Genomic DNA, 53,866 nt, shown 5'->3' on the forward strand with positions numbered 1-53,866 from the left:
AGGCGGCGGTCGATCCGGTACGGATCAAGGCGGCGGGATCGCGGGGGCGCATCCTTTACGTGCCCGCCGTGGTGCTGGTGTTCACATCGCTGAATGCAGGGCCTGCGGTGCTGGTCACCGCACTTGCCGGTGCCGGGGTGCTGACGCTGGCGGCGTGGCTTTTGCAGGAAGGGCTGCGCGCCGAAGCGGCCTATGATGCCCGCAAGGTCGCGCGCCGCCCCGCCTTGCCGCGCAAGATGCTGGCTTCGGCGCTGACGGGTTTGGGCGTGGCGATTGCGGCCTATACCGGCGACAGCGGCATCGTGGGATCGGCGCTTTATGGCGTGGCGGCGCTTGCGCTGCATGTCGCGGCTTTCGGGATCGACCCGCTTGCCGACAAAAAGGTCGCGGGGCTGGACCGGTTCCAACAGGACCGCGTGGCGCGCGTGGTGGACGAGGCCGAGGCGCATCTGACCGATATGGCCGCCGCTATCGCCAGCCTGAACGACCGCCGCCTGATCGAACGGGTGGCAGGATTCCAGCGTGTCGCGCGCCGCATGATCGCCAAGATCGAAGAAGACCCGCGCGACCTGACAGGCGCACGCCGCTATCTGGGTGTCTACCTGATGGGGGCGCGTGACGCGACATCCAAGTTCGTCGACCTTTACCGCCGTGGCCCCGATGCCGGGGCGCGCGCGAAATACGAGGCGCTTTTGACCGATCTGGAGCAGAACTTTGCCGCCCGCACCGAAAAGATGCTGGTGGATGACCACGCCGACATGGATATTGAGATCAATGTGCTGCGCGACAGGTTGCAGCGAGAGGGCGTGAGCCTGAAAACGAAAGGGAACGAGTGATGTCCGAATCTACCCGCGAAAAGGCGGCCCAGGCTTTGGCCGAGGTCGAAAAAGTCACCGCTGTCGTGTTGCCCGAACCGTCGCGCGATCTGGTGGTGCTCGACAGCGCCGATACGGCCACCAAGGCGGAAATCAACCGCCGTATTGCCGAGATCAACATCGGCGATACCAATTCCATTGTGTCCTTCGGTGCCTCGGCCCAGACCGACCTGCAAGCGATCAGCCAGAGCATGCTGGCCGGTGTCCGCAACAAGGATGTGGGCCCAGCGGGCGACAGCCTGCGCAGCATGGTCACGACGATCCGGGGCTTTTCGGTGTCGGAACTCGACGTGCGGCGCGAACGCAGCTGGTGGGAGAAACTGATCGGGCGTGCCGCGCCCATCGCCAAATTCACCGCCCGGTTCGAGGAGGTTCAGGGCCAGATCGACAAGATCACCGATGACCTTTTGCGCCATGAACATGTGCTGCTGAAGGATATCGAAAGCCTCGACATGCTGTATGACAAGACCTTGCAGTTCTATAACGAGCTGGGGCTCTATATCGCTGCTGGCGAGGCGAAGCTCGCGGAACTGGATGCCACGACCATCCCCGCGAAAGAGGCCGAAGTCCAAGCCGCCCCCGTGGATGCGGCGATGATGAAGGCACAGGAATTGCGCGACCTGCGTTCTGCCCGCGACGATCTGGAACGCCGCGTGCATGATCTGAAACTGACGCGTCAGGTGACGATGCAGTCGCTGCCCTCGATCCGGCTGGTGCAGGAGAACGACAAGTCTCTGGTGACCAAGATCAATTCGACCTTGGTGAACACGGTCCCGTTGTGGGAAACGCAACTGGCGCAGGCCGTGACGATCCAGCGGTCGAGCGAGGCTGCGCGCGCGGTGCGCGATGCCAATGACCTGACCAATGAATTGCTGACCGCCAATGCGCAGAACCTACGTGACGCCAACAAGATCATACGCACCGAAATGGAACGCGGCGTGTTCGACATCAATGCGGTGAAAGCGGCGAATGCCAACCTGATCGCCACGATCAACGAAAGCCTCGAGATCGCGGACGAAGGCAAACGCAAGCGCGCCGAGGCCGAGGTCGAGATGCAGAAGATGGAAGAAGAGCTCAAGCAGACCCTGTCGGCCGCGCGCGCGCGCAAGACTGGGACTGGCGACGTCATCGGCACCTCGACCGGCATGGCGTAAGCAGGGATGACGGCAGCACGGTTTATCGTGGCGTTTGCCATGACGGCGGCTTTTCTGACGGGGTGCGAGGTAGCGCCCCCGTCGGACCCCGTGCCACCGCCACAAGCCGTGCCTGCCGTCATCATGCCCGCCTTGCCTGCCGTGCGCGAACCCAGCGCGGCGAGCCGCAATCTGATGGCCCATTATACCGCCTTGCAGACCCAGATGCTGACGCAGAACCTGCTGCGCAGCGATGGCGGCGGGGCGGATACGCCGTTCACCGATACGATGCTGGCACGCAATTTTGCCCAGATCGCGCTGGCTACCGAATATGGCGACAACAGCGATTTCACCGTCCGGCAGGGCGGGCAGACCACGCTGCGCCGCTGGGAACAGCCGATCCGTATGAATGTCGCCTTCAGCGACAGCGTGCCGCTGGCGCAGCGCGATCAGGACCGCACCAGCGTATCCGCCTTTGCCGCACGGCTGGCGCGGCTGACAGGCGTGCCGATCAGCCAGACCGACGAGAGCCCGAATTTCCACGTGCTGTTTCTGGACGATGACGACCGCCGTGAGGCGGCTGATCGGCTGCGCAAGCTGGTGCCTGGACTGTCCGATGCGACGATCCGGGGCATCGTGTCCCTGCCGCGCGACCAGCTTTGCCTTGTCGCGGCTGTGTTCCAGCCCGGCCAGTCCACCTATGCGCAGGCCGTCGTGCTGATCCGCGCCGAACACCCCAACCTGATCCGCGCCGCCTGCCTGCATGAGGAACTGGCGCAGGGCATGGGGCTGGCCAATGACAGCGACACCGCGCGCCCGTCGATCTTTAACGACAGCGAGGAATTCGCGCTGCTGACCCGGCATGACGAATTGCTGCTGCGCATTCTTTACGACCGCCGCCTTGCCGCCGGCATGACCCCCGCCACCGCCGCCCCGATCGCCGCCGAGATTGCGCGCGATCTGACGGTCGCGGGTGCCAGCTGACCTTAACCCACCTAGGGAGACCGCCCATGTCCATCTTCGACTTTCTGTCCGGCCAGTTCATCGACGTCATCCACTGGACCGACAACACCCGCGACACGATGGTGTGGCGGTTCGAACGGCAGGGCCACGAGATCAAATACGGCGCGAAACTGACCGTGCGCGAAGGGCAGGCTGCCGTTTTCGTCCACGAAGGGCAGTTGGCCGATGTGTTCACCCCCGGCCTTTACATGCTCGAAACCAACAACATGCCGATCATGACCAGTCTGCAGCACTGGGACCACGGGTTCAAAAGCCCGTTCAAATCGGAAATCTATTTCGTCAACACGACGCGGTTCTCCAACCTCAAATGGGGCACCAAGAACCCGATCATGCTGCGCGATCCCGAATTCGGGCCAACGCGCCTGCGCGCCTTTGGCACTTATACCGTGCGCGTCGCCGATCCGGCCGTGTTCCTGCGCGAAATCGTCGGCACCGACGGCGAATTCACCATGGATGAAATCAGCTACCAGATCCGCAACATCATCGTGCAGGAATTCAGCCGCGCGCTGGCGGCGTCGGGTATCCCCGCGCTCGACATGGCGGCCAATACCGCCGATCTGGGCAAGCTGGTCGCCACTGCGATCGACCCCACGTTGAAGAAATATGGCCTGTCCCTGCCCGAGCTTTACATCGAGAACATCAGCCTGCCGCCCGCCGTGGAAAAGGCGCTGGATGCGCGCACCTCGCGCGGGATTGCGGGCAATCTCGACGAGCATCTGAAATGGAAAGCCGCCGAGGCCATGGCCACCGAAAACTCTGCCGCAGGGCAGGCGATGGGGATGGGCATGGGGGCGGCTTTGGGCATGCAGATGGCCAACCCGCAGACAGGTCCTTGGGGGCCGGTCGCGGCACCCCCTGCCCCGCCACCGCCGCCACCCGTCGAACATGTCTGGCACATCGCCGAAGGTGGTCAGGTCACCGGTCCCTTTTCCAAGGCCGCGATGGGCCGCAAGGTCACGGACGGCACGCTGACCCGCGCCAGCATGGTCTGGACCCAAGGGCAGGACGGCTGGAAACCAGCCGAGGATGTGACGGAACTTGCCAATCTTTTCACCGTCATGCCGCCACCCCCGCCCGGCGCATGACACAACGGCGGCTGACAATCCTGCTGCATTGGTCGATGTTCATGATGCTTCTTGCCATGATCAAAGGCGGCACGGCCAATGAAATCCTGCGCTGGGCCTTTGTCGGCGCGGGGGCGGTATGGCTGGCCATGACAGCGGCCAAGGGCATGTTGGGCAAACCCGGCCCCAAGCTGCAAGGCGCGCTGCGGGCGGCCTATCCGTGGATGCATCGCGGGCTTTATGCCGTGATGGCGGCCAGTGTCGCGATCAATGCGGCGGCATTGCTGGGCTTTGCCAGTCTTGATCTGGCGTGGAACAGCCTACTGGTGCTGCTGATGGTCGGTACGTTTCACGGCCTGTTTCATTTCTGGCGGCACAACGTGCTCTATGACAATGCCCTACGGATGATGCTGCCGCGCTTCATGCACAAGATCCTATGACCAAGACCATCCCCGCCGCCCCTGTCGATCACCGCTTTCCCTGCGATGCCTGCGGGGCCAACCTGCGGTTCGATCCGCGGGCGAACCAGCTTGTCTGCCAGCATTGCGGCAATACCCAAGAGATGCCGCAGACCACGACGACGGGCAGCATCAAGGAAATGGATTTCCGCCGCGCGCTGGACCAGCACCTGCCCGAGGCGGATATCGAGATCACCCGCACCGTCGCCTGCACCACCTGCGGCGCGGAATTCGAATTCGACCCAGATGTGCATGCCGCCGAATGCCCCTTCTGCGCCAGCCCCGTGGTCAGCGACACCGGCACGCACCGGCATATCAAGCCTGCGGGGTTGCTCCCCTTCGCGCTCGATGAAGCGACCGCGCACAAGGCGATGAACGACTGGCTGGGCAGCCTGTGGTTCGCGCCGGGCGGCCTGACCGAATATGCCCGCAAGGGACGGCGGATGAACGGCATCTATGTTCCCTACTGGACATTCGATGCCGATACCGCCAGCCGCTATACCGGCCAGCGCGGAACGCATTACTATGAAACCCGCACCGTCGTGCGCAACGGCAAGACCCAACAGGTGCAGGTGCGCAAGACCCGCTGGCGCGCCGTGTCCGGGCAGGTCGCGCGGTTTTTCGACGATGTGCTGGTGCTGGCGTCCAAATCCCTGCCCAAACGGCACACCGACGGGCTGGAACCCTGGGACCTCAGCGCGTTGGAACCTTACAAGCCCGACTACCTCGCCGGTTTCCGCGCCGAAGGCTACCAGATCGCGCTCGAGGACGGGTTCTCCGAGGCGCGCGCCTATATGGACCGGATGATCGCGCGCGATGTGAAATACGACATCGGTGGCGACGACCAGCGGATCGGGCAGATCGATACGCAAATCAGCGCTGTGACCTTCAAGCATGTCCTACTGCCGGTCTGGCTGGCGGCCTATAAATACCGCGGCCAAAGCTATCAGTTCGTGGTCAATGGGCGCACCGGACGGGTGCAGGGCGAACGGCCCTATTCGGCATGGAAGATCGCAGGTGCCGTGATCGCCGGTCTGATCTTGGCACTGGTCGCAGGTTTCGTTATCGCTAACACCCAATGACGGGAGAGATACGATGATCCTATGCTGTGGCGAAGCCCTGATCGACATGCTGCCGCGCGAAACGGCAGCGGGCGAGGCGGCCTTCGCCCCGCATGCCGGTGGCGCGGTGTTCAACACGGCCATCGCACTCGGGCGGCTCGGCGCGCCGGTCCAGTTCTTTTCGGGCCTGTCGTCGGATCTGTTCGGCACGATCCTGCGCGACCAGCTTACCACCTCTGGCGTGGATGCCAGCCCCGCCGCGATCAGCGACCGGCCCACGACGCTGGCTTTCGTGACGCTGACGAACGGCCATGCCTCCTATGCTTTCTATGATGAAAACACCGCAGGCCGCATGCTGACCCCCGCCGATCTGCCCGACACGCAGGCCGAGGCGCTTTTTTTCGGCGGCATCTCTCTGGTCGTCGAACCCTGTGCGGCCGCCTATGAGGCGCTGATGCTGCGCGAAGCCCCGCGTGCGGTGACGATGATCGACCCCAATATCCGCCCCGGTTTCATCAAGGATGAAGCCGCCTATCGCGCGCGGCTGGACCGGATGCTGGCGGCGGCGGATATCATCAAGATCTCTGACGAGGATCTGGCATGGATCAGCGGCGATACCGATGCCGCTGCCTTGCGCGCGAAAACAGGCGCTACCGTCGTCCTGCTGACGCGCGGTGCCGATGGCGTGACGGTCGTCACCGCGACAGGCCATTTCGATGTGCCGGCGGTCAAAGCGACGGTTGTCGATACAGTGGGTGCGGGCGACACGTTCAGCGCGGGGTTTCTGGCAAATCTGGACGCGCAGGGATTGCTGCGCAAATCCGTGCTCCGCGCAGCTGACCGCGATGCTTTGGCGCGCGCGACCGCCTTCGGCGCAAGGGTCGCCGCCGTCACCGTCAGCCGCGCGGGTGCAAACCCGCCCTGGGCCTCCGAGCTGTGAGAGCGCTGGTCCAGCGCGTCAGCGAGGCCAGCGTCAGCGTGGACGGGGCCGTGATCGGCCAGATCGGACCGGGTCTGCTGATCCTTGTCTGCGCGATGGCGGGCGACACGCCGGACAAATCCGCCACCCTTGCCGCCAAGATCGCCAAACTGCGGATTTTCAAAGATGACGCGGGCAAGATGAACAAAAGCCTGCTCGACACAGCCGGTGCCGCCCTGATCGTCAGCCAGTTCACGCTGGCCGCCGACACATCGCGCGGCAACCGCCCCGGTTTTTCCACCGCCGCCAGCCCTGACCTTGGCCGCACCCTTTATGAACAGTTCATCGCCGACATCGGTGCCTTGGGCATCACCACCGCCACCGGAACATTCGGCGCGGATATGGCGGTGTCACTCGTCAACGACGGGCCGGTGACAATCTGGATCGAAATCTGACGCCATCTTCCGAGACCAAATATCCCCGCCGGAGACCAAAAAGTCCTTCAGCAGCCTTTCCCCACGACCAGCACCCAATAGGGACCGCGCGTGCCTGTCGTAATCCCGATGCCGAATTCCTCGACCCTTGGGTGCAGCATGATTGTGCGGTGACCGGGCGAATTCATCCAGCCGGTGATGATCTGTTCGGATCGCGGATAGCCCCAGGCGATGTTCTCTCCGACAATACAATCACTGTAGCCCACAGCACGGACCCGCTGTTGCAGGTTCGACCCGTCTGTCCCGATATGGGCGAAGAATTCGTTGCGGTGCATGTCGCAGGCATGGGTCATCGCGGCGCGGCCCAGATCACGGTTGAACCGCAGCGGACGCTCGCCATTGGCCTGGCGGCTTGCGTTCAGGCCGGCGGCGATTTCGGTCGCAAGCTCATTGACGTTTTCAGGCGCCACGCAATTGGCGGCCAGCGCGGCATTTGCCGAAAGCCCCGTGATCAGTGCCACCAGCAGCGCCTGCAAAACGATCATCGCGCGTCCCCTTTTCATTTCGCCCATTTCCTGAGCAAGACGCGCAAATCGGGGCAAGGCTATGGCAAGACGGGGGAAGTTACGGGGCAATCAGACCTGCAACTTGGGCAGGTGTCGGCCAATCATGCTGAGCGCAAAGATGAATACCGCCACGCAGATGATCGACGGTCCAACCTGCGTGTCGAAATGCAAGGCAAGCCGCAGCCCACCCAAGGCGGACAGCGCCCCGATCGCCATCGCGAAAAAGGCCATCCGTTCGGGCGTGCTGGCAAAACCGCGCGCGCTGGCGGCAGGGATGATCAGCAGCGCCGTGATCAGCAGCGCGCCCACGACCTTGATCGCGACGGCGACTACAGCGGCGACCAGCACCGTCAGGATCAGTTGCTGGCGGCGCGGGTTGATGCCCGCCGCATGGGCCAGATCAGGGTTCAGCGTCGCGGTCAGCATCGCGGACCAGTGCCACCAGAGCACACCCATAAGCAGCGCTCCGCCGCCCCAGATCACCGCCAGATCGCTGCGCGTCACGCTCAGCACATCGCCGAACAGATAGGCGTCGAGGTCGATCCGCTGCCCCGGCACCAGCGTCACAGCCACCAGCCCCAAGGCCAGCGCCCCATGCGCCAGCACGCCAAGGATCGTGTCGACAGCGACCCCCTGCCCGGTCAGCGCATGGATCAGCACCGCCATGCAAAGGGCGACAACCGCGACACCCAGCGTGATCGACGTGCCGAACAGCAGCGCCATCGCCACGCCCAGCACAGCCGCATGGGCCGTCGCATCGCCGAAATAGGCCATCCGCCGCCAGACCACGAAACAGCCCAAAAGCCCCGCCGCCACGGCCGTGCCCACGGCGGCAAGGGCGGCACGCACCAGAAAATCATCCAGCATTATTCCGCCGCCTCGTGATGGTGATGGCCATGATCGTGGTCATGTTCATGCCGGTACAGCGCCAGCGCGCCACCCGTGCCCGTCCCGAACAATTCGCGGTAGGCGGGGGCGGCGGACACGACTTCGGGCGTGCCTTCGCAGCAGATATGGCCGTTGAGGCAGATCACCCTGTCGGACGCGCTCATCACCACGTGCAATTCGTGGCTGACCATCAGCACCGCACAGCCCAAGTCCTGCCGCACGGCAGCGATCTGGCGATAGAAGGCCGCCGATCCGGGCTGGTCGAGCCCTTGGGTCGCTTCATCCAGCATCAGCACGTCGGGGTTCGCCAAAATCGCGCGTGCGAGCAGCACACGCTGGAACTGCCCGCCCGACAATTGCGACATCTGCTGTCTTTGCAATCCGGCCACGCCCGCCGTGCGCAACGCCTCGGAAGCAGCGGCGGCAGGCACCGGCTTGGGCAGGTTCAGGAACCGCGCCACGGTGATCGGCAAGGTCGGATCGATATGCAGTTTCTGCGGCACATAGCCGATGCGCAGGCCGGGCGCGCGGGTCACTGTCCCCTTTTGCGGTTTCAGCGCGCCGATCAGCAACCGCAGCAACGTGGATTTGCCCGATCCGTTGGGGCCCACGATCGTCACGATCTCGCCTTTGTCGAGCGACATGCTGACGTTCTGCAGAACCCTTTGGCCACCATGGCCAAAGTCGATGTGGCGCGCGTCGATAAGGCTCATGCGGCGGCATCCGGCTGGCAGGCAGGACAAATCCCTTCGGCCTCGATCATCGTCTGCTCAAGCTGGAACCCGTTGGCGGCGGCGGCCTGTGTCAGGCTGCGCGAACTGGCCTGTGCCTCGGCCACGGTGCCGCATTTGCGGCAGATCATGAAGGCCGGATCATGCACAGCACCGGGATGCGCGCAGGCGATAAAGGCGTTCAGCCGCTCGATCCGGTGGGCAAAGCCCTGTTCGACCAGAAAGGCCAGCGCGCGATAGGCGACGGGCGGTTTGGACCCCAGCCCTTCGGCATCAAGCCGCGCCAGCACGTCATAGGCCCCAAGGGCAGAGTGGCTTTCAAGTAGAATTTCCAGCACCCGCCGCCGCACGGGGGTCATGCGGACCTTGCGATCCACGCAAGCGCTGTCTGCCGCCGCAAGTGCGGCGCTGATGCAGCTGTCGTGATCGTGCCGGGCAAAGGCCATGGGGTCTTGGGACATTGTGCGCCTTGTTATGATATAACATATCAAATATAACATCACATCGAAATCACCACAAGGACCACGCCATGATTCGTTTTCTGTCCCTCTGCGCACTTGCGCCCACCGCTGCCCTTGCCGACGTGCCACAGGTGATGACCGATTTCGCGCCTATTCACAGCCTGACAGCACAGGTCATGGGCGATCTGGGCACGCCCGATGTGTTGCTGCCCCCGGGTGCGGACCCGCATGATTTCGCCCTGCGCCCCAGCGACGCCGAAGAACTGGGCGCCGCAAACCTGATGATCTGGACCGGCCCGAGCCTGACGCCCTGGCTGACCGACCTGATCGACACGCTCGCCCCGAATGCCACGCAGGTGACCCTGCTCGACGTCGCCGGATGGGAGACGCTGCCGATCCGCGACATCCAGAAATTCGTCGTACCAGCCGCCGAGGATGATCATGACCATGCGCATGACGATCATGACCATTCTCACGATCACGATCACGCCCATGATGACCATGGGCATGACCACGGGGAGTCCCATGACCACGGGCATGACGATCATGCCCATGGCGATCACGACCACGACCATGGTGACTTTGACCCCCACGCCTGGCTTGACCCGAACGTGGCACAAGTCTGGGTCGCCGCGATTGCCGATCAGCTTGGCAACGCTGATCCTGAGAATGCCGTGACCTATGCCGCCAATGCCGAGGCAGCGATTGCCCGGCTGACAGTGCTTGATGCGGAACTGGCGGCACAACTGACCCCGTTCGCAGGTCTTGCCTATATCCTGCCACATGACGGCTATCAGTATTTCGAGTCCCGCTACGGGCTGACCGCCGCCGGTGCGATTTCCGGCATCGACGCGCGCACCCCCGGCCCTGCACAGGTCGCGAGCCTGCGTGACCAGATGGCCGACAGCCAGATCGTTTGCGTCTTCAGCGACGCCGAAATCGGCGACCGTTGGGCGACCGTCGTCACCGAAGGCACCGAGGCCCGCACCGCCCAGATCGACGGTGTCGGCGCAGGTCTGGACAGTGGCGCCGCGCTTTACGAAGCGCTGCTGCGCCGTCTTGCCGATGACTTTGCCGCCTGCCTTGGCGGTGCGTAACCGGCCCTAGAAATCAGTGGGCGCGCCGCCTTCCGCCTTGCGCCGCGCCACGAAATCGGCCAGCTCTTCCTTGATGGCCACATCCAGCGGCGGGGCCTCGAAGGTCGCAAGAATATCCTTGTAAAGGTGATGCGCGCGTTCCGCCGTGCCGATGGACCCCGCTGCCTCCCACGCCTCGTGATTGCGCCAGTCGGACACAAACGGCTGATAGAACGCCTGTTCGAACCTGTCCTGCGTGTGCTGTGTGCCAAAGAAATGCCCGCCCGGTCCCACCTCCTTGATCGCGTCAAGTGCGATGTCGTCAGGCCCTGTCGCGGTCAGCATCGGGTCCATGTAACGCTGGATCATCTGGACGATCTCGCAGTCCATGATAAACTTTTCCGGACTTGCGATCAGCCCGCCCTCGAGCCAGCCCGCCGCATGATAGACAAGGTTTGTGCCGGACTGCACAGCAGACCAGAGCGAATTCGAAGTCTCCCACATCGCCTGGCCATCGGCGAGGTTTGCGGCGCAGACGCCCGAGGCCCGCATGGGCAACCCGTAGAACCGCGCCATCTGGCCCGTCATCTGGGTCGCGCGCATGTATTCGGGCGTGCCAAAGGCGGGCGCGCCAGATTTCATGTCGACGTTGCTGGTGAAGGTCCCGATCACGCAAGGCGCGCCGGGGCGGACATATTGGAACAGCGCGATGGCCGACAAAGCCTCGGCAATCGACAGGGTCACGGCCCCCGCCATCGTCACGGGCGCCATCGCCCCAGCGAGCGTGAAGGGTGTGACAATCACAGCCTGCCCGCGCCGGATGCAGCGAAGGCAACCGTCGATCATCGGCACGTCGTGTTTCAGGGGCGATGTGGAGTTGATGTTGGTGTACATATGCGGTTTGGACGCAAACTGATCCTCGGTCAGACCGCCCGCGATGCGGACCATCTCCATCGCATCCTCGACCCGTTCGCGCCCCAAGGAATAGGCATGCGCGACCTTGTCGGTCAGGACCATCTTGTCGTGGATCACGTCGAGATGGCGCACAGAGGCGTGCACATCCACAGGTTCCACCGGATAGCCGCCGGAAAAATGGATGCAGTTGAAGTACTGCGTCAACCGCAACAGGTTCGCGCATTGCTCGCGCGTGCCGGAGACTTTGCGCCCGATTTCCAGATCGTGGTAATTGGGCGGCGAGGCGACGGCCCCGAACAGGATATGCTTGCCGCCGATCGTGACCTTGCGATCGGGATTACGCGGGGTGATGTCGAATTGCGCAGGCGCATGGGCCAGCATTTCCATCACCCAGTCGCGGCCCATGCGCACATTGGTGCCGTTCACGGTGCAACCGGCCTGCCGGAACAGCGCCAGCGCCTCTTCGTTCAGAAACTCGATCCCGATCTCTTCAAGGATGCGCATCGCGCCGTCATGGATTGCCTGCACGCCGTCGGGCGTCAGCGGTTCGGTCGGGCGGTCGGTGTTGACCGGCAGGTGCCAAGACATCTGGTCGATCGCCGCCGTGCCGCGCCGTGTCGCATTGCCTGCCCGTCCGCCACCGCGCCGCCGTGTCTTGCCATCTGCCTGCATCGTGATCCCTGCCATTTCTCAGGGCAGGATGGCAAAACCAGCGCGGGGATGATGACGAAAAACCGACAAAAGCCGTCGCATTCAGCTTGCGATCAGCTTTTCCCGCCGCAGCCATGCGGGAATATCGGCGATACTGTCAAGCACGGTATCGGCCAGCCCCGCCAGTTCCTCGCGCGGGGCGGGTCCGGTCAGCACACCCACCGTCAGCATCCCCGCTGCGCGCCCTGCATGCAGGTCATGCGTGCTGTCGCCGACCATGATACACGCGTCAGGGCCCAGCCCCGTCGCGCGGCAAAAGCCGATCAATTGCCCCGGTCCGGGCTTGGCACCGTATCCGCTGTCATAGCCCGCGACAAAGGCGAAATCGGACCGGATACCGGCCTTGTCGAGATGGCGCAGCGCGGGGCCTTCGGCGTCGTTGGTGACCACGCCAAGGGTCAGGCCCAATTGACGCAGCCCCGCAGTATAGGCGCGCAACGGCACCGCCTCGACCTGATCGACCTGTGCTGATCCCGCATTCATTCGCCCGATCAGCGCGGCCTTGTCCACGTCGCCGGGCAGCACGTCAAGGATCGCATCAGCCACATCACCCACGGTCGAGGCGATCACGATGCTGCCGGGAAAGAACCGCCCATTTTCCATGTCGTAACCCAGCGCCGCCGCCAGTCTTGCGCACAGGATCGGGTCGTCGCCTGCCTCTGCCACCAGCATGGCGCGGGTCCAAGCACCCCAAGTGGCGTTGAAATCGAACAAGGTGCCGTCCTTGTCAAAGATGATGCCTGCAATCACGGTCGGTTCCTTCGTGCTTTGGTCCGCACCGGACCCGACCCGCAGGCCGGTGTCAAGCATCAGGTCCAATGCACCTGTTCGGACCCCGGCAAGGCATAGCGCGCACGCAGCGGCATGTCATAGGCAAGCCCCTGCGCATCGCAAAAGGCCATGACCCAAGTGTCGTCCGTCGTCAGGAAATCCAGCACCGCCGCCTGAAAGGCGGGTTCCGCCGCGCGGTCGCGCAGATCATCGACCGACGCCCCGCTGGCCCCCAGAAAGGTCGTGCAGATCTCGTCCTGCCCGGCCATCCAGCCCAAGGCCTGAAGCGCGATTACCTGCGCCTGATCCGGTCCCATGATTCATCCTTTATTCACTGGAAAGAATTTCTTAACCAATACGACCGAAACTGTCTGCAGGAAACGCCCTTGTTTCCGTGATGAGGACGCAGACATGTCGGGAAGGATATTGATCGTCGATGCGGTGCCGACCAACAGAATCGTGCTACGCGTCAAAATGCTGGCCGCGCAATTCATCGTCGAAGCCTGCGCATCGAACGCCGAGGCGATGGCGATCATCGCCCAGCATCGCCCTGACCTGATCCTCGTGAACCTGTCCGACCCGGCCGAGGACCGGCACGGATTTTGCAGCGCCTTGAAGGCGGACCCCGACACCAGCACCATCGCGATCATCGCCGTGGGCATCGCGGATACGTCGCGCGCGCGGTTTGCAGCCCTTGATGCGGGAGCCGACGACGTGCTGGCGCGCCCGATGAATGACGCGCTGCTGCTGGCGCGCATCCGCAGCCTGCTGCGCGCACGCTCTGCCACCGAGGAATTGTTCCTGCGCGACAGCACCAGCCGCGCGCTGGGGTTCAGCGAAAGCCAGACCGCCTTTGTCACACCGGGGCTGGTCACGCTGATCGCGCCGCAGACCGCGCCGGTGACACAGCTGATCGCCACCTTGCACGCAGGGCTGGGCCATCCTGTTGTGATCCAGACCGCAGCGGCGGTGCTGCGCGACAATGACGACGCGCCTTGCCCCGATCTTTTCATCATCCCCGCCGCCGACCCCAAAGGCGATGCAGGACCGCTTTTCAGCCTTGTGTCGGACCTGCGCAGCCGTGTGGAAACGCGCCTCGCGTCGGTACTGGTCATGGTCCCGGACGATCGCCCCGAAATAGCCGCGCTTTTTCTGGACCTTGGTGCCGATGATGTCGTCACCCAAGGCGCTCTCCCGCAAGAGGTGCTTCTGCGCGCCAGGGCGCTGGTGCGGCGCAAGCAATTGCACGACGCCCTGCGCCGCAATCTGCGCGACGGGTTGCAGGCCGCGGTGACCGATCCGCTGACGGGGCTTTATAACCGCCGGTACGTCGACCATCACCTGTCGCGGATGTCCGAACAATCCGCCGCCGCAGGGCGCGCGCTGGCCGTGATGATGATCGACATCGACCATTTCAAGGCGATCAACGACAGCTATGGCCATGCCGCAGGCGACAGGGTGCTGGTCGCGCTGGCCGCGCGCCTGCGCGACAATCTGCGCGCGGTCGATCTGGTCGCCCGCATCGGCGGAGAGGAGTTTCTGGTCGCCATGCCGCGCACCAGTGCCGCACAGGCGCAAGGGGCCGCTGACAGGTTGCGCAGGCTGGTCAACCAGACCCCTTTCGATCTGGGCGAGGCGCATGCGCCGATACAGGTCACGATTTCTGTCGGCGTGGCGCTCAGCGGCGAGGCGGGGCAAGACCAGCCCGACACGCACCGCATCTGCGATCTGGCGGATGCGGCCCTGTATCGCGCGAAATCAGCCGGGCGCGACCGTGTGGCGATGGACCTGACGGCCGCCTAGCGGCGCAATTCCTGTTCCAGCCGGTCGGCAAAGGCCTGCCGGCGTTCAGGTGGCATCGCCGCAATCCTGTCCAGCACCGCCATCCGCGCGCGCGCCTGCACCTGGTTCAGCCGGTCCGCCTGTTCCTCGAGCAGGGCCAGCGTCACCGCCGGATCATAGGGATCGGCGCGCAGGGCGGCGGCAACCGCCGCCATCTGACCGCGAAAATCATGGCCGCGCAAACTACGGTCCGCGCGCAAGTCGCGTCCAATCGCGCGCCGTTCGTCGTCGGACAGCGCGCGCGCGACAGGGCCGACGCCAAAGTCGATCCGTGGCGACGCGCGGTCGCCAAAGCGGCCCGACACCATCGCGCCACCGATGATGCCTGCCACCGCAAGGTTCAGCGCCAGCGACACCACCAGCACGATGCGCCAGATACGGGACGGGCGCGTCTGCACATCAGCCATCGGACAAATCTCCTGCGATCATGAATTCCTCGGCTGACAATCCCAGACTGACCGTCTCGCCCAAAAGGCCTGTGGCGTAATCCGCGACCACGGGCGGCGGGGCGATGCCGATCCAGATACCTGCGACCGTCGCCGCCGCCAGACTACCCAAAGCGGGCCAGCCGCCGATCATCGCGCGCATCTGCGCCAGCACCGAAGGCTGCGGGCGCAGCACCGGCACCGGGCGCGCGGCATCCGCCAGCACCCGCGCGATCAAAGCGTCATCGGGCACGGGCGCCAGATTGCGCGCCTGCGCGAACAGATCGTCCAGCATATCGTCAGGCGGGTTCGTCATCGTCATACCCCAATTCTGCCTTGCGCCCCGCCATGATCGCGGAAAGCGCCCGTTTGCCGCGCGCCGTCAGACTTTCGACCGACGCCACGCTGATGTCCATGATCCCTGCGATCTGCGGGTTGGACAACCCTTCGAGATGCCGCAGCGCCACCGCCTGCGCCTGCCTGTCGGGCAATTGCGCCAAGGCATCCGACAACGCCCGCAGCCTTGCGCGGGTCTGCATTTGCGCCGCGACCGATGGCGTGGCATCCAGCGGTTCGGCCACCTCGTCGATCGCCACATGCCGCCTTTTGCGCAATCGGTCGGTGCACAGGTTCACGGTGACCCGGTACAGCCAAGTCGTGACCTGCGCCTCGCCCCGCCGCCAGTCGGGCGCGATCCGCCAGAGCCGCAACATGGCGTCCTGCGCCACATCCTCGGCCTCGGCACGATTGGCGAGCATCCGCAACGCCTGCGCCAGCACACGCGGCAACAGGCGCTGCGTCAGCGCCTCCGCCGCGCGGGGGTCGCCGCTGGCATGAGCCAGCAACAGATCCTCGTCCGAGGCATGGGCGAAAAGGTCGGGTACCGCCGTCATTTGTGATCGTGCTAGCGGCATCCGCCCCCCGTGACAATCGGCGACAGGCGGGTGGCCTGCCGCGCGGGTCTGGTTCAGTCAGTCTGGCGCTGGCCATGCCGGGCGCCACGCGCCTCGCGCGCGGCCTCGATCTCGGCCATCGTCACCCTGCCGTCGCCGTCAGCATCGACGCGGGTGAACATCCGCTCGGCGCGGGTGGCGGCACGGGTCTGCGCAAAGGCGGTGAATTCGGCCAGCGTCACAGCGCCGTCGCCATCGGTGTCCATCGCGGCAAAGTCCGGTCCTTGCCGGTGCCCTTGGGCGGCAGCCGCCCCTGCCGTGAGCGCAAGCGTCGCGACCAGCCCTGCAGTGATCCATCCATTTTTCATCTTCTGTCCTTTCGGTTTCCGGCGGCCTTGTGCCGCTGACCCAGATTGAACGGGATGACCCGGCGTTTCCGTCGCGGGCCGGTCAATTATTCCGGTCAAGCCGTGAAACGGTCCGGCCAACCCTTTCCTTTTGACCTGCGAAAGGCCATGTAAATCACAAGCACAGGAGGGTCTGATGACCGACACATCCCCGCACGCCGCCGAACGCCCCACCAAACCCGCCATCATGAACGGCTTGCGCAGCCGCTGCCCGCGTTGCGGCGAAGGCAAGCTGTTCGACCGCTATCTGCATGTCGCCGACACCTGCCCCAACTGCGGCGAGGAATTGTTCCACCACCGCGCCGATGACGGCCCTGCCTATCTCGTGATCCTGCTGGTCGCGCATATCATCGGCTTTGCGATCCATCTGATGTGGGTCGTCTGGCGACCCGAACCGCTGGTGATGGCGACGGTCCTGTCCGTCGGCGCCGTCGGGCTTTCGCTGGCCTTGCTGCCGCCGATGAAGGGGCTGATCGTCGGCATCCAGTGGTCGCGCCGGATGCACGGGTTCGGTCATAACGCATGACGCCGGTGCGGGACGCGGCCACGATCATCATGCTGCGCGACGCAGACACCCGCCCCGCCGTCCTGATGGGGCAGCGCGGCGCGTCTGTCGCCTTCATGCCGGGCAAATTCGTCTTTCCAGGCGGTGCGGTCGACCCCAATGACGGCTGCATCCCCGTGCCGGACCTGTCACCGCTTGATCACGCAAGGTTGCAGGCCGACAGCAGTCGTGCCCCCGATTGCCTTGCCGCTGCCGCGATCCGCGAATTATGGGAAGAAACCGGGCAGGTGCTGGGCACCGCCGCCCCTTGGCCCGACCCGCCGCAAGGCTGGCGCGGTTTCGCCGCCACAGGCCACAGGCCCAATGGTGCGGCGTTGCAGTTTTTCTTTCGCGCCGTCACGCCCGTCGGCCCGCCACGCCGTTTCGATGCGCGGTTCTTTCTGGCGGATGCCGCCGATCTGGTGACCGACCCCGATGACTTTACCGGGGCCGAGGATGAACTGGCCAACCTGCAATGGGTCGCCCTCGACCGCGCGCGCGGCTTTGATCTGCCTTTCATCACGCAGGTCGTGCTGGCGGAACTGGCAGGCTATATCGCGCGTGGCGGCGATCTGCCCGATGTGCCGTTCTTTCGCAATGACGACGAGGCGCATCTGGTCAGCCGTCTTGGCGGGCGTTCCCCGCTTTAGCGCGGCCAGAGAGGGTGCGGCACCGGATCCTTGGCACGCCACAGGTATTGCCGGAAAATCTGTCCGTAGGACCGGAACAGATAACCGCCGTTGCGCCGCAGGTAATGGTCCTTGCGTGCGCGGTAGACGGCGGGCAGCGCGTACCACGGCACCGTCGGGTGGATGTGATGCACGACATGCAGGTTGTTGTTCAGAAACAGAAACGCCAGCGGCCCCCGATCCTCGATGATGACGCTGCGGCCACTGGCGCGGACATGCGCCTGATGTTCCAGAAACGTGCGCAGTTTCAGCAAGGACAGCCCCAGATAGGCCGCCAACAGATACGCCCAGACCGGCATCGGCGATACCGCGACCAGCATCAGCACAGCCGCCATGCCCGGCAGGTGCAGGGCCCAAGCGCGCCCGATCTCCGCCGTGCCGTTCCGCCATTCGCAGATCAGGAAACTGGCCGTGCCTACCAAAGGCCCCAGCAAAAGCCGCCCCGCCAGCGTGTTGTTCAACCGCAGCACAGCTTGCACAGGGCGCGGCAAGCGGTCCCAGACGGCGGGGTCCATGTAGTTGCTTTCAGGGTCGTCATAAGGGTCGGTGATGACCTCGTCATGATGATGCGCAAGGTGGGTGGCGGCAAAACGGGTATAGGGAATGACCAGCGTCAGCGGCGGGCAGACCAGCAGGTCGTTCATCCATTGCCGCTGGAACGGATGGCCATGAATCGCCTCGTGCTGAAGCGAGGAATGCAGCGCGATGGCGAGCCCCGCGACGATCACCCCGACTGGCAAAGGCAGCACCCACAGCGCCCCAACCCAGACGGCATAACAGCCAAGGATCAGCACAAGCGTGGGCCATTCGATACGGAAAAATCTATTGGATTTCATGCAGGTAGATTATGCCGACACGGTCTGTCCGTGAATGTCGTGCCTGGTTCACAAAAGTCTGTATATGTGATAATGATCACCAATGATGTTAAAAACCGACAAACGCGACCGTGCCCGGCTGTTCCGTGACAGGCTGGTCGCCGCAATGGACCGGACCGGCACGACGCAGGCGGCACTGGCGCGGCGCGTCGGCGTGGATCGGTCGACCCTGTCGCAACTGCTCAAGGATCAGGGCGCGCGCCTGCCCAATGCGCAGCTTGTCGCGGAATGTTCGGCCGCCCTTGGCGTCAGCGCCGACTGGCTCTTGGGGCTGTCGGATTTCCCCGAACAGGCCGCCGATCTGGTCGCCACCGCGATTTCCATGCCCGAAGCGTCGCGCGCCATGGTCGATGACCAGATCTTCGCCTGGCATCAGGAGGCCGCAGGCTACAAGATCCGCCATGTGCCGTCGGGGCTGCCCGATATGCTCAAAACCACGGACATGCTGCGATGGGAATACGCGCCCTCGGTGGGCAAGACGATCGAACAGGCGATCGGGGCCAGTTCTGACAGGCTGAACTGGATGCAGCGGTCCAAATCGGACTACGAAATCGCCATGCCGCTGTCAGAGCTGGACAGTTTCGCGCGTGGTCAGGGCTATTACAGCGGCCTGCCTCTCTCGGTCCGGCAGGTGCAATTGCGCCGTTTCCGCGACTTGCACGATCAGCTCTATCCTGCCCTGCGGCTGCATCTGTTCGACAAGCGCGAGGTTTATTCAGCGCCGGTCACCGTCTTCGGCCCGCTGCTGGCCGTCATCTATGTCGGGCGCAACTACATCGCCTTTCGCGACACCGAACGGGTCACCGCAATCACGCGGCATTTCGACATGCTGGTGCGCGGCGGCAAGGTAGGCCAGCGCGACATGGCCGCACATTTCGACCGCTTGATCAGCCTCGCCGCTACGGCCGAACCAGCATCAGACGGTCAAGATCATAGCCATTGAACGCCAGCATCCCGCGCGCGGCGGCCAGCCTGTCGGCAGGGATCACCGGATCGCGGTTCAAGATCCAGCCTGACCGACCGTCAGGTGCCCCCAGCACGACCGTGCGATAGGTCTCGTCCGCCCAGAGCACCCAAAGATCGGCGTCACCAAAAGGCACCGACGGAAACGCGACCTGCAACCGTCCAGGGCCGACGATGCTGGCACTGCCTTCGATGACGGACCGCACGGACCCGTCGGGATTGCGACAGGTGTTGCGCACCGAAATCCGCCCGTCCGGCAAGGCACCATATTCGGCCGTAACGCCGACGCATCCCGCCTCGAAAGGCACCGGATAGCGCGCGACCTCGTACCATGTGCCCAGAAACCGGGCAGGCTCGAACACGGCCTTGGATGACATCGGCACGGCGGTATCGCGGTAAACCTCGAACAGCCCGCCGCGCGGCTCTCCGGGTTGCACGGAACAGCCCGCCAGCAGGAAAGCCATCATCACGAAGTTGCGCATCATGGCCCCCGACTTCTTTTTTCCAAAAATACTCCCGCGCGGCGCGCTCCGGTCCCGCTCGGGGGACCGGACCAAACTCCCGTCAATAGGGCATGGGGTTCGCTTTGTGCGCCGCCTCGATCGCGGCCAGCAGATCATCCGTCAGCACAATATCGCGCCCTGCAAGGATATGCGACAGCTGCTCTTTCGTCGTCGCACCGAAAATCGCCGAGACAGGGAAAGGCCGCGTCGCCTGCCAGGCCATCGCCATATGCACCGGATCGACGCCATGATCGCGGGCCAGATCCAGATAGACCTGTGTCACCGGCAAGGTGCGCGGCGTCATCCGTCCACCCAGATTGCCGTTGATCGACAACCGGCTGCCTGCGGGCACGTCATGCTGATACTTGCCCGTCAGCAGACCGCAGGCCAGCGGCGAATAGGACAAGAGCGTCACATCCTCGTTCACGGCCATTTCGGCCATGTCAGTGTCATAAAGCCGGCACAGCAGCGAATATTCGTTCTGCACAGACACCATGCGCGGCAGACCGGCGGCTGTCGCCTGATCGACCCACTTGGTCATGCCCCAGGCGCTTTCGTTGCTCATGCCGATGGCGCGGATCTTGCCGGCCTTCACGCAGTCATCAAGCGCCTCCAGCACGTCCAGCATATGATCCATCGTCCGCTGGCGGTCCTGTCCGGACGGATCATAGCTCCAGTTCTGGCGGAACGCGTAGGACCCGCGCTCTGGCCAGTGCATCTGGTAAAGGTCGATCACATCGGTCTGCAACCGGCGCAGCGACGCATCCACCGTCTGCCGGATGATCGCCCCGTCATAGCCGCGCCCGTCGCGCACCCAGCCCGGATTGTTGCCCGACACCTTGGTCGCGATCACGACCTCGGACCGGCGGCCCGATTTCGCGATCCATTCGCCGACGATGGTTTCGGACAGACCCACGGTTTCGGCGCGGATCGGGTTGACCGGATACATTTCGGCGGTGTCGAGGAAATTGATCCCCGCATCCAGCGCCATGTCGATCTGGGCGTAAGCGTCGTCACGGTCGGTCTGGTTGCCATAGGTCATGGTGCCAAGGCACCAGTCGGTGACCGTGATATCGCTCCGGCCAAGTGTTATTTTCTGCATGTCTTTTCCGTTCTCAGAACCGGTAGACCAGCCCCAGCCGGGTGGTCGTCGTATTCTCGGTCTCGCCCTCGGTGATGAAAGACCGGATCAATTCGCCGCGAAACGCCAAATTGCCTTGCAAGTCGAATTCACCCCCAAGACCAAGGCTCAGCCCTGTATCGGTCGTGTTTTCATAAACGAACTGGTCAAACCCCGCCGCCCCGAAGGCCGTCAGCGTGCCGAGCCGGTAGCGTGCCACGCCGCGCAGGCGGCGCGTATCGAAATCGCTGCTTGCCCCCAGTGCAAACCCGAATTCGGCCTCGACGCCCACGGCAAGCAATTGCCCGCTGGTGACGACGCCCCCCAGCACGGTGACAAGCCGGTCGGAATCGCCTGCATGCGGCAGCGCGTAATCGCCGCCCAGCGCGCCATAGGCTTCCAGCGCATGCAGTGGGGTGGACAGGGTCAGAGCAGTGATCACGGCAACAAGTGTTTTCATCGGTGGCGACCTTTTGTTGAAATCGGGCTGTTGGCGATGTGTAAGCCGCAATATGCTGCGGTGCAACAGATGTCAGGCATCTGGCATCTGGCCCCCGACATCGCTAGACAGAGGCGAAACTTTGCAAGGACGTCGCATGGCCCGCCATCTGATCACTTCCGCCATTCCCTATATCAACGGGATCAAGCATCTGGGCAACCTTGTGGGCAGCCAGTTGCCCGCCGATCTTTACGCCCGCTATCTGCGTCAGCGCGGCCACGAGGTGCTGTTTCTGTGCGCCACGGACGAACACGGCACGCCTGCGGAACTCGCCGCCGCCAAGGCGGGCAAGCCGGTCGCGGAATACTGCGCCGAAATGCACGACGTGCAGGCACGCATCGCGGACGGGTTCGGGTTGTCGTTCGACCATTTCGGTCGGTCCTCCAGCCCGCAGAACCACAGGCTGACGCAGGCCATGGCGGGCCGTCTGGCCGAGATGGGCCTGATCCGCGAAGTGACCGAGGATCAGGTCTATTCCGACACCGACGGCCGGTTCCTGCCCGACCGCTATATCGAAGGCACCTGCCCCAATTGCGGTTTTGAGTCCGCGCGCGGCGATCAATGCGACAATTGCACCAAGCAGCTGGACCCCACCGACCTGATCAATCCCCGCTCGACGGTTTCCGGCGCCACCGATCTGGAGGTGCGCACGACCAAGCACCTTTATCTGCGGCAATCAGAACTGAAAGACGCCTTGGCCGACTGGATCGACAGCAAGAAAGACTGGCCGATCCTGACGACATCGATTGCCAAGAAGTGGCTCAACGACGGCGACGGGTTGCAGGATCGCGGCATCACGCGCGATCTGGACTGGGGCATTCCCGTGCGCAAGGGCGATCAGGATTGGCCCGGCATGGACGGCAAGGTGTTCTACGTCTGGTTCGATGCCCCCATCGAATATATCGCCTGCGCGCAGGAATGGCAGGATGCGGGCAAAGGCAGCGGCTGGGAACGCTGGTGGCGCACCGACAAAGGCGCGGATGATGTCCGCTATACCCAGTTCATGGGCAAGGATAACGTACCGTTCCACACCCTGTCCTTCCCCGCGACCATCATGGGCACGCAGGAACCGTGGAAGCTGGTAGACTACATTAAATCCTTCAACTACCTGAATTACGACGGCGGCCAGTTCAGCACTTCACGCGGGCGCGGCGTGTTCATGGATCAGGCGCTGGAAATCCTGCCGTCCGATTACTGGCGCTGGTGGCTGTTGTCCCACGCCCCCGAAACATCGGACGCGGAATTCACATGGGACGCGTTCCAGCAGGATGTGAACAAGGACTTGGCCGATGTGCTGGGCAATTTCGTCAGCCGGATCACCAAATTCTGCCGATCCAAGTTCGGCGAGACCATCCCCGAAGGCGGCACACAAGGTGCGGCCGAAGAGGCGCTGATCGCCGCCCTCACCCAACGCCTGACCGCCTATCAGGCCCATATGGACGCCATCGAGGTGCGCAAGGCTGCGGCAGAACTGCGCGCGATCTGGGTCTTGGGCAATGAATATCTGCAGGCCAACGCGCCGTGGACCACGATCAAGACCGATCCCGAAACTGCCGCCATGCAGGTCCGCCTTGGGCTGAACCTGATCCGCCTCTATGCCGTGCTGTCCGCACCCTTTATCCCTGATGCCAGCAAGGTCCTGCTGGACGCGATGCAGACAGATGATACCGCTTGGCCCGAGGATATGGCGGCGGCCTTGTCCGCCCTACCCGCAGGTCATGCGTTCACCGTGCCGGACAACCTGTTCCGCAAGATCACGGACGACGAACGCGCCGACTGGGCCGAACGGTTCGCGGGTGTGCGGACATAAGGCATGACGCATGGCCAAGACACCGCTTCTTGATGCGCCGCAGGTCGAGATCACCTCGCTCGCGGATTTGCGCGGGTGGTTGCAGGCCAACCACACCGGCCCATCGGGTGTCTGGCTTGTCCTGTTCAAGAAATCCGTTCCGGCCAGTCACGTGCCTCTGACGGATGTGGTCGATGCCTGCCTTTGTTTCGGGTGGGTGGACAGCCTTCCGCGTGCCAAAGACGACGCGCGCAGCATGCTTTATATCAGCCCCCGCAAGACCGGATCGCACTGGAGCCGTGTAAACAAGGACAAGGTCGCCCGGCTGATTGCGGCGGGGTTGATGACCGAGGCCGGTCAGGCCGTCATCGACCGCGCCAAGGCGGACGGAACCTGGACGGCTTTGGATGACGTCGAAAACCTGATCATCCCGGATGATTTGCAAGCAGCCTTTGACGCGGCACCCGGCACCGAGCGGACCTGGCACGGGTTTCCGCGCCCGGTAAAGCGTGGTGCGCTGGAGATCCTGCTCAACGCCAAAAAGCCCGACACGCGGCGGGCCAAGATCGACCGGATCGTGGATGATTGTGCGGCAGGGGTAAGGCCGTTCCAGTGGACGGCGAAACCACGACGCTAAGGCGGCCTTGGCGCGACACCGCGCCAAGGCCCGTTTTCATTACACGTCAGCGAACAGATCGACGGCACCGCGCCGTGCGAAATATTCGGCCTGGCTGATCGGGCCTGCCCCGTTGACCAGCGTGCGGTAAGCCTCGTAACTTTCCACGATGCGGCGACCCATATCGTCGTCGTTGGCTACGCCTGCGGTGACCTCGAAAGACACGCGCGACAATTCGTTCCACACATCATCCGGCAGACGTGTCGGCCGGACCCCGGATTCCGCGAGCAACTGGACCAGCGCGATCCCGTTGTTGCCATAGAAATCGGCCGTATGCGATGTCAGTTCGGCATCGCAAATGGTTGTGAACAAGGCGCGGTCCTGGTCGTCGAGGCTGTTCCACAGATCGAGGTTCATGCCGAAGGACGCCATCGTCGCGGGTTCGTGGAAGCCCGGATAGATATAGGTCGACAGCAGTTTCTGGAACCCGAATTGCAGGTCGTTATAAGGACCGACCCATTCTGTCGCGTCGATCGAGCCTTCGAACAGCGCCGCGACGATCCCGTCGGCAGGCAGGCTTACCGCCGTGGCACCCAGCGCATCCAGCACCTGTGCACCCAGGCCGGGCAGACGCATGACCAGGCCTTCAAAATCGTCCGTGGTCAGGATTTCCTTGTTGAACCAACCGCCCATCTGCACACCGGTCCCGCCGCAGGGGAAGGCCTTGACGTTGTAACCTGCGTTCAGTTCGTCCCACAATTCCTGACCGCCGCCGAATTTGGTCCACGCAGTCTGTTCCGGCATGGTCAGCCCAAGAGGCACGGTGGTGAAGAAGTTGAAACCGCGATGCTTGTTCTGGAAGTAATATTCGGCCGAATGGTAAAGATCGACCTCGCCAGCGCCGACAGCGTCATGCACGCCGAACGCCGGGACAAGTTCGCCGGGCCAGTACAGTTCGATGTTGTAGCGCCCGTCAGAGACGATATTGACCTGCTCAGCCAAGCGCTTGGCACTGTCGGCGAGACCACCCAGCCCTTCGGGCCAGGACGAGGCAAGCCGTAATGTCCGCGGCGCGCCCTGCGCGATGGCTGGGGTCGCCAGCGCTGCGGCACCCGTCAGGGCGGCGCCCCCGCCGAGCAAGGCGCGCCTGCGCGAGATCGCCTTGGAGTTCGATTGCTGGTTCAGCATGATATTGTCTTTCGCTACAGGTGTCATTGGGCCAGCGCCCCTTTGCGCGCCGAGACAAAGGCGGCTTCGCCGATCTCGCTCCAGCCGGCGACATCGCCGATGAAGAACAGATACCCGTCGGCCACATCGGCGCCGAGGTTGCCGGACCCGAAGATGTCCGACATCACCTGATTGGCAGCAGCGATTTGGGCGTCCCAGATATCGGCGGGCATGTCGTGACGGGTGATGGCGTCACCGGCGGCCTGCAAGGCCACGGCGCTGTCATGCATGGTGATCGTCCGGTTCATGCCGTGTTCGGCGGTGATCGCGCGTTCGAGCAGGCTCTTGTTCACATCCGACAATGCGTTCCACGTCGCAAGGTTGACGCCCAGCGACAAGGCCGCAGAGGGACGCCCGGCATTCGGCGTCGTGATATGCGGGAAGGTCGCAAGCAGACCTTGCGCATCCATCTGCGCCACGCTCAGCCCTTCGAAGACATCAAGACTGGACAGATCAACCGCCTCGGCACGGATGTCCACGACATTGCCGACGCCCATCGCGCGCATCGCGTTGACGCCCAGCCCGACCGAGCCTGCGGCGGCGCCGGTCAGATCGTTCATCCCGATCAGCGGTGCCTTGGACCAGAGCGGCAAGGGGCCGTCGTCACCGATCATGAAGCTTTTGACGCCGTATTCTTCGCCCAGCAGGTCGAGCAGAAAGCGCCCGTCGCCCGCGGACAACCAGCCTTCAAGCTCGCTCGGGCTCATCCCGCCAGGCATGGCGGAATAGATGCCGAACGCCGGGTTCGTGCCGATAAAGGCCTCTTCGGCGGACAGATACATGTCGGCACCACCAGAGGAGACCGTGTCCAGAAAACCAGCGGCCTCGGTGGACGGGCTTTCGGTGACGGTGACCTCGATCGTGCCGCCGGACACGGCCGCCAGACGGGCCGCCAGCGCACGTCCCGCGTCCGGCCGGTCGGTGATCAGGGACAGCGTCATGGCGGTTTGCGCCTGTGCCGTCTGCCCCGCGACCACCATGGCACCCAAGCCGGTGCCGAGTAGGGTTCTGCGTTTCATCGTTGATTTTCCTTCGATCGCTTGCCGGGCTGGAATCGCGTCCAAAACCCGAGGATACTTCAAATACTCTGCGCGTATGGCCGGCTGCTTAACGCAGCCAGACCTCGACGCGGCGGTTGCTTTCGCGCCCGTCAGCGCTGTCGTTGCATCCCACTGGTGCCAGCGGACCGTATGACGCGACCGACGTCCGCCCGGCCAGAACATCACCGCCGATCGCCGTGACCAATGCATCGCGCACCGACCCCGCACGCAGCAGCGCCAGACGTTCGTTCAGGTCGAACCGGCCCACGTCATCGGTAAAGCCGAGGATCAGGATGTCACGGTTGCGCGCTTCGGGACTGTTGAGGAAATCGACCATACGCTGCACGTCTTCCAGCGCCTTGTTGTCGAGGTTGGCAGAGCCGGTGGCGAAACGGAAGGTGGTGGACAAACGGTCCGCCGTGGCCAGTTCGCGCGACAGGTTCTGCACGGCGGCCAGCGTCGCACCCGTGCTTGCCGATAGGATTGCAGATGTCATCCGCGTCCCTTGCAGGCTGATCGGCTGGGCGACCACGCTTTGATCCACATAGCCCACGCTTTCGATCAAGGGCTGTGCGGCGGGCGAGGTCATGAAGTTGACAAAGGATGCCTGTGTGCCAGTCAGGGCCTCATCGCCCGTGTAGGCATAGACCCGGCGGCTGAGCGGATATTCTTCCGCCTTGATCGCGAAATCCGTGGCATAGGCCAGCGGCCCGCAGGTCTGGCGGATCGGCAGGACTTCGGCGGATCCGGTATCGGACAGCGTGGCCAGCGCGATGGCGGTCGGATCGGCCACGACGGCGTCGGCAACCAAGCTGTCGTCGCTCACGCGTTCGGCGCCGGCGCGCAGGCGGGCACGGTTGGGAGCAAGAACAAGCTCGGAAAACGCGGTGTCGACCGACGAACCCGCGGCGGGCAACAGCATCCGGATCGGGGCGTTGTCACCGCCGAGATCGGACCAGTTGGTGATCCGGCCCGATGCGACCAGCGCAAGATCTTCCAAAGAGATGGATCGCACCATGTTGCTTGGGTGGACGATCGGCACCAGCGCATCAAGCGCCACAATGCGTTCGCGGCTGAGGTCGCGCAGGTCGGTGCCACCGGCGGCAATGACCGTCTGCGCGATCGAAACGGGAACCGGCACCTTGGTCAGGGCCACGTCGATCTGGTTCTGCACCAGTTGCAGGAATGCATCCTCGGCATCCTGCACCGCGACGTTGACGGCACCGGCGGCGGTAGCCGTCTCTGTGTTCTGAAGATCGATGCGTGCGACAATGCCGTCGTCGTTCGGCACCGACAGGCCCGACAGGCTGCGCGTTGTGGCAAAGCCATTCACAAGCACCTGCAACAGCGACGCGGTCTGTGGCTCTGTGACCGCGACGTCTAGATCAAGGCTGACCGTCAGCTGCGGACATCCGTCACCCGCGCAATTCGTCGCCAGCCGCGACAGCCGCAACTGTCCGATATCGGTGTCGAGCACGTAGATTTCTTCGTCGAACGCGATCAGTTCACCCGTGATCGTGACAGCGTTATCCTTGCTTGAAATCGTGACTTGTTGCGCATCCGCAATCAGAGGGGTCGCCACCAGACAGGTCGCCAACGCCAGCTTTTGTCGAAAATCTTTCATCTCTGTGCCTCGGTCTTGTTACTGGCCTGACGTGATGCCGGCCACTTGCATGACAAAAACGGCTAAAGCTGCAATTGGGCAAAAAGATGATACAAATGCGTCAGGCGGGCTGATTGTTTCCAAACCGACCCTATTCCGATACAGAACCGCGCCACGGCCAATTCTGCGGGATTCACGCCGCATCACACCAAACCCCGCAGTCGCGGATATCGACAGCTGGGTCATTCCGGCAGGATTGTGACCTGATTGCGAAGCTGGCAGGATAGCATTGGCGGCACGATGACGGTCTGGTCAGTGCCGCGACGGACACAAGGAAAAAAGAGCATGATCATCGGCCATATCGGCGCGCGCGCGGGCAGCAAGGGCGTTCCGGGCAAGAATTTTCGCCTTTTGAACGGCAAGCCCCTGATTGATTGGTCGCTCGACCAGCTATTTGCCTGCGACCGCATCGACCGCGTCGTGGTCTCGACCGATTCGCCCGAGATCCATGCCCATGCCGTCTCACGCGGCTGTCTGGACATCGGACTGCGTCCCGCGCATCTGGCGACCGATACGGCCGCAAAATGGCATGTGTGGCAGCATGCGCTGGCCGAGGTCGAAAAGCAGACCGGCGCAGCAGATGTGTTTGTCGACCTCGACTGCACCTCGCCCCTGCGCCTGCAACAGGACATCGACGCGGGGCTCGACCTTTTTGCGCGCGAACAGCCTGACATGGTCATGTCCTGCGTCGAAAGCCGCAAGAACCCTTATTTCAATATCTTGGAGACTGACGCGACCGGCGCGCTGCATGTGTCCAAACCGCTGCCGGGCGGTGTGGTCGCGCGCCAGCAGGCGCCGCAGGTCTATGATCATGTGGGCCTTGTCTATGTCCTGCGCCCCGACTACCTGCGCGCGGCGTCGGGCCTGTTCGACGGCCGCGTCATCCCGCTGGTGTTGCCGGTCGAACGCGGGTTGGACGTCGACAGCCCGTTTGATTGGGAGATCATCGAATTTCTGATGGGCCGCCAGATCGCGCAAGGGCTGCGGTAAGGGGTGCGGCTGCGCCGCATCAGGGGCGATGCCCCTCCCCCGGACGTGGTCCGGGGTTCACCCCTGAGTATTTCTGGAAATAAGAAGTCGAGGGCGCGGGTCTAGCGCCAGCCCTGCCACGGCCAGAGTGCGGCCTGTTTGGCGGCAAAGCTGCGGGTCAGCGCGTCACGGTCGTATTCGTCCCGGATCCAGTCGGCGATCCCGATCGGCGCCTGCGCAGCACGGGCCGCGTAGACATCAAGGAAATGATCGAGAATGCCGGTGCTTGTGCGCCGGATATGCACATAGCGGAACGACAGTTGCTGTCGTGCCTGCGCGATGCTTGCGCCTTCATGATGCAGCAGATAGATCGCGGCGGCGAGCCCGGTACGGTCGGCACCCGATTTGCAATGCATCAGAAACGGGCGCTCCATTGTCGCGAAAGCGTCGAGCAATGCCAGCAATTCCTGCTGATCAGGCGCGCGCCGCGCGGCCATCTGCACATTGACCAGCGTCAGCCCGAGACTGCGGCAGCTTTCGACCTCGAACAGGTGATGCGGTTGCAACGCCTCGCCGCGCAGGTTGAGCACGGTCTTGATCCCCATCTGCGCATAGGCGGCAAAGCGGGTGTGGTTGGGGTGGTTCGAGCGATAGACGCCCGGTGCCACCTGATCGAAGTTATGCCAGCGCCGCCGCAGGATACCGTGGTCGAGCCAGTCGAGATGCCATTCAGACCGCCGCCGCTCCACCGGGTCGGTGATGTCATGGCCGAAGGAATTGCGAAACTGTTGTTCCGTCCTTTCAAGCATCTGCTGCAATCTGCGAAACATGCGGGCCCTTGGTCGCTGTGGTGGCCGTGACTTGGACCATGTGCACGCGCAATGCAATCCCACGCACGAATTGCCCCTTGGTATGAAACAGCCTAGAAAGCCCATGAAACCTGAACCGGAGACAGAAATGGACATCGCAGGCCGCAAGATCGGACCCGAGCACCCGCCCCTTGTGATCGCCGAGATCGGCATCAACCATGGCGGCGATCTGGGCGTCGCCAAGGAAATGGTGCGCCTTGCCGCCGGTGCCGGCTGCGAGATGGTCAAGCACCAGACCCATATCATCGCCGACGAGATGACCGAGGAAGCCAAGCAGATTTTCCCGCCCAATGCCGATGTGTCGATCTGGGAGGTGATGGAGGCCTGTGCGCTGTCGCTGGATGAAGAGGCAGAGCTGAAGCGCTATACCGAGAGCCTTGGCATGATCTGGATTTCCACGCCGTTTTCACGCGCAGCGGCGGATTTTCTGCAGGACCTGGACGTGCCTGCGTTCAAGATCGGATCGGGCGAGGCGGACAACCTGCCGCTGATCCGCCATATCGCGCGGATGGGCAAACCCGTGATCATGTCGACGGGGATGCAGAGCATCGAAAGCATCCGCGCATCGGTTGCCATTCTGGACGGCGCGGGCATCGACTATGCGCTGCTGGAATGCACCAATCTTTACCCGTCCCCGCCCGAGATCGTGTCGCTGCAAGGTGTGACAGACCTGAAGAACGCGTTTCCCAATGCGGTCGTCGGGTTCTCGGACCATTCGATCGGGCCGGATATGGCGCTGGCTTCGGTGGCGCTTGGCGCGTGTATTCTCGAACGGCATTACACCGACACGCGGTATCGCAAGGGACCTGATATCATCAATTCGATGGACCCGGCCGAACTGCGCTATCTGATCGACCGTGCGCGCGAAATCCACATCGCGTTGCACAATCCCAAGCAGCGCACCGCAGCCGAAGAAGATGTCTATCGCTTCGCCCGCGCGTCCGTCGTGGCGGACCGGGACCTGCCCGCAGGCCATGTCATCACCGAGGCGGACATCTGGGCGCGCCGTCCCGGGTCGGGCGAGATCGCAGGCTATGATTTCGACAAGGTGCTGGGCCGGACGACAAACCGCGCCCTGCCGCGCAACACCCAATTGAAATGGTCCGATCTGGATGGGTAAACTGACGCGCGCCGATCTCGGCATCTGGCTGATCAACCTTGACCGCGACACGGACAGGCTGGCGGGGATGCAGCGACAGCTGGATGCAATGGGACTGGAATACACCAGGTTTCCGGCGATTTATGGCAAGGATCGGGCGGACGAGCTGATGACGCGCGTCGATGCCACAGCCTTTGCGCGCAATATGGGGCAAGCGGTCGCGCACGGGCAGATCGGCTGCTACGCAAGCCATGTCGCGGTATGGGAGTTGTTGGTGCAATCGCCTTACAAGGTCGGTCTGATCCTGGAGGATGACGTGGTGTTTCACGATGATTTCCTGGACAGCCTTGATCTGGCGCTGGCCGGGGCCGCGCAATGGGACACGCTCCGGTTTAATTGTATCCGCGCGAAATGGCCGGTCTCTCAGGGGCGGCTGGGGAAATATTCACTGAACGCCTATGTCGGGCCGTTCACCGGCAATGCCACATATCTGATCAAGCGCGATATCGCCGCAAAGCTGGCACCGACGTTCTGGCCGCAGACGCGCGCGCATGATCACGAGATGAACCGCTTTTTCCACCATGATTACCGCCAGTTCGGGCTGGAGCCCTTTTCCAGCCACGTCGATGACGGCGGCGTCAGCACGATCACCGGCACGGGGTTCGGGCTGGTACGCAAGTTTCCGTGGTATCGACGTTTACCGCATTACCGGCTCAAGGCCGCGAATTATTTCCGCAGAGCGTGGTGGTTGATGCGGAAAGGGCATCTGCGGGCAAAGCGCCCCTAACGCAGATCAGGTGGCGCAAGCACGCAGAGGATATCACCGCCATGGCGGTTATACGCACCGGCAAACTGCCGCGTTCTTGTCATATGTCGCAAGAAAGTTGCGGCCAGATCCAATCCTTCGAAACGCGGCTTCGGGCGCGCGATATCCATTGCCAGCTCAGGGTAATTGGCCTCCATGAACCGGCGCGCGATCTCTCGGTAGCGCACAGGTACTTTTGCTCCCTTGGCTGACCAAGGTTTCGCTGTGCCGATAAAATGCACGATCTGTGTATCGACATAGGCCTCGAACAACGGGCGAACGACGACCCATTGCCAGTTCCACGCCGGATGCAACATCGCCCAAGCGTCTTGCAACATGATATTCAACAGCGTTTGATCCAGTTCGAACACCGATCCGGCATGCTTTTGCGCGGTGGCAATACAACGCAGCCGGATGTCTTGTGCACAAAATGCCACGCAATCGATCAAAAGAACGCCTGCGTTGAAATAGCTTCCCGTGATACCAACCGCCGCCTGATCTCTGGTTTGACGTGTCGGGTGTTTCCATTTCGTCGTGTCCAGGCAGGCACCAAGCACCCGCCCGCCCAGATCAAGTGTGAACACATCGCTCAGCGCCGTGCCCACAATGAAGACGTCACTGTCAATATACAGTATCCGGTCATAGTCGGACGCAAAAGCTTCTGGCAATGCAAGCCGCATATAGGTGGCAACCGACAATCTGTCAGTGACCGGCATACCCTCAAACGCATCGCCCACGTCGATCCGGCACATGCGGATGTCGTGCCCTTCCAGCGCGGGCGGCATGTCCAGCGCATCCAGCGAGGTGATGCAAACGTCGAAATCGCGCACCGGAGTGTTGCGCAGCAAGGTGTGGATCGTGAGCGCCGCATAAGGCAGATATTTCTTGTCGCAGCACAACACCACCGCATGCCGGGATTTGGCCGGGCGGTTTTCTGCGATGACGCGGATCTCGCTCATGTATTGAACAGGAAATGCAGCACGTCGCCATCCTTGACGGTATAGGTCTTGCCTTCGGCGCGCATCTTGCCGGCTTCTTTGGCAGGCTGTTCGCCCCCCAATGTCACGAAATCATCATAGGCGATGGTTTCCGCGCGGATGAAGCCGCGTTCGAAATCACCATGGATCACGCCGGCAGCCTGCGGCGCGGATGTGCCGGCCTTGATCGTCCAGGCGCGGGCCTCTTTCGGGCCGACGGTGAAGTAGGTTTGCAGGTGCAGCAATGCGTAACCCGCGCGGATCAGACGGTCGAGGCCCGGTTCCTCGAGCCCCATTTCGTCAAGGAACATCTGCGCCTCGTCCGCATCCAACTGGCTGATCTCTTCTTCGATCCGCGCAGAGATCACCACGGATGAATTGCCCTCGGCCGCGGCCATGTCGGCCACACGGGCAGACTGGCTGTTGCCGGACCCGGCGCTGCTTTCTTCCACGTTGCAGACGTAAAGCACGGGTTTGGTGGTCAGCAGTTGTAGCAGACGCCACGCCTTGGCATCCTCGGCATCGACGGGCACGGTGCGCGCGGGCTTGCCGTCTTCCAGCGCCTTTTGCGCGGCTTCCAGCAGACGAACCTGTTGCACGGCATCCTTGTCGCCGCCTTTGACCTTGCGGGTCAGATTCGCGAGACGGCGTTCGATGCTTTCGAGATCCGCCAGCATCAGTTCGGTTTCGATCGTGGCGGCATCCTCGACCGGATCGACGCGGCCTTCGACATGGGTGATGTCGTCATCCTCGAAACAGCGCAGCACATGGGCGATGGCGTCGCATTCGCGGATATTGGCAAGGAACTGGTTGCCAAGACCCTCGCCCTTGGAGGCCCCTTTCACCAGGCCCGCGATATCCACAAAGGTCATGCGTGTGGGGATGATCTGCTTTGATCCGGCAATCGCGGCGAGCTTGTCCAGCCGCGCATCGGGCACGGCGACATCACCCACGTTAGGTTCGATGGTGCAGAACGGAAAATTCGCGGCCTGTGCGGCGGCGGTTTTCGTCAGCGCGTTGAACAAGGTCGATTTACCGACATTCGGCAGCCCGACAATTCCCATCTTGAAACCCATGCCCGTCTCTCCTTTGATCCTTGCGCGCTTCTAGGGGGCTAGGTGCGGGCCTGCAAGCATTTGTCGGGTCAGTTGCCTTGCCCGGCCCAGATCGCGGCGTTCAGCGCCGGGTTGGGAAAAATTTCTGCATCAAGCCGCGCATGCCCCTTCTTTTCGACCAGGCTCGGCGCAGCCCCGAACAAAGACCGGCCAAGGCCGGCCTGCGCATCGGGTCCGGCTAGCCCGGCAAAGGCCAGCAGGGTTGGAAAGACGTCCATCATGCTCGCCTCGCGGTGGACGGCCGTGCCGGGGGCCGCACGTGGGCTGACAAAGCCCAAAGGCACAAACAGGACGGTATTGGCGCGCGTGCCGACCGGTGCCATCGCCTGCATGACGGGGCTGTGGTTGAGGTGGTCGGACAGGAACACCATCACCGTCGGTCGCTGACGTCGCGCCTGCACCACGTGGCGCGAAAATCGCCCTGCATTGGCCAGCATGCAGCTTGCGCTGGCGGCAAGGTCGGACCCCAGCACAGCAATCGCGTCAGGCGTGCAATTGCGGGACATTAAGGCCTGCGCGCCATGCGGGCCGAATGTCTGGACCGCCATGAACAGCGGTGCCGGATCCTGAACCAGCCTGTCATACGTGCTGATCGCGGCGTCGAACACCATTTGGTCATCCACCACCCAACCGGTATAGGCGCGGGTGATCTCGTCGCTTGTGAACATATTGCGCAGGCGCGGCAGATCGGTGATGTCGTCAACGCCATGGCTGGCAAGAAAATCGCCCTGCCGCCCGAAGTCATTTGTCCCGCCGGTGACAAAGGCGCGGCGATACCCCTCTGTGGCAAGGATATCGGGCAGACATTTGTGCTGCGGTAGAAATGCCGTGCCAGCCAATGCATCGTTGAAGGCGAAATGCCGGTTCGGCAGCAGCGGCAAGCCGCATTGGCTGGCGACAATCCCAGCAATCGACCAGCCCGTGCCCGCCACCTGTCGCACTGCCGTGAAATCGACGCCCACCGGACGCAACGCCAGCAGGTCGGCATAAGCTGCTCCGAACGTGGCCGTGTCGGCAAAGGCACGTTCCAGCCCTTCCAGATAAATCATGATGATGTCGGGCTTTTCGGTCGCCGCAACCGGAGGCGGCGGCACGATCTGCACGGTGAGCAGGTCGGGTCGCACGGGCAGGACCGCCGCACGCATCAGCGCCACGCTGACCGGGTTACCCAGAACGAGGAACGTGACCGCCAGAACGACGCCTCCCCGCGGCAGCCCGAACAGCGCGCGCAGCCAGATCACGCCCAGCACGAAAAGCGCGACCGCAAGGCTGGCCACCAGCACCGGATGCCCAAACCCCAGCAAGCTGATATCGGTCGTCCCCGATGGCAGCACGGACAGCAAGGCAAGCACATCGACGCGGCCGAACGCGCGCGCCAATGCGACAAGCGGCATTGCGCAAACACCGACCAACAGCAAAAGCACCGCCCAGCGATCCGGCCAAAGCCACAGTCGTCGACCGCCAATGATCACGCAAAACAGGGTCAGCCAGCCGATTGCGCGCCCGATCTCGACGACACGCATATCCGCCCTTGCGATCACGATGCCGGACAGCACCATGTTGGCAACGATCAGCAGACACAGGACCGGCTCGCGAAAACGCCCCCACCACATCGACATCAACCCAAACCCCATCACATACCGACTGTCGGGCAGGTATAAGTTCGGCGGCGTTTGTCGGTCAAGCAAACCGCGTTGCGCGAAAGCGTGCATGCGGATTGCGTTTCCCGCCTCAATCGCGCACACCAAACCCGGACAGCAGGAGGATCGACATGAGCAGAATCGACGCCAAATTCGCGCAGTTGCGCACAGAGGGCCGCAAGGCCTTTGTCGCTTATGTGATGGCGGGCGATCCCGATTACGCCACGGGGCTGGAGATCGTGAAAGGTCTGCCCGCCGCCGGTGTCGACATCATCGAACTGGGCATGCCGTTCACAGACCCGATGGCCGATGGCAATACGATCCAGTTGGCAGGCCAGCGTGCGCTCGCGTCCGGTCAGACACTGGAAAAGACACTGGATTACGCGCGCGCCCTGCGCGAGACGGACATTACGACGCCGATCGTGATGATGGGCTATTACAACCCGATCTATTCGCGCGGCGTCGATCAGTTTCTGGTGGATGCCGCAGGCGCGGGCATCGACGGGCTGATCATCGTCGATCTGCCGCCCGAGGAAGACGACGAGCTTTGTATTCCCGCGCAAAAGGCGGGGATCAATTTCATCCGGCTGGCGACGCCGACCACCGATGACAAACGCCTGCCCAAGGTCTTGGAAAACACATCCGGTTTTGTCTACTACGTCTCGATGACCGGCATCACCGGCACCGCCGCCGTGCAGACGACCGAGGTTGCACCGGAAGTGGCGCGCATCAAGGCCAAGACCGACCTGCCCGTGATCGTGGGTTTCGGCATCAAGACACCCGAGGCCGCGCGCGCCGTGGCACAGGTTGCCGATGGGGCTGTCGTCGGGTCCGCCATCGTGGACCGGATCGCGCGGGGTGACAGCGTGGCCGATGTACTGGCCTTTGTCGCCGATCTGGCGCAAGGCACCCATAGCGCCTGAGCCATTGCAAGAACGCCTCGGATCGGTAATGTCATTTTACCAATTCGGGGAAACGCCATGCCAATCATCACCACGATCGCCGACCTCAAGCGTCTGCACAAACGGCGCACGCCCAAGATGTTCTATGACTACGCCGAAAGCGGGTCATGGACGGAACAGACGTTCCGCGAAAACACATCCGATTTCGACCTGATCCGTCTGCGCCAGCGAATCGCGGTGGACATGACCAACCGCACCACAAAAAGCACGATGATCGGGCAGGACGTGGCCATGCCTGTGGCACTGGCGCCTGTGGGCCTGACCGGCATGCAATCCGCCGATGGCGAGATCAAGGCGGCGCGCGCGGCCGAGAAATTTGGCGTGCCCTTCACCCTGTCCACCATGTCGATCTGTTCGATCGAGGATGTGGCCGAAAACACCACCAAGCCGTTCTGGTTTCAGGTCTATACCCTGAAAGATGACGATTTCATGCAGCGCCTGTTCGATCGCGCGCGCGCGGCGGGCTGTTCGGCCATCATCATCACGCTGGATCTGCAAATCCTTGGCCAGCGGCACAAGGACATCAAGAATGGCATGTCCGCGCCACCGAAATTCACGCTGGCCAGCATGGCCGACCTTGCGACCAAATGGGGCTGGGGCATCGAGATGCTGCAAACCAAGCGCCGCTTCTTCGGCAATATCGTGGGGCACGCCAAGGGCGTGTCGGACCCATCCTCGCTGTCGTCCTGGACGGCAGAGGCGTTCGACCACGCGCTCGACTGGGACCGTGTCGCGCAGCTGATGAAGATGTGGGGCGGCAAGGTGATCCTGAAAGGCATTCTTGACGCCGACGACGCCCGCAAGGCAGCGGCCCTGGGGGCCGATGCGATCATCGTGTCCAACCACGGCGGGCGGCAGCTGGACGGGGCGCTGTCGTCGATCCGCGCGCTGCCTGCGATCCTGGATGCGGTGGGCGACAAGGTCGAGGTGCATTTCGACGGCGGCATCCGGTCGGGTCAGGACGTGCTGAAGGCGCTCGCGCTGGGGGCCAAGGGCACCTATGTCGGGCGCGCTTATATCAACGGACTGGGTGCCATGGGCGAAGCTGGCGTGACGAAGGCGCTGGATATTATCCACAAGGAACTGGACACCACGATGGCGCTGTGCGGACGGCGCGACATCCGCGACGTGGACCGCGATATCCTGCTGGTGCCAAAGGACTTTGAAGGCGCGTGGATGTAAGCCGCAACAGCGAATTGCCCAACAACCGTGAGGAATTTGCATCGTTTGTGGCTTTTTTGTGGTGAACCCACGATGAATTGATTGACCGGGATCAAAACCGGCCTAAGGCTGGTCGCGATCGCCGATGCCGTATGCAAACGGTCCGGTCGTCAGATCGCAAACCAGAAGTTAGGAAAATTGAAATGCGTATGACCAACATTTTTGCAACGGCCGTTGCTGTTGCCGCTTTGTCCACGACCGCTTTCGCTGGCGGCCTGTCCCCTGAAGTGATGGAAGCACCCGTCGTCATGGCCGAGCCTGCGCCTGCCGGTTCCTCCATCAACCCAGTCTTCATCGTGATCGGCGTTCTTGCTGCCCTGCTGATCGCATCCTCGCTGGACGACGATGATGATCCTGAGCAAATGCTGGTGACCGGCGAACAAGAAATCGTCGGATTAAACTGAACATAGTTCAGATTGCGACGCAAATTTGGCCGCGCCAGATCATTCTGGCGCGGCTTTTTCTTCTAAAAAAGCGTTACTTTCAGGTCGTAATCGGCAAATCTTCTGGTTTTTATGGTCTTTTTCTAAGCAGAACGGGTTGACTGGCCTTCCGCATGCGCAAACAGTGAGCCTGCGAGCGACGGGCGGGAGCAAACCGACTTTGTCAATCAAACGATCTCAAGGAGAACGACCCATGCGTATTATGACATGCCTGACAGCCGCGACAGCCGTCGCAGGCTTTACCACAGTTGCAACCGCAGGCGGGCTTGCCCCCGAAGTAATGGAAGCCCCGGTCGTCATGGCCGAACCTGCGCCAGCAGGATCGTCGATCAACCCCGCCTTTGTAGTGGTCGGTGTGCTCGCGGCACTGCTGATCGCGGCATCGCTGTCAGATGATGATGAGGATGAGGTCGGGTAACCCGTCGGCTGACCCATCGTTGTTCGTCGGACGACATCAAGCGCCGCGCCAGATCACTCTGGCGCGGCCTTTTTGCTCGTGGCCACAGCATCCGCATCCCGGATGACGGCCCGTTCCAGACTATGGATTTCCCTATATTGACCCAAGCGGACCCGCGCGTGTTACTGGCCCGGCTGTCGGATGGGGGCACCTTGCATCAGCATTATTTGGACCACTGGAGTTTGACCACATGCGTATTCTGACCACCCTGACCGCCGCGACCGCTCTTGCCGCCTTGACGACCGCCGCAACCGCGGGCGGCCTGTCCCCCGAAATCATGGAGACGCCCGTCGTCGCCGTCGAACTCGCACCCGCAGGATCGTCGATCAACCCCGCCTTTGTCGTGGTCGGCGTTCTGGCCGCGCTGCTGATTGCGTCGTCGCTTTCGGATGACGAAGAAGAAGTCTGCAACACCACCGCCTGTCTGGAACCAGACTAAACGCGGGCCAGCCCCCTGGATCGGGCTATTCGGTCTTGGCTTTCGGGTTCAAACCCGATCGACGCCCTTGAAGCGACGGCGCCACAGGTGACCGTTTAGGCCCGATCTGTCGCCAAAGCCCTGTCTTTTAGGGCAACCGACTGGAAAAAGATTTGACGACACTGCGTTTCCGGCGAAACGAATATTCCTGTGCGGTGCATCAGCACATACTTAATTCAACTTTGCTCATCATTCAGGAAAAAAGCATGTCCCGTTTTACAACACTCGCCACAGCTGCGGCATTTGCAGCCGTTACCACTGTCGCCTCTGCCGGTGGTCTGTCCCCCGAAATCATGGAAGCGCCCGTCGTCGCACAAGAGGCGGCCCCTGCGGGGTCTTCCATCAATCCGGCCTTCGTGGTCGTGGGCGTGCTGGCCGCGCTGCTGATCGCGTCCTCGCTGTCGGGCGATGATGAAGACAACGGCCGTATTCTGCTGCCGTGCGAGGGACCCTGTGACACCAACATTGTGCAGCTCCGCTAAGGCAGCACAGAACACGCATCTGCGCCCGGTTGACGGGCGCGGACCTGGCGGTGGCGTACCCGGCCGCGACGTTCAGCTTTGCGTCGCGATGCCACCTGCGACATGCGCCTTTTGCCGCGACACCAGCACCGCCAACGGCAAGGTCGCCAGCAGCAGGACCGCGACAAAAAGAAACGCCACCCGCAGACCGAAAGCCTGGCTCAGCAGACCCATCAGCATCGGTGCGAAAAAGAATCCCGAAAATCCGATCACGGCGGCGCGGCTGATCGCCTCGGTGCGCAGATGCGGCGGCACCAGCTTGCCCACCAGCGCCAGCCCCATCGGCCCGATCACCGACACGCCCAAACCAAGGATGCCGAACCCAACATAAGCGACCAGCGGCGTCGGCGCGAATGCGGCAATCACCGCCCCGCTGGCCGAAAGGATCGACGCGCCAAAGATGACATTGACCTCGCGCAGGCGTTCGGCGACGGCCTGTCCCGAAAAGCGTCCCACCGCCATCGTCAGCCCCAGCATCGCAGGCCCCAGCGCACCTTCGGCAGCGCCGCCACCAAGTGTGCGTTCGACATGGAGCGCCGACCACGCCTCGACCGTGGCCTCTGACATAAAGGCGATCAGCACGATCCCCCCGCAAAGCACGATGGGCCAGAGCGGATAGCGGCCCTTGTAGCCGTCTTCGGCGGCGACATAGGTCACGTCCATCCGCACGAAAGGGATCAGGCAGACGGCGAAGAATGCGAAACCCGCGAATACCGGCGCAGGCGGCAGCCCCGCGGCGCGCGTGGCGCTGACGATCAGGGCGGCACAGGCATAGGCGACAGAAAACATCGCGTGGTTCGCATTCATCAGCGGGCGGCGGTGCGTTGCTTCCAACTCGCTGACGCGGGCATTCATCACCACATCGAGCAAGCCCGATGCCAGCCCCACCAGCGCCATGGACGCGGCGAAAGCCAACGGATGCGTGATCTGCGACGGCAGCAGCCAGGCAAAGGCGAGCGCCGCGATCGCGGCCTGCATCGACCGCGCGCCCAGCCAGCGGTCAAGCCGGGGTGCCAGCCACATCGCCGAGACCAGCCCTGTCGCCGAGCCAAGCAGCAAGGTGCCGAAAAGCGCATCCGACGCGCCCAGCTGTGCCTTGATGACGGGCACATAGGCTGCAAAACAGCCCCAGAAAATACCCACCACGACAAAGGCTGTGGCGGGACGACGAGACAGAATCAAGGCGCTGCGAATAGACATGACGCCATGGGTGACGCCCAAAAATTTCCAAAGCAAGTTTCAAATTGCAGGTGCTGGGGGTGAATTCCGTCACATGGGTCATGACCCACGCCATCTGCGGGTTTTACATCTTTTCAATCCGGCAAAATGCCCTTATAGGGCGGGCTTCATCGGGCTCGGACACCCTTGGAGGCGGGCCCCATAATCAAAGGACTATTACTATGGCTGGACAGATTCCTGATCTGAACGCCAAGGTACGTGCGGGGACAGGCAAGGGGGCCGCCCGCCAAGCTCGTCGTGATGGCGACGTACCTGGCATTGTTTATGGTGGCGGCGTTGACCCGCAATCCATCAGCATCCCTTTCAACTATCTGCTGACGACCCTGCGCAAGGGCCGGTTCATGTCGACGCTTTTCAACCTCAAGGTCGAAGGCCAGGACGACGTGCGTGTGATCTGCCGCGGCGTGCAGCGTGACGTGGTCAAGGATCTGCCGATCCACATCGACTTTCTGCGCCTCAAGCGCACCAGCCGCGTGAATCTGTTCATCCCCGTTGAATTCATCAACGGCGATACCTGCCCCGGCATCAAGAAAGGCGGCGTTCTGACCGTCGTGCGCAACGAAGTCGAGATGGACGTGCTGGCAGGCGATATCCCTGACCACCTGACCGTCGATCTGGCCAAAGTCCAGATGGGCGATGTCATCCACATCAGCGACATCACCCTGCCCGAAGGCGCCAAGCCCGTCATCGACCGTGATTTCGTGATCGCCAACATTTCCGCACCACGTGCGCTGCTCGCCAGCGACGATGATGCCGAAGAAGAAACAGAAGCCGCCGACGCCGAGTAATCGGTCCGCGCGCAACCCGATCAGGGCACCCCACGGGGTGCCCTTTTTCATGCGCGGGGACTGGTGCGCCGCCGCGCCGCCTATTAGGTTAGCGGCATGAAACTCCTCATCGGCCTTGGCAATCCCGGCGCGAAATACGCGCAAAACCGGCACAACATCGGCTTTATGGCGATGGACCGGATTGCCGCCGATCACGGCTTTGGCCCGTGGCGGTCCAAATTCCAGGGCCAGATCGCCGAAGGCCGGTTCGGATCGGACAAGGTCACGCTGCTGAAGCCCGAAACCTTCATGAACCTGTCCGGCCAGTCCGTGGGCGAGGCTGCGCGCTATCTCAAGCTGACACCTGCCGATCTGATCGTGTTCCATGACGAAATCGACCTTGCTCCCGGCAAGGTCCGGTTGAAAACCGGCGGCGGCCATGCGGGCCACAATGGCTTGCGCTCGATCCACGCGCATCTCGGGCCTGACTATGACCGCGTGCGCCTTGGCGTCGGCCATCCGGGGCACAAGGACGCCGTGCCCGGCTATGTCCTGCATGATTTCGCCAAGGCCGATCTGGACTGGCTTGACGACGAATTGCGCGGCATCAGCGACGGCGTCGCGCATCTGGTCGCGGGCGACGGCGCGCGCTTTCTGAACGCCATCGCATTGCGGACCGCCCCGCCGCGATCCTCGACCAGCGTGCCCAAGCCAGCCAAAGCCCCCGAAACCCAACCAGAGCCAGAGACCCGCAGCGCCATGTCGCGCCTGCTGGACAAGTTCCGGTGACAGCCACCGCCATCAGCGCGGCTTTTGCCGCGCAAGCGGCGGCCTGCGATAGTCTGGGATCGCCTTTCATGGAACGGTTGATGCGGCTTTGCGCAACGCAGGCTTGGCCCGCAGGTGCTGTCACTGACCGCATCCATGGCTGGACCGGCGATCTGGGACCAAACGGACAATCCGTGCCGCTGCGGCTCGCTGGCGCGCTGCATGCGCTGCGCCTGCAAGGCAATACCACGCTGGCGCAGGTCTATCCGCCGCAGGCCTACGACGCCGCGACCCTTTGGGCGGCGGTGACAGAGGTTTTGGTCAGCGAAGAGGCCGCCATCCTGCACTGGCTTGACAGCCCGCCTCAGACCAACGAGGTGCGGCGGTCCGCCCCCGTGATCGCACTTGGCCATTGGCTGACGGATCGTTTCGGCCTGCCGCTTCGCTGCAGCGAACTCGGGGCCAGCGCGGGGCTGAACCTGCATTGGGACGACTACGCACTGGCGGTCGGCGGACAGAGCTTCGGGTCTGCCGCCCCTGCCCTGATGCTGCGACCTGACTGGACCGGCCCGCTGCCGCCCCAGACGCAGCCACTGGTCAGCGCGCGCGCAGGCGTCGATCTGAACCCGCTTGACCCGCAATCGCCCGCCGATAGGCTGCGCCTGCAGGCCTATCTCTGGCCGGATCAGCCTGAACGGCTGGCGTTGACCGAAGCCGCCATCGCCAATGCGCGCACGCCGATCACCAAAGGTGATGCGATCGACTGGCTGACGGGTCATCTTGACCACCACGCAGGTCAGGTCCACGTTCTTTATACGACCATCGCCTGGCAGTATCTCCCCGTCGCCTTGCAGGAACGCGGCACCGCCATGATCAACGCGGCAGGCCGCACAGCGCGCGACGACGCGCCGCTTGCATGGTTCGGGATGGAACCGGATGGCGCACGTCCGGGGGCGGCGCTGACGCTGCGGCTTTGGCCCGGCGACTTGACGTTTGCGCTGGGGCGCGCAGATTTTCACGGACGATGGGTTCACTGGAATCCCGTCCAGACAAGCAAGAAAGACTGACCCAATGGAAAAAGACCCGTCCTTCAACGTTCTCGGCAGCACGCTTGCCACCTGTTCGACAGCCCCCATGACCGGCTTTTTCCGCAACGGCGCCTGCGACACCTGCGCACAGGACAACGGCAGCCACACGGTCTGCGCGGTGATGACGGATGAATTTCTGGCGTTTTCGAAATATGTCGGCAACGATTTGTCCACGCCGCGCCCCGAATTCGGCTTTCCGGGGCTGAAGGCGGGCGACGGCTGGTGCCTGTGTGCGGGTCGCTTCCTGCAAGCGCATGAAGAAGGCTGCGCACCGCAGGTCAACCTGCATGCCACCCATGTGCGCGCGCTCGACATCGTGCAGATCGACGTGTTGCGACAGCACGCGCTGCCGTTCGACTAGACGCCGAAAACCCCATCTTCCGAGCATAAATATCCCCGCCGGAGGCAAAAAGTTTTTCCTGCCACCGACGCGGCTTTACGCCTTCATATCGAACCCAAGATGCTTGGCCACGGTAAAGATATCCTTGTCGCCGCGTCCGCACATGTTCATCACCAGCAGATGGTCGGCAGGCAGGTCGGGCGCGATTTTCATCACATGCGCCAGCGCGTGGGATGGCTCCAGCGCGGGAATGATTCCTTCCAGCGCACAGCACAGCTGGAACGCCTCCAGCGCCTCGACATCGGTGATCGAGACGTATTTCGCGCGGCCGATATCATGCAACCACGCATGTTCAGGCCCGATGCCCGGATAATCCAGACCCGCCGAGATCGAGAACCCTTCAAGGATCTGCCCGACATCGTCCTGCAACAGATAGGTGCGGTTGCCATGCAGCACGCCGGGGCGGCCGCCGGTCAATGACGCGCAATGTTCCATCTTTTCGTTGACGCCTTTGCCACCGGCCTCGACCCCGATGATATTGACGTCCTTGTCGTCCAGAAACGGATAGAACAGCCCCATCGCATTCGACCCGCCACCGATGGCGGCGATCAGCGTGTCGGGCAGACGGCCTTCGGCCTCTTGCATCTGGGTCCTGGTTTCCTGCCCGATGATGGCCTGAAAATCCCGCACCATCGCGGGATAAGGGTGCGGCCCCGCCACCGTGCCGATGCAATAGAACGTGTCGCGCACATTGGTCACCCAGTCGCGCAGGGCATCGTTCATCGCGTCCTTCAGCGTGCCACGGCCCGAGGTGACAGGCACAACCTCTGCCCCCAGCAGTTTCATGCGGAACACGTTCGGGGCCTGCCGTTCGACATCATGCGCGCCCATATAGACCACACATTTCAGGCCGAATTTCGCACAGACCGTCGCCGTCGCCACGCCGTGCTGACCCGCGCCGGTTTCGGCGATGATCCGGCTTTTGCCCATGCGGCGGGCTAGGATGATCTGGCCCAACACGTTGTTGATCTTATGCGCGCCGGTGTGGTTCAGCTCGTCGCGTTTCATGTAGATCTTGGCACCACCCAGATGCGCCGTCAGCCGTTCGGCATGATAAAGCGGGCTGGGGCGACCGACGTAATGGGTCCACAGATCATGCATTTCCGCCCAGAAGGTCGGGTCGGTCTTGGCATGTTCGTATTGCTCTTCCAGTTCCAGGATCAGCGGCATCAGGGTCTCGGACACGAAACGCCCGCCGAACTGGCCGAAACGGCCTTTTTCGTCGGGGCCGGTCATGAAGCTGTTGAAAAGATCGTTGGCCATGGGACACCTGTTGTTTTGGGTTGGGACAGACCTAACGCCCCTTGCGGGAATCGTAAACGCCTAACGCAAGGCCGCGCAAAACGCCGCAATCAACGCCGCATCCTTGACGCCGGGGGCGGATTCGACGCCAGACGACACATCGACCTGCCGCGCCCCTGTCAGCGTCACAGCTTCAGCCACATTGGCAGGCGTCAGCCCACCCGCCAACATCCACGGCACCGGCCAGCGCCGCCCCGCGATCAGCCGCCAGTCAAAGGCCAGACCATTGCCACCGGGCAGATCGGCATCCACAGGCGGTTTGGCATCGACCAGCAACTGGTCCGCCACCTGCGCATAAGTCTCGAGCGCTGCCAGATCATCCGGCCCCGCCACACCCACGGCCTTCATCATGGGCAGGCCATAGCGCGCCTTGACCTCGGTCACGCGGGCAGGCGTCTCTGCGCCGTGCAATTGCAGGATATCGACGGGCACCTGCGCCAGCAGCGCATCAAGCTGGGCGTTATCGGCGTTCACCACCAGCGCGACCTTTGCCACACCCGCAGGCACGGCAGCGGCCAGGGCGGCGGCCTGCGCCAAAGTCACATTGCGGGGGGATTTTTCAAAGAATACCAGCCCGACATAGGTCGCCCCCGCCTGCACGGCAGCATCCAGCATGGCCGCATCGCGCAGCCCGCAGATCTTGACCCGTGTTTGCAATGGCATCAGCGCGTGTTTTCCAGCAGCACCAGCACGTCATCCTCTGACTTCGCCCCGACCGAGGCCGTGCGCATCTGTTGCAATTCGCTGCGCAGCGCCTCGACCTCGCGCGATTTCGCGCGGGCATCGGCGCGGATGCGGTATTCGCGCACCCATTCCCACAGGAACCCGATGGCAAGACCGGCCCCCACGCCGATGAAGATCACGACGAACAAGGGCAGCGTCACATCGGGCGAAAGCCCCAGCAGATCACTAAGCCAGACAGGCATGGCGCGGACAGTCACAGGGTCGCGGTTGGCCAGCCCGATCAGAATCAGGCAAAGCGCAACGATGGCCCAAAAGGCATAGCGGATAGTCTTCATCGGACCCTCTTACTGACCGTTTAGCCGGTCACGCAGCAATTTGCCCGTCTTGAAGAACGGCACATGTTTTTCATCGACTTCGACCGCCTCGCCGGTGCGGGGGTTGCGGCCCAACCGCGGGTCGCGCTTTTTCACGGAAAAGGCGCCGAAGCCGCGCAATTCGACACGGTTGCCCTGCGCCATCGCATCGGTGATCCGCTCAAAGATGGTGTTGACGATCTTTTCGACGTCACGCTGATAAAGGTGCGGATTTTCATCGGCAATTTTCTGGATCAGTTCCGAGCGGATCATGGCAGCATCCTTTGGTTTGGCAGTACGCAGACAGACGCGATGCCCCAAACTATAGAAACAAAGACCGGATACGGAAAGCACGGCTTTCGCTGCTTTTGAAGTTTTTTGCTGCAAAGCGACTGAATTTACAGGGAAGTTTGGCACTTTTCCGCCAGAGCGTTGCGGCATAGGCGGTGCCGCAGCGCAGCACAGCGCCCCGATTCGCCCCACGCCCAAACAAAAGCCCCGCCGCAATCGCGTGCGGCGGGGCTGAATTTGCAATCTGGGATGGTATCAGTCGCGCTTGAGCGCGGCACCCAGAATATCGCCCAAGGACGCACCGGAATCCGAGGAGCCGAACTGTTCGACGGCTTCTTTTTCTTCCGCGATCTCGCGTGCCTTGATCGACAGACCCAGCTTGCGGGTCTTGCTGTCGATGTTGGTCACGCGCACGTCGACCTTGTCACCCACGCCGAAACGCTCGGGGCGCTGTTCGGCACGGTCGCGCGACAGGTCGGACCGACGGATGAACGATTTCATGCCTTCGTATTCGACCTCGATGCCGCCGTCTTCGATCTTGGTGACTTCGACGGTGATGATCGAGCCGCGCTTCACGCCGCCGATGGCATCCGCAAAAGGATCACCGTCCAGCGCCTTGATCGACAGGCTGATGCGTTCTTTTTCCACGTCGACTTCGGCGACCTTGGCCTTGACCACGTCACCCTTGCGGAAATCGCCGATCACGTCTTCGCCACGGCCTTCCCATGTCAGGTCGGACAGGTGGACCATGCCGTCGATGTCGCCGGGCAGGCCGATGAACAGACCGAATTCGGTAATGTTCTTGACTTCGCCTTCGACCTCGGTGCCCTCGGGATGGGTTTCTGCGAACACTTCCCATGGGTTACGCTGTGTCTGCTTGAGACCAAGCGACACGCGACGCTTGGCGCTGTCGATTTCCAGCACCATGACTTCGACTTCCTGAGAGGTCGATACGATCTTGCCGGGATGGACGTTTTTCTTTGTCCAGGACATCTCGGACACGTGGACCAGACCTTCGACACCGGCTTCCAACTCGACGAATGCGCCGTAGTCGGTGATGTTGGTCACGCGGCCCTGATGGACCGAGCCGAGGCCGAACTTGGCTTCGACGGCATCCCATGGATCGTCCTGCAGCTGCTTCATGCCCAAGGAAATGCGGTGCGTTTCCTTGTTGATCTTAATGACCTGCACCTTGATCGTCTCGCCAATGGCAAGGATCTCGGACGGGTGGTTCACACGGCGCCACGCCATGTCGGTGACGTGCAGCAAGCCGTCGACGCCGCCCAGATCAACGAAAGCACCGTATTCGGTGATGTTCTTGACCACGCCGTCAACTTCCTGACCTTCGGTCAGGTTGCCGATGACTTCGGCGCGCTGTTCGGCACGCGATTCTTCGAGGATCGCGCGGCGCGACACAACGATGTTGCCACGGCGACGGTCCATTTTCAGGATCTGGAACGGCTGCTTCATGTTCATGAGCGGGCCGGCATCGCGCACGGGGCGCACATCGACCTGAGAGCCCGGCAGGAACGCGACAGCGCCGCCAAGGTCCACGGTGAAGCCGCCTTTGACGCGGCCAAAGATCGCGCCATCAACGCGTTCTTCGTCGGCATAGGCTTTTTCCAGACGATCCCAGGCTTCTTCGCGGCGGGCCATTTCGCGGGAAATGACGGCTTCGCCACGGGCGTTTTCGACCTGACGCAGGAACACTTCGACAGTGTCGCCGACTTTGATATCAGGGGCTTCGCCGGGATTTGCGAATTCTTTCAGATCGATACGGCCTTCCATCTTGTAGCCGACATCGATGATGGCCTGGCCCGCTTCGATCGCGATCACCTTGCCCTTGACGACAGACCCTTCTGCGGGTGTGTCCATTTCGAAGCTTTCGTTCAAGAGTGCTTCAAACTCGTCCATTGTATTTGCCATGTGGCGTCGTTTTCCTAACGTTTGGTTTTATACGGGCCGAGCGGTTGTCTCCGCCGGTCTTTGGGTTTCGATTTGGTCGCGCGCTGATGCGAATGTAAAACAACAGGGCCGGTACAGACCGACCCCGTGCAAGTCTCACGTCCGCGCCTGTCATCGGCACTTCGACAGGGCGGCGTATAGGGGGGAATGACCCATGAAGCAAGTGGTTTTGCGGCTCAAACCGCTGCCAACGCGCCCTGCACCGCCGCGAAATAGGCACCGATCTGCGCCCCATCGACCAGCGCGTGATGCACCTCGAGCGTCATGGCCATGTCGCTGTGCCCTCCATGATCGACGATCCGGCCCCATGTCACACGCGGGATGCAATCCTGCGGCCCCGGCAGGGCATTGTTGATGCTGGTGTAATCGAGCCAGGGCATGCAGGACAGATAGGCCAGGTCGTCGCGTTCCCCATCGTTGGGTGCCAGATCCGCCCCCGCGGCGGTCTGGTCGATCAGCGCCTTGGCCTGTCGGTCGAAGCTGTCGAAATCCGCAACAAACGGCACATAGGCATAGCCGAATGACCCCGCCTGCGTCGGCACCGTCATCGACAGGGTGATCATGTCGTGACGCACCACCTGATTACCGCGAAACCGCATGCAAAGCTCGGGCACCGCATGGATGCCTGCCCCGATCGCATGCAGGCAGGCGCGATAGGGCGACAGGCCAGCGGCCTTGCGCGCCATGACCGCGGTTACATCCAGACGGGACGTGACCGCATAATGCGGACGCTCATAGGTCCGAAAGAACCGGAATTGCGCCGCCCGCGGCCATGTCGCCAGATCGACCGGATGGGTAGCCATCAGGCGCGCGCTGCGGAGACAACCGCGATCGCCTCTGCCACGGCCTGATCGACATTCATGTCCGAGGTGTCGATCAGCACCGCATCCGCCGCCGCAGCCAGGGGTGCCGTCGCGCGGCCCGCGTCGCGCGCATCGCGCGCCTGCACATCCGCGAGCACGAAATCCAGCGTGGTGTCCACGCCCTTGTCGCGCAACTCCTTGAACCGGCGTTCGGCGCGGCACTGGGCCGAGGCGGTGACAAACAGCTTCACCTGCGCGCCCGGACAGATCACCGTGCCGATGTCGCGGCCATCCAGCACCGCCCCTTCGGGACGCGCGGCGAACCCGCGCTGGAAGGCCGTCAGCGCATCGCGCACGGCAGGGTCGGTGGCCACACGGCTGGCCGCCTGCGCCACATCCGGCCCGCGCAAGGCGTCGCTGTCCAGATCGCGCGGATCAAGCGCACGCGCCGCCGCCACCGGATCATCCCCCGCCAGCACGCGCGCGCCCACAGCACGGTAAAGCAGCCCCGTATCCAGATGCGCAAAGCCGAAATGCGCCGCCACCGCGCGCGAAATCGTGCCTTTGCCCGCCGCGGCAGGCCCGTCGATGGCGACGGTAAAGCTCATGCGCTGATCCGCGCGATGGCGGCACCCAGATCGTTCATCAGCGGCTCGAAAATCGGGAAAGACGTGGTGATCGGTGCGGCATCATCCACGGTGACAGGCTTTTGCGCGGCCATCCCCATGACCAGAAACGCCATCGCGATCCGGTGGTCGAGGCGGCTTTGCACCGTCACACCGCCCGGCACATTGCCGTGGCCCAGACCCGTGACGCGCCACCAATCAGGGCCTTCGTCCACGGTGACACCCGCAGCCCGCAGCCCCTGCGCCATGGCGTCGATCCGGTCGCTTTCCTTGACACGTAATTCCTGGACGCCGGGCATATCGGTCACGCCTTCGGCAAAGGCCGCAACGACAGACAGCACCGGATATTCGTCGATCATGCTGGCCGCACGCGCTGCCGGCACAGTGATCCCGCGCAGATCGGGCGAATACCGCGCGCGCAGATCGGCCACAGGCTCGCCGCCTTCGCTGCGCAGGTTTTCGAACGTCAGATCGGCACCCATGTCCTGCAACGTGGTAAACAGGCCCGCGCGCGTCGGGTTCAGCCCGATATTGGGGACCAGCACATCCGACCCCGGCACGATCAGCGCCGCACAGACAGGGAACGCGGCCGAAGACGGATCGCGTGGCACCACAATATCCTGCGGCTGCAATTCGGGCTGCCCGGTCAGGGTGATGACACGGCCTTCCTCGGTGTCTTCGACGGTCAGGGTCGCGCCGAACCCCTGCAACATCCGCTCGGTATGGTCGCGCGTCGCCTCTTTCTCGATCACGACGGTCTGGCCGGGGGCGTTCAATCCTGCCAGCAAAACGGCCGATTTCACCTGCGCCGACGGCACCGGTACGACGTAGCGGACAGGCACAGGACCCGCAGCCCCGACCAGCGTCATCGGCAAACGCCCCCCTGCCCGACCTACCGAGCGCGTGCCGAACAGCGCCAAAGGATCGGTCACACGGCCCATGGGACGGCCATTCAAGGACGCATCGCCGGTGAAGGTCACCGTGATCGGCGTCGTGGCCATGGCCCCCATGATCAGGCGCACGCCAGTGCCGGAATTACCGCAGTCGATCACTTGGTCAGGTTCCGCAAAACCGCCCACGCCGACCCCGCGCAGCGACCATTCGCCGCCGCCATGATCGGTCACTTCCGCACCAAAGGCACGCATCGCCTTGGCGGTATCCAGCACATCATCGCCCTCGAGCAGGCCGGTGATCCGCGTCTCGCCGATACACATCGCGCCAAGGATCAAGGACCGGTGCGAGATCGACTTGTCGCCCGGCACATGCGCCTCACCCTGCAGGGGGCCGCAGGCGCTGGACATCATCGGAATGGGGGTCGCGTGGGATGACATGAAAACTTCCTTGGTGTGTGCGCCCTCTGATACCGCAGTGCGCGCAAGGGGTCCATCACGGCCCCCCATCTTCCGAGCATAAATATCCCCGCCGGAGGCAGATAAGTTCTTAAACCCTGACGAAGGTCAGGTAATGCGGCACCCGCCCCTCGCGCAGCGCCTTTTGTTCATAGCGCGTCGAAATCCAGTCAGCCCACGGCTTGCGCCAATCGGCAGGGGTTTCAGCCAGCCAGTCAAAGCCTTGGCGCGGCACTTCTTCCAGCGTCTGGCGGACGTAATCAGGGATATCGGTCGCCACACGCAAGATTGCGCCCGGTTTCATCACGCGGTGCAGGGGCGCCAGATGTTCGGGTGTGACGAACCGGCGGCGATGGTGGCGTTTCTTGGGCCAGGGATCAGGATAGTTCAGGAAGGCCCGCGCAATCGACTGCGCGGGCAGCACATCGAACAGATCGCGCACATCGCCGGGATGCACGGCGAGGTTGTCGACCTCCGCCTTGCGAATCTTGCCCAAAAGCATCGCCACACCGTTGATGAAAGGCTCCGCCCCGATGATCCCGATCTCGGGATAGCTCTGCGCCATATGCACCAGATGCTCGCCCCCACCAAAGCCGATCTCGAGCCAGACATCCTTGCCCGGAAACAGCGCGCCCAGATCAAGGGGGGTGCGGTCGGGGTTCGCCTCCCAGCTGACAGGGCCGGGCGACAGCGGGTCGAGGTCGTTTTCAAGGTAATCGTGCTGGCTTGCACGGATCGTCTTGCCACGAAAGCGGCCGTAGAAATTGCGCCATGGTGCGCCGGATGGGTGATGTGTCTTGGTCATGCGGCGGCGTGTAGCAATCCCGCCGCCGCATGGCAATCTCGGTAAGGTGGGTCATGACCCACCTGACGTGTCAGACAGCGCGCTTGAGCGCCTCGACCAGATCGGTCTTTTCCCAGCTGAACCCGCCATCGGCCTCGGGCGCGCGGCCGAAATGGCCATAGGCCGAGGTGCGCGCATAGATCGGGCGGTTCAATTGGAGATGTTCGCGGATGCCGCGCGGGGTCAGGTCCATGACCTGTGCGACAGCCCGTTCGATGGCGGCGGGATCAACCTCGCCCGTGCCATGGGTGTCGGCATAGATCGACAAAGGTTGCGCCACGCCGATCGCATAGCTGAGCTGGATCGTGCAGCGTTCGGCCATGCCGGCGGCGACGACGTTTTTCGCCAGATAGCGCGCGGCATAGGCGGCAGACCGGTCCACCTTGGTCGGGTCTTTGCCGGAAAACGCGCCGCCACCATGCGGGGCCGCCCCGCCATAGGTGTCGACGATGATCTTGCGTCCGGTCAGACCGGCATCGCCGTCAGGACCGCCGATGACGAAAGTCCCCGTGGGGTTGACCCACCATTTCGTGGCTTCGGTGATGAACCCTGCGGGCAGGACTTCGCGGATGTAAGGTTCCACGATGGCGCGGATGTCGGCGCTGGTCTGGCTTTCGAACTGGTGCTGGGTGGACAGCACGATGGATGTCACCTCGACCGGCTTGCCGCCTTCGTAACGGACCGAGACCTGGCTTTTTGCATCGGGGCGCAGCGTCGGTTCTTCGCCCGATTTGCGCACCTCGGCCAAACGGCGCAGGATCGCATGCGCATATTGGATCGGCGCGGGCATCAGGGCGTCGGTTTCGGTCGTGGCATAGCCGAACATGATGCCCTGATCGCCGGCCCCTTCGGGCTTGCCTTCGGCCTCGTTCACGCCTTGGGCGATATGGGCGGACTGGCCGTGCAGCAGGTTCGTGATCTCGCAGGTGGCGTGATGGAATTCGTCCTGCTCATAGCCGATATCCTTGATCGCAGCGCGCGCGATCCCGTCGATCCGGCCCATGAAATCGGCAAGTCTGGATTTGTCCGACAGACCGACCTCGCCCCCGATCACAACGCGGTTGGTGGTGGCGAAGGTTTCGCAGGCGACCCGCGCTTGCGGCTCTTCGGCCAGAAAGGCATCCAGCACCGCGTCGGAAATGCGGTCGCAGACCTTGTCCGGGTGGCCCTCGGAAACGGATTCCGAAGTGAAAATATAGTCTTGTCTTGCCATGGGGACGTGCTCCAATAAAATTTACCGTCACGCCAGGAAGCCGTTGTGACAGAACCAGCCATCCGTCTATGGCTTGGCCGCAGTGGCGTCAATCGCTATTGCGCTTGCGGTTAACGACACAGATCGCAATGCCGAGCAGCAGCAACAGGCCGACCGGCCAGTCACCCACAGCCGTATAGGGCGGGGCTGCGCGGACAGCGGGCAAAGCCGTATCCAGCGCCCCGTCCACGCCCAACGCCAAAGACGCGGTGATCCGGCCCTGCGCGTCGATCATCGCGGAAATGCCGGTATTGGCGACGCGCACCATCGGCAGCCCTTGTTCGATGGCGCGCAACCGTGCTTGCGCGAGATGCTGATGCGGGCCTGCCGCCTCTCCGAACCAGCCATCGTTGGTGATCAGAAGCAGCAGGCGCGGGCGGTCAGGGCCGGTCACGATT

62 protein-coding genes and 1 riboswitch (2 of these 63 only partly in view) are annotated in these 53,866 nt (G+C 63.0%); of the genes, 28 read left to right on the plus strand and 34 right to left on the minus strand.

The genetic code is table 11. The features are described from left to right. The 8 genes in view from H147_RS0110810 to dtd are tightly spaced (at most 39 nt apart) and all read left to right on the plus strand, a layout consistent with a single transcriptional unit that may run on beyond the window. A protein-coding gene (locus tag H147_RS0110810; protein WP_019955388.1) for a 5-bromo-4-chloroindolyl phosphate hydrolysis family protein crosses the window boundary here: on the plus strand, positions 1-836 show its 3' portion. Its footprint begins 58 nt before the window's first position; only the last 836 of its 894 coding nucleotides appear in the window; its start codon lies beyond the left edge, outside the window; its stop codon occupies positions 834-836. Next, complete coding sequence (locus H147_RS0110815) at positions 836-2,029, plus strand: toxic anion resistance protein (RefSeq protein ID WP_019955389.1); 1,194 nt, start codon at positions 836-838, stop codon at positions 2,027-2,029. The genes H147_RS0110810 and H147_RS0110815 overlap by 1 nt, the downstream gene beginning before the upstream one ends. Positions 2,030-2,068: 39 nt before the next feature. Then, entirely contained in the window at positions 2,069-2,992 is a 924-nt protein-coding gene (locus H147_RS0110820; RefSeq protein ID WP_245541132.1) for a DUF2927 domain-containing protein, read from the plus strand. A gap of 26 nt (positions 2,993-3,018) precedes the next feature. Further along, a complete protein-coding gene (locus H147_RS0110825) occupies positions 3,019-4,116 on the plus strand; it encodes an SPFH domain-containing protein (RefSeq protein ID WP_019955391.1) in 1,098 nt (365 codons plus the stop codon). Then, positions 4,113-4,535: a hypothetical protein gene (locus tag H147_RS0110830; RefSeq protein WP_019955392.1), complete on the plus strand. Its 423-nt coding sequence runs from the start codon at positions 4,113-4,115 to the stop codon at positions 4,533-4,535. The genes H147_RS0110825 and H147_RS0110830 overlap by 4 nt, the downstream gene beginning before the upstream one ends. After that, on the plus strand, positions 4,532-5,635 hold the full coding sequence (locus tag H147_RS0110835) for a TFIIB-type zinc ribbon-containing protein (protein WP_019955393.1): 1,104 nt from the start codon (positions 4,532-4,534) through the stop codon (positions 5,633-5,635). The genes H147_RS0110830 and H147_RS0110835 overlap by 4 nt, the downstream gene beginning before the upstream one ends. Positions 5,636-5,648: 13 nt before the next feature. Then, positions 5,649-6,554: a carbohydrate kinase family protein gene (locus H147_RS0110840; protein WP_019955394.1), complete on the plus strand. Its 906-nt coding sequence runs from the start codon at positions 5,649-5,651 to the stop codon at positions 6,552-6,554. Continuing rightward, positions 6,551-6,988, plus strand: coding sequence for a D-aminoacyl-tRNA deacylase (dtd, locus tag H147_RS0110845; protein ID WP_019955395.1), 438 nt, complete (start codon positions 6,551-6,553; stop codon positions 6,986-6,988). The genes H147_RS0110840 and dtd overlap by 4 nt, the downstream gene beginning before the upstream one ends. 47 nt (positions 6,989-7,035) lie before the next feature. On the opposite strand, the gene H147_RS0110850 is transcribed toward dtd, so the two are convergent. From H147_RS0110850 to H147_RS0110865, 4 genes are all read right to left on the minus strand, one after another. Next, positions 7,036-7,530, minus strand: coding sequence for a CAP domain-containing protein (locus H147_RS0110850; protein WP_245541133.1), 495 nt, complete (start codon positions 7,528-7,530; stop codon positions 7,036-7,038). Positions 7,531-7,602: 72 nt separating this feature from the next. Next, positions 7,603-8,400 (minus strand): metal ABC transporter permease, encoded by a 798-nt coding sequence (locus H147_RS0110855; protein WP_019955397.1) that lies wholly within the window; start codon positions 8,398-8,400, stop codon positions 7,603-7,605. Beyond that, positions 8,400-9,134, minus strand: a complete 735-nt coding sequence (locus tag H147_RS0110860) for an ATP-binding cassette domain-containing protein (RefSeq protein ID WP_019955398.1) — start codon at positions 9,132-9,134, stop codon at positions 8,400-8,402. The genes H147_RS0110855 and H147_RS0110860 overlap by 1 nt, the downstream gene beginning before the upstream one ends. After that, entirely contained in the window at positions 9,131-9,613 is a 483-nt protein-coding gene (locus H147_RS0110865) for a transcriptional repressor (protein ID WP_019955399.1), read from the minus strand. Before H147_RS0110865 ends, H147_RS0110860 begins: the two co-directional genes overlap by 4 nt. Before the next feature lie 68 nt (positions 9,614-9,681). On the opposite strand from H147_RS0110865, the gene H147_RS0110870 reads away from it, so the two are divergent. After that, positions 9,682-10,710 (plus strand): zinc ABC transporter substrate-binding protein, encoded by a 1,029-nt coding sequence (locus tag H147_RS0110870; protein WP_019955400.1) that lies wholly within the window; start codon positions 9,682-9,684, stop codon positions 10,708-10,710. Between the two features lie 6 nt (positions 10,711-10,716). Here the strand turns inward: H147_RS0110870 and H147_RS0110875 are convergent, their stop codons facing one another. The 3 genes from H147_RS0110875 to H147_RS0110885 form a co-directional block, all read right to left on the minus strand. Continuing rightward, entirely contained in the window at positions 10,717-12,291 is a 1,575-nt protein-coding gene (locus H147_RS0110875) for a trimethylamine methyltransferase family protein (protein ID WP_019955401.1), read from the minus strand. A 66-nt stretch (positions 12,292-12,357) separates the two neighbouring features. Continuing rightward, on the minus strand, positions 12,358-13,125 hold the full coding sequence (locus tag H147_RS0110880; protein ID WP_019955402.1) for an HAD family hydrolase: 768 nt from the start codon (positions 13,123-13,125) through the stop codon (positions 12,358-12,360). Continuing rightward, positions 13,125-13,403, minus strand: a complete 279-nt coding sequence (locus H147_RS0110885) for a DUF3572 domain-containing protein (protein ID WP_019955403.1) — start codon at positions 13,401-13,403, stop codon at positions 13,125-13,127. The genes H147_RS0110880 and H147_RS0110885 overlap by 1 nt, the downstream gene beginning before the upstream one ends. A 94-nt stretch (positions 13,404-13,497) precedes the next feature. On the opposite strand from H147_RS0110885, the gene H147_RS0110890 reads away from it, so the two are divergent. Continuing rightward, positions 13,498-14,889, plus strand: coding sequence for a diguanylate cyclase (locus H147_RS0110890; protein ID WP_019955404.1), 1,392 nt, complete (start codon positions 13,498-13,500; stop codon positions 14,887-14,889). Here the strand turns inward: H147_RS0110890 and H147_RS0110895 are convergent. The 4 genes from H147_RS0110895 to H147_RS0110910 form a co-directional block, all read right to left on the minus strand. Beyond that, the gene (locus tag H147_RS0110895) at positions 14,886-15,335 is read right to left on the minus strand and encodes a periplasmic heavy metal sensor (RefSeq protein ID WP_019955405.1); all 450 of its coding nucleotides are present in this window, start codon (positions 15,333-15,335) and stop codon (positions 14,886-14,888) included. The genes H147_RS0110890 and H147_RS0110895 overlap by 4 nt on opposite strands. Continuing rightward, a complete protein-coding gene (locus tag H147_RS0110900) occupies positions 15,328-15,669 on the minus strand; it encodes a hypothetical protein (RefSeq protein WP_245541134.1) in 342 nt (113 codons plus the stop codon). The genes H147_RS0110895 and H147_RS0110900 overlap by 8 nt, the downstream gene beginning before the upstream one ends. Further along, positions 15,653-16,246, minus strand: coding sequence for an RNA polymerase sigma factor (locus H147_RS0110905; protein ID WP_019955407.1), 594 nt, complete (start codon positions 16,244-16,246; stop codon positions 15,653-15,655). Before H147_RS0110905 ends, H147_RS0110900 begins: the two co-directional genes overlap by 17 nt. Positions 16,247-16,320: 74 nt before the next feature. Further along, complete coding sequence (locus H147_RS0110910) at positions 16,321-16,614, minus strand: EF-hand domain-containing protein (RefSeq protein WP_019955408.1); 294 nt, start codon at positions 16,612-16,614, stop codon at positions 16,321-16,323. A gap of 175 nt (positions 16,615-16,789) precedes the next feature. Between H147_RS0110910 and H147_RS0110915 the strand changes: the two genes are divergently transcribed. Together H147_RS0110915 and H147_RS0110920 are read left to right on the plus strand one after the other, a co-directional pair. Next, entirely contained in the window at positions 16,790-17,179 is a 390-nt protein-coding gene (locus H147_RS0110915; protein WP_019955409.1) for a DUF983 domain-containing protein, read from the plus strand. Next, on the plus strand, positions 17,176-17,847 hold the full coding sequence (locus H147_RS0110920; protein WP_019955410.1) for an NUDIX hydrolase: 672 nt from the start codon (positions 17,176-17,178) through the stop codon (positions 17,845-17,847). Before H147_RS0110915 ends, H147_RS0110920 begins: the two co-directional genes overlap by 4 nt. Here H147_RS0110920 and H147_RS0110925 read toward each other — a convergent pair. Then, positions 17,844-18,722: a fatty acid desaturase gene (locus H147_RS0110925; RefSeq protein WP_019955411.1), complete on the minus strand. Its 879-nt coding sequence runs from the start codon at positions 18,720-18,722 to the stop codon at positions 17,844-17,846. The genes H147_RS0110920 and H147_RS0110925 overlap by 4 nt on opposite strands. Before the next feature lie 82 nt (positions 18,723-18,804). On the opposite strand from H147_RS0110925, the gene H147_RS0110930 reads away from it, so the two are divergent. Beyond that, positions 18,805-19,704 carry a helix-turn-helix domain-containing protein gene (locus H147_RS0110930; protein WP_019955412.1) on the plus strand — a complete coding sequence of 300 codons (900 nt, stop codon included), beginning with the start codon at positions 18,805-18,807 and terminating at the stop codon, positions 19,702-19,704. On the opposite strand, the gene H147_RS0110935 is transcribed toward H147_RS0110930, so the two are convergent. The 3 genes from H147_RS0110935 to H147_RS0110945 form a co-directional block, all read right to left on the minus strand. Then, positions 19,661-20,209 (minus strand): lipocalin family protein, encoded by a 549-nt coding sequence (locus H147_RS0110935; RefSeq protein WP_019955413.1) that lies wholly within the window; start codon positions 20,207-20,209, stop codon positions 19,661-19,663. The two genes, H147_RS0110930 and H147_RS0110935, sit on opposite strands and share 44 nt — an antisense overlap. A gap of 79 nt (positions 20,210-20,288) precedes the next feature. After that, on the minus strand, positions 20,289-21,329 hold the full coding sequence (locus tag H147_RS0110940) for an aldo/keto reductase (protein ID WP_019955414.1): 1,041 nt from the start codon (positions 21,327-21,329) through the stop codon (positions 20,289-20,291). Between the two features lie 13 nt (positions 21,330-21,342). Continuing rightward, positions 21,343-21,807: an outer membrane beta-barrel protein gene (locus H147_RS0110945; RefSeq protein ID WP_019955415.1), complete on the minus strand. Its 465-nt coding sequence runs from the start codon at positions 21,805-21,807 to the stop codon at positions 21,343-21,345. 136 nt (positions 21,808-21,943) lie between these two features. On the opposite strand from H147_RS0110945, the gene metG reads away from it, so the two are divergent. Beyond that, on the plus strand, positions 21,944-23,656 hold the full coding sequence (gene metG, locus H147_RS0110950) for a methionine--tRNA ligase (protein WP_019955416.1): 1,713 nt from the start codon (positions 21,944-21,946) through the stop codon (positions 23,654-23,656). A gap of 10 nt (positions 23,657-23,666) precedes the next feature. Further along, entirely contained in the window at positions 23,667-24,272 is a 606-nt protein-coding gene (locus H147_RS0110955; protein WP_019955417.1) for a YdeI/OmpD-associated family protein, read from the plus strand. A gap of 39 nt (positions 24,273-24,311) precedes the next feature. On the opposite strand, the gene H147_RS0110960 is transcribed toward H147_RS0110955, so the two are convergent. From H147_RS0110960 to H147_RS0110970, 3 genes are all read right to left on the minus strand, one after another. After that, positions 24,312-25,466 (minus strand): TRAP transporter substrate-binding protein, encoded by a 1,155-nt coding sequence (locus tag H147_RS0110960; protein WP_019955418.1) that lies wholly within the window; start codon positions 25,464-25,466, stop codon positions 24,312-24,314. Then, positions 25,463-26,497 carry a type 2 periplasmic-binding domain-containing protein gene (locus H147_RS0110965; RefSeq protein WP_162561664.1) on the minus strand — a complete coding sequence of 345 codons (1,035 nt, stop codon included), beginning with the start codon at positions 26,495-26,497 and terminating at the stop codon, positions 25,463-25,465. Before H147_RS0110965 ends, H147_RS0110960 begins: the two co-directional genes overlap by 4 nt. An 88-nt stretch (positions 26,498-26,585) precedes the next feature. Continuing rightward, positions 26,586-28,142 carry a phosphate ABC transporter substrate-binding/OmpA family protein gene (locus H147_RS0110970; RefSeq protein ID WP_019955420.1) on the minus strand — a complete coding sequence of 519 codons (1,557 nt, stop codon included), beginning with the start codon at positions 28,140-28,142 and terminating at the stop codon, positions 26,586-26,588. Between the two features lie 324 nt (positions 28,143-28,466). Here H147_RS0110970 and H147_RS0110975 point away from each other — a divergent pair, with 324 nt between their 5' ends. Beyond that, positions 28,467-29,171, plus strand: a complete 705-nt coding sequence (locus tag H147_RS0110975; RefSeq protein ID WP_019955421.1) for an acylneuraminate cytidylyltransferase family protein — start codon at positions 28,467-28,469, stop codon at positions 29,169-29,171. Between the two features lie 101 nt (positions 29,172-29,272). Here H147_RS0110975 and H147_RS0110980 read toward each other — a convergent pair whose 3' ends face one another. Further along, positions 29,273-29,980 carry a phosphatase domain-containing protein gene (locus H147_RS0110980; RefSeq protein ID WP_026352433.1) on the minus strand — a complete coding sequence of 236 codons (708 nt, stop codon included), beginning with the start codon at positions 29,978-29,980 and terminating at the stop codon, positions 29,273-29,275. Between the two features lie 103 nt (positions 29,981-30,083). Here H147_RS0110980 and H147_RS0110985 point away from each other — a divergent pair, with 103 nt between their 5' ends. Beyond that, positions 30,084-31,139, plus strand: coding sequence for an N-acetylneuraminate synthase family protein (locus tag H147_RS0110985; protein ID WP_019955423.1), 1,056 nt, complete (start codon positions 30,084-30,086; stop codon positions 31,137-31,139). Then, entirely contained in the window at positions 31,132-31,905 is a 774-nt protein-coding gene (locus H147_RS0110990) for a glycosyltransferase family 25 protein (protein ID WP_019955424.1), read from the plus strand. Before H147_RS0110985 ends, H147_RS0110990 begins: the two co-directional genes overlap by 8 nt. On the opposite strand, the gene H147_RS0110995 is transcribed toward H147_RS0110990, so the two are convergent. The 3 genes from H147_RS0110995 to H147_RS0111005 all read right to left on the minus strand — a co-directional run bounded on the left by H147_RS0110995 (position 31,902) and on the right by H147_RS0111005 (position 35,634). Continuing rightward, the gene (locus tag H147_RS0110995; RefSeq protein ID WP_019955425.1) at positions 31,902-32,882 is read right to left on the minus strand and encodes a glycosyltransferase family 8 protein; all 981 of its coding nucleotides are present in this window, start codon (positions 32,880-32,882) and stop codon (positions 31,902-31,904) included. The genes H147_RS0110990 and H147_RS0110995 overlap by 4 nt on opposite strands. After that, positions 32,879-33,976, minus strand: coding sequence for a redox-regulated ATPase YchF (gene ychF / locus H147_RS0111000; RefSeq protein WP_019955426.1), 1,098 nt, complete (start codon positions 33,974-33,976; stop codon positions 32,879-32,881). Before ychF ends, H147_RS0110995 begins: the two co-directional genes overlap by 4 nt. A gap of 68 nt (positions 33,977-34,044) precedes the next feature. After that, positions 34,045-35,634, minus strand: a complete 1,590-nt coding sequence (locus H147_RS0111005) for a sulfatase-like hydrolase/transferase (RefSeq protein ID WP_162561665.1) — start codon at positions 35,632-35,634, stop codon at positions 34,045-34,047. Positions 35,635-35,786: 152 nt separating this feature from the next. Here H147_RS0111005 and trpA point away from each other — a divergent pair, with 152 nt between their 5' ends. The 6 genes from trpA to H147_RS19645 all read left to right on the plus strand — a co-directional run bounded on the left by trpA (position 35,787) and on the right by H147_RS19645 (position 39,698). Next, entirely contained in the window at positions 35,787-36,578 is a 792-nt protein-coding gene (trpA, locus tag H147_RS0111010) for a tryptophan synthase subunit alpha (RefSeq protein WP_019955428.1), read from the plus strand. A 57-nt stretch (positions 36,579-36,635) separates the two neighbouring features. Next, positions 36,636-37,799 carry an alpha-hydroxy acid oxidase gene (locus tag H147_RS0111015; protein WP_019955429.1) on the plus strand — a complete coding sequence of 388 codons (1,164 nt, stop codon included), beginning with the start codon at positions 36,636-36,638 and terminating at the stop codon, positions 37,797-37,799. A 188-nt stretch (positions 37,800-37,987) separates the two neighbouring features. Then, positions 37,988-38,242, plus strand: coding sequence for a hypothetical protein (locus tag H147_RS19635; protein ID WP_019955430.1), 255 nt, complete (start codon positions 37,988-37,990; stop codon positions 38,240-38,242). Between the two features lie 232 nt (positions 38,243-38,474). Further along, complete coding sequence (locus tag H147_RS0111025; protein WP_019955431.1) at positions 38,475-38,699, plus strand: hypothetical protein; 225 nt, start codon at positions 38,475-38,477, stop codon at positions 38,697-38,699. 229 nt (positions 38,700-38,928) lie between these two features. Then, positions 38,929-39,177, plus strand: a complete 249-nt coding sequence (locus tag H147_RS19640; protein WP_019955432.1) for a hypothetical protein — start codon at positions 38,929-38,931, stop codon at positions 39,175-39,177. 245 nt (positions 39,178-39,422) lie between these two features. Beyond that, positions 39,423-39,698, plus strand: coding sequence for a hypothetical protein (locus H147_RS19645; protein ID WP_051108204.1), 276 nt, complete (start codon positions 39,423-39,425; stop codon positions 39,696-39,698). Between the two features lie 72 nt (positions 39,699-39,770). On the opposite strand, the gene H147_RS0111040 is transcribed toward H147_RS19645, so the two are convergent. Then, the gene (locus tag H147_RS0111040; protein ID WP_043699790.1) at positions 39,771-40,937 is read right to left on the minus strand and encodes an MFS transporter; all 1,167 of its coding nucleotides are present in this window, start codon (positions 40,935-40,937) and stop codon (positions 39,771-39,773) included. A 200-nt stretch (positions 40,938-41,137) separates the two neighbouring features. Between H147_RS0111040 and H147_RS0111045 the strand changes: the two genes are divergently transcribed. From H147_RS0111045 to H147_RS0111060, 4 genes are all read left to right on the plus strand, one after another. Then, positions 41,138-41,764 carry a 50S ribosomal protein L25/general stress protein Ctc gene (locus H147_RS0111045; protein ID WP_019955435.1) on the plus strand — a complete coding sequence of 209 codons (627 nt, stop codon included), beginning with the start codon at positions 41,138-41,140 and terminating at the stop codon, positions 41,762-41,764. Between the two features lie 96 nt (positions 41,765-41,860). After that, on the plus strand, positions 41,861-42,532 hold the full coding sequence (gene pth, locus H147_RS0111050) for an aminoacyl-tRNA hydrolase (RefSeq protein ID WP_019955436.1): 672 nt from the start codon (positions 41,861-41,863) through the stop codon (positions 42,530-42,532). Next, positions 42,529-43,578 carry a DUF2332 domain-containing protein gene (locus H147_RS0111055; protein ID WP_019955437.1) on the plus strand — a complete coding sequence of 350 codons (1,050 nt, stop codon included), beginning with the start codon at positions 42,529-42,531 and terminating at the stop codon, positions 43,576-43,578. Before pth ends, H147_RS0111055 begins: the two co-directional genes overlap by 4 nt. 4 nt (positions 43,579-43,582) lie before the next feature. Then, positions 43,583-43,960, plus strand: a complete 378-nt coding sequence (locus tag H147_RS0111060; RefSeq protein WP_019955438.1) for a DUF2237 family protein — start codon at positions 43,583-43,585, stop codon at positions 43,958-43,960. A gap of 75 nt (positions 43,961-44,035) precedes the next feature. Here H147_RS0111060 and trpB read toward each other — a convergent pair whose 3' ends face one another. From trpB to lnt, 11 genes are all read right to left on the minus strand, one after another. Then, positions 44,036-45,262, minus strand: coding sequence for a tryptophan synthase subunit beta (gene trpB / locus H147_RS0111065; RefSeq protein ID WP_019955439.1), 1,227 nt, complete (start codon positions 45,260-45,262; stop codon positions 44,036-44,038). A 60-nt stretch (positions 45,263-45,322) separates the two neighbouring features. Further along, a complete protein-coding gene (locus H147_RS0111070) occupies positions 45,323-45,964 on the minus strand; it encodes a phosphoribosylanthranilate isomerase (protein WP_019955440.1) in 642 nt (213 codons plus the stop codon). After that, complete coding sequence (locus H147_RS0111075; RefSeq protein ID WP_019955441.1) at positions 45,964-46,320, minus strand: lipopolysaccharide assembly protein LapA domain-containing protein; 357 nt, start codon at positions 46,318-46,320, stop codon at positions 45,964-45,966. Before H147_RS0111075 ends, H147_RS0111070 begins: the two co-directional genes overlap by 1 nt. 9 nt (positions 46,321-46,329) lie before the next feature. Beyond that, on the minus strand, positions 46,330-46,611 hold the full coding sequence (ihfB, locus tag H147_RS0111080) for an integration host factor subunit beta (RefSeq protein ID WP_019955442.1): 282 nt from the start codon (positions 46,609-46,611) through the stop codon (positions 46,330-46,332). Positions 46,612-46,884: 273 nt separating this feature from the next. Beyond that, entirely contained in the window at positions 46,885-48,555 is a 1,671-nt protein-coding gene (gene rpsA / locus H147_RS0111085) for a 30S ribosomal protein S1 (RefSeq protein WP_281162193.1), read from the minus strand. Between the two features lie 215 nt (positions 48,556-48,770). Continuing rightward, complete coding sequence (locus tag H147_RS0111090; RefSeq protein WP_019955444.1) at positions 48,771-49,397, minus strand: CatA-like O-acetyltransferase; 627 nt, start codon at positions 49,395-49,397, stop codon at positions 48,771-48,773. Next, the gene (locus H147_RS0111095) at positions 49,397-50,005 is read right to left on the minus strand and encodes a (d)CMP kinase (RefSeq protein WP_019955445.1); all 609 of its coding nucleotides are present in this window, start codon (positions 50,003-50,005) and stop codon (positions 49,397-49,399) included. The genes H147_RS0111090 and H147_RS0111095 overlap by 1 nt, the downstream gene beginning before the upstream one ends. Next, positions 50,002-51,354 carry a 3-phosphoshikimate 1-carboxyvinyltransferase gene (gene aroA, locus H147_RS0111100; protein ID WP_026352436.1) on the minus strand — a complete coding sequence of 451 codons (1,353 nt, stop codon included), beginning with the start codon at positions 51,352-51,354 and terminating at the stop codon, positions 50,002-50,004. The genes H147_RS0111095 and aroA overlap by 4 nt, the downstream gene beginning before the upstream one ends. A 109-nt stretch (positions 51,355-51,463) precedes the next feature. Next, positions 51,464-52,177 (minus strand): tRNA (guanine(46)-N(7))-methyltransferase TrmB, encoded by a 714-nt coding sequence (gene trmB, locus H147_RS0111105; protein ID WP_019955447.1) that lies wholly within the window; start codon positions 52,175-52,177, stop codon positions 51,464-51,466. Positions 52,178-52,247: 70 nt separating this feature from the next. After that, positions 52,248-53,429 carry a methionine adenosyltransferase gene (metK, locus tag H147_RS0111110; RefSeq protein ID WP_019955448.1) on the minus strand — a complete coding sequence of 394 codons (1,182 nt, stop codon included), beginning with the start codon at positions 53,427-53,429 and terminating at the stop codon, positions 52,248-52,250. Between the two features lie 7 nt (positions 53,430-53,436). Then, positions 53,437-53,484: riboswitch (SAM-SAH riboswitch) on the minus strand. A gap of 33 nt (positions 53,485-53,517) precedes the next feature. Next, positions 53,518-53,866: the final stretch of an apolipoprotein N-acyltransferase gene (gene lnt / locus H147_RS0111115; protein ID WP_019955449.1), read on the minus strand. 1,133 nt of this gene lie beyond the right edge of the window; 349 of the gene's 1,482 nt are visible here — the last part of the coding sequence; its start codon lies off the right edge, out of view; its stop codon occupies positions 53,518-53,520.

It is taken from the genome of Yoonia vestfoldensis DSM 16212 (assembly GCF_000382265.1).
GTDB classification, from domain to species: Bacteria; Pseudomonadota; Alphaproteobacteria; order Rhodobacterales; family Rhodobacteraceae; genus Yoonia; species Yoonia vestfoldensis.

What these genes read in the sequence shown, in the direction of transcription:
- H147_RS0110815 (WP_019955389.1), top strand. Translation starts at nt 836, where the DNA reads ATGTCCGAATCTACCCGCGAAAAGGCGGCCCAGGCTTTGGCCGAGGTC.
- H147_RS0110820 (WP_245541132.1), top strand. Translation starts at nt 2,069, where the DNA reads ATGACGGCGGCTTTTCTGACGGGGTGCGAGGTAGCGCCCCCGTCGGAC.
- H147_RS0110825 (WP_019955391.1), top strand. Translation starts at nt 3,019, where the DNA reads ATGTCCATCTTCGACTTTCTGTCCGGCCAGTTCATCGACGTCATCCAC.
- H147_RS0110830 (WP_019955392.1), top strand. Translation starts at nt 4,113, where the DNA reads ATGACACAACGGCGGCTGACAATCCTGCTGCATTGGTCGATGTTCATG.
- H147_RS0110835 (WP_019955393.1), top strand. Translation starts at nt 4,532, where the DNA reads ATGACCAAGACCATCCCCGCCGCCCCTGTCGATCACCGCTTTCCCTGC.
- H147_RS0110840 (WP_019955394.1), top strand. Translation starts at nt 5,649, where the DNA reads ATGATCCTATGCTGTGGCGAAGCCCTGATCGACATGCTGCCGCGCGAA.
- H147_RS0110850 (WP_245541133.1), bottom strand. Translation starts at nt 7,530, where the DNA reads ATGAAAAGGGGACGCGCGATGATCGTTTTGCAGGCGCTGCTGGTGGCA.
- H147_RS0110855 (WP_019955397.1), bottom strand. Translation starts at nt 8,400, where the DNA reads ATGCTGGATGATTTTCTGGTGCGTGCCGCCCTTGCCGCCGTGGGCACG.
- H147_RS0110860 (WP_019955398.1), bottom strand. Translation starts at nt 9,134, where the DNA reads ATGAGCCTTATCGACGCGCGCCACATCGACTTTGGCCATGGTGGCCAA.
- H147_RS0110865 (WP_019955399.1), bottom strand. Translation starts at nt 9,613, where the DNA reads ATGTCCCAAGACCCCATGGCCTTTGCCCGGCACGATCACGACAGCTGC.
- H147_RS0110870 (WP_019955400.1), top strand. Translation starts at nt 9,682, where the DNA reads ATGATTCGTTTTCTGTCCCTCTGCGCACTTGCGCCCACCGCTGCCCTT.
- H147_RS0110875 (WP_019955401.1), bottom strand. Translation starts at nt 12,291, where the DNA reads ATGGCAGGGATCACGATGCAGGCAGATGGCAAGACACGGCGGCGCGGT.
- H147_RS0110880 (WP_019955402.1), bottom strand. Translation starts at nt 13,125, where the DNA reads ATGCTTGACACCGGCCTGCGGGTCGGGTCCGGTGCGGACCAAAGCACG.
- H147_RS0110885 (WP_019955403.1), bottom strand. Translation starts at nt 13,403, where the DNA reads ATGGGACCGGATCAGGCGCAGGTAATCGCGCTTCAGGCCTTGGGCTGG.
- H147_RS0110890 (WP_019955404.1), top strand. Translation starts at nt 13,498, where the DNA reads ATGTCGGGAAGGATATTGATCGTCGATGCGGTGCCGACCAACAGAATC.
- H147_RS0110895 (WP_019955405.1), bottom strand. Translation starts at nt 15,335, where the DNA reads ATGGCTGATGTGCAGACGCGCCCGTCCCGTATCTGGCGCATCGTGCTG.
- H147_RS0110900 (WP_245541134.1), bottom strand. Translation starts at nt 15,669, where the DNA reads ATGACGAACCCGCCTGACGATATGCTGGACGATCTGTTCGCGCAGGCG.
- H147_RS0110905 (WP_019955407.1), bottom strand. Translation starts at nt 16,246, where the DNA reads ATGACGGCGGTACCCGACCTTTTCGCCCATGCCTCGGACGAGGATCTG.
- H147_RS0110910 (WP_019955408.1), bottom strand. Translation starts at nt 16,614, where the DNA reads ATGAAAAATGGATGGATCACTGCAGGGCTGGTCGCGACGCTTGCGCTC.
- H147_RS0110915 (WP_019955409.1), top strand. Translation starts at nt 16,790, where the DNA reads ATGACCGACACATCCCCGCACGCCGCCGAACGCCCCACCAAACCCGCC.
- H147_RS0110920 (WP_019955410.1), top strand. Translation starts at nt 17,176, where the DNA reads ATGACGCCGGTGCGGGACGCGGCCACGATCATCATGCTGCGCGACGCA.
- H147_RS0110925 (WP_019955411.1), bottom strand. Translation starts at nt 18,722, where the DNA reads ATGAAATCCAATAGATTTTTCCGTATCGAATGGCCCACGCTTGTGCTG.
- H147_RS0110930 (WP_019955412.1), top strand. Translation starts at nt 18,805, where the DNA reads ATGATGTTAAAAACCGACAAACGCGACCGTGCCCGGCTGTTCCGTGAC.
- H147_RS0110935 (WP_019955413.1), bottom strand. Translation starts at nt 20,209, where the DNA reads ATGATGCGCAACTTCGTGATGATGGCTTTCCTGCTGGCGGGCTGTTCC.
- H147_RS0110940 (WP_019955414.1), bottom strand. Translation starts at nt 21,329, where the DNA reads ATGCAGAAAATAACACTTGGCCGGAGCGATATCACGGTCACCGACTGG.
- H147_RS0110945 (WP_019955415.1), bottom strand. Translation starts at nt 21,807, where the DNA reads ATGAAAACACTTGTTGCCGTGATCACTGCTCTGACCCTGTCCACCCCA.
- metG (WP_019955416.1), top strand. Translation starts at nt 21,944, where the DNA reads ATGGCCCGCCATCTGATCACTTCCGCCATTCCCTATATCAACGGGATC.
- H147_RS0110955 (WP_019955417.1), top strand. Translation starts at nt 23,667, where the DNA reads ATGGCCAAGACACCGCTTCTTGATGCGCCGCAGGTCGAGATCACCTCG.
- H147_RS0110960 (WP_019955418.1), bottom strand. Translation starts at nt 25,466, where the DNA reads ATGACACCTGTAGCGAAAGACAATATCATGCTGAACCAGCAATCGAAC.
- H147_RS0110965 (WP_162561664.1), bottom strand. Translation starts at nt 26,497, where the DNA reads ATGAAACGCAGAACCCTACTCGGCACCGGCTTGGGTGCCATGGTGGTC.
- H147_RS0110970 (WP_019955420.1), bottom strand. Translation starts at nt 28,142, where the DNA reads ATGAAAGATTTTCGACAAAAGCTGGCGTTGGCGACCTGTCTGGTGGCG.
- H147_RS0110975 (WP_019955421.1), top strand. Translation starts at nt 28,467, where the DNA reads ATGATCATCGGCCATATCGGCGCGCGCGCGGGCAGCAAGGGCGTTCCG.
- H147_RS0110980 (WP_026352433.1), bottom strand. Translation starts at nt 29,980, where the DNA reads ATGTTTCGCAGATTGCAGCAGATGCTTGAAAGGACGGAACAACAGTTT.
- H147_RS0110985 (WP_019955423.1), top strand. Translation starts at nt 30,084, where the DNA reads ATGAAACCTGAACCGGAGACAGAAATGGACATCGCAGGCCGCAAGATC.
- H147_RS0110990 (WP_019955424.1), top strand. Translation starts at nt 31,132, where the DNA reads ATGGGTAAACTGACGCGCGCCGATCTCGGCATCTGGCTGATCAACCTT.
- H147_RS0110995 (WP_019955425.1), bottom strand. Translation starts at nt 32,882, where the DNA reads ATGAGCGAGATCCGCGTCATCGCAGAAAACCGCCCGGCCAAATCCCGG.
- ychF (WP_019955426.1), bottom strand. Translation starts at nt 33,976, where the DNA reads ATGGGTTTCAAGATGGGAATTGTCGGGCTGCCGAATGTCGGTAAATCG.
- H147_RS0111005 (WP_162561665.1), bottom strand. Translation starts at nt 35,634, where the DNA reads ATGTCGATGTGGTGGGGGCGTTTTCGCGAGCCGGTCCTGTGTCTGCTG.
- trpA (WP_019955428.1), top strand. Translation starts at nt 35,787, where the DNA reads ATGAGCAGAATCGACGCCAAATTCGCGCAGTTGCGCACAGAGGGCCGC.
- H147_RS0111015 (WP_019955429.1), top strand. Translation starts at nt 36,636, where the DNA reads ATGCCAATCATCACCACGATCGCCGACCTCAAGCGTCTGCACAAACGG.
- H147_RS19635 (WP_019955430.1), top strand. Translation starts at nt 37,988, where the DNA reads ATGACCAACATTTTTGCAACGGCCGTTGCTGTTGCCGCTTTGTCCACG.
- H147_RS0111025 (WP_019955431.1), top strand. Translation starts at nt 38,475, where the DNA reads ATGCGTATTATGACATGCCTGACAGCCGCGACAGCCGTCGCAGGCTTT.
- H147_RS19640 (WP_019955432.1), top strand. Translation starts at nt 38,929, where the DNA reads ATGCGTATTCTGACCACCCTGACCGCCGCGACCGCTCTTGCCGCCTTG.
- H147_RS19645 (WP_051108204.1), top strand. Translation starts at nt 39,423, where the DNA reads ATGTCCCGTTTTACAACACTCGCCACAGCTGCGGCATTTGCAGCCGTT.
- H147_RS0111040 (WP_043699790.1), bottom strand. Translation starts at nt 40,937, where the DNA reads ATGTCTATTCGCAGCGCCTTGATTCTGTCTCGTCGTCCCGCCACAGCC.
- H147_RS0111045 (WP_019955435.1), top strand. Translation starts at nt 41,138, where the DNA reads ATGGCTGGACAGATTCCTGATCTGAACGCCAAGGTACGTGCGGGGACA.
- pth (WP_019955436.1), top strand. Translation starts at nt 41,861, where the DNA reads ATGAAACTCCTCATCGGCCTTGGCAATCCCGGCGCGAAATACGCGCAA.
- H147_RS0111060 (WP_019955438.1), top strand. Translation starts at nt 43,583, where the DNA reads ATGGAAAAAGACCCGTCCTTCAACGTTCTCGGCAGCACGCTTGCCACC.
- trpB (WP_019955439.1), bottom strand. Translation starts at nt 45,262, where the DNA reads ATGGCCAACGATCTTTTCAACAGCTTCATGACCGGCCCCGACGAAAAA.
- H147_RS0111070 (WP_019955440.1), bottom strand. Translation starts at nt 45,964, where the DNA reads ATGCCATTGCAAACACGGGTCAAGATCTGCGGGCTGCGCGATGCGGCC.
- H147_RS0111075 (WP_019955441.1), bottom strand. Translation starts at nt 46,320, where the DNA reads ATGAAGACTATCCGCTATGCCTTTTGGGCCATCGTTGCGCTTTGCCTG.
- ihfB (WP_019955442.1), bottom strand. Translation starts at nt 46,611, where the DNA reads ATGATCCGCTCGGAACTGATCCAGAAAATTGCCGATGAAAATCCGCAC.
- rpsA (WP_281162193.1), bottom strand. Translation starts at nt 48,555, where the DNA reads ATGGCAAATACAATGGACGAGTTTGAAGCACTCTTGAACGAAAGCTTC.
- H147_RS0111090 (WP_019955444.1), bottom strand. Translation starts at nt 49,397, where the DNA reads ATGGCTACCCATCCGGTCGATCTGGCGACATGGCCGCGGGCGGCGCAA.
- H147_RS0111095 (WP_019955445.1), bottom strand. Translation starts at nt 50,005, where the DNA reads ATGAGCTTTACCGTCGCCATCGACGGGCCTGCCGCGGCGGGCAAAGGC.
- aroA (WP_026352436.1), bottom strand. Translation starts at nt 51,354, where the DNA reads ATGTCATCCCACGCGACCCCCATTCCGATGATGTCCAGCGCCTGCGGC.
- trmB (WP_019955447.1), bottom strand. Translation starts at nt 52,177, where the DNA reads ATGACCAAGACACATCACCCATCCGGCGCACCATGGCGCAATTTCTAC.
- metK (WP_019955448.1), bottom strand. Translation starts at nt 53,429, where the DNA reads ATGGCAAGACAAGACTATATTTTCACTTCGGAATCCGTTTCCGAGGGC.